General features: G+C 73.2%; 51 protein-coding genes (1 of these 51 running past the window's edge). 38 read left to right on the top strand and 13 right to left on the bottom strand.

Going from position 1 to position 57,281, the window contains the following annotated elements; genetic code table 11:
* From ACF1ED_RS17585 to ACF1ED_RS17600, 4 genes are all read left to right on the top strand, one after another.
* A partial coding sequence (locus ACF1ED_RS17585) for a vitamin B12 dependent-methionine synthase activation domain-containing protein (RefSeq protein WP_391761350.1) occupies positions 1–2,235 on the top strand: 2,235 nt, incomplete at its 5' end.
* 161 nt (positions 2,236–2,396) lie between these two features.
* On the top strand, positions 2,397–3,095 hold the full coding sequence (locus ACF1ED_RS17590; protein ID WP_391761352.1) for an HAD family hydrolase: 699 nt from the start codon (positions 2,397–2,399) through the stop codon (positions 3,093–3,095).
* A gap of 504 nt (positions 3,096–3,599) precedes the next feature.
* The gene (locus ACF1ED_RS17595) at positions 3,600–5,192 is read left to right on the top strand and encodes an ABC transporter substrate-binding protein (protein WP_391761354.1); all 1,593 of its coding nucleotides are present in this window, start codon (positions 3,600–3,602) and stop codon (positions 5,190–5,192) included.
* A 67-nt stretch (positions 5,193–5,259) separates the two neighbouring features.
* A complete protein-coding gene (locus ACF1ED_RS17600; RefSeq protein WP_391761356.1) occupies positions 5,260–6,834 on the top strand; it encodes an ABC transporter substrate-binding protein in 1,575 nt (524 codons plus the stop codon).
* Between the two features lie 74 nt (positions 6,835–6,908).
* Here the strand turns inward: ACF1ED_RS17600 and ACF1ED_RS17605 are convergent, their stop codons facing one another.
* Both ACF1ED_RS17605 and ACF1ED_RS17610 read right to left on the bottom strand, forming a co-directional pair.
* On the bottom strand, positions 6,909–7,586 hold the full coding sequence (locus ACF1ED_RS17605; protein ID WP_391761358.1) for a response regulator: 678 nt from the start codon (positions 7,584–7,586) through the stop codon (positions 6,909–6,911).
* Between the two features lie 10 nt (positions 7,587–7,596).
* Positions 7,597–8,499: a RecB family exonuclease gene (locus ACF1ED_RS17610; protein WP_391761360.1), complete on the bottom strand. Its 903-nt coding sequence runs from the start codon at positions 8,497–8,499 to the stop codon at positions 7,597–7,599.
* A 178-nt stretch (positions 8,500–8,677) separates the two neighbouring features.
* Between ACF1ED_RS17610 and ACF1ED_RS17615 the strand changes: the two genes are divergently transcribed.
* The 3 genes from ACF1ED_RS17615 to ACF1ED_RS17625 all read left to right on the top strand — a co-directional run bounded on the left by ACF1ED_RS17615 (position 8,678) and on the right by ACF1ED_RS17625 (position 11,501).
* Positions 8,678–9,811, top strand: a complete 1,134-nt coding sequence (locus ACF1ED_RS17615; protein WP_391761883.1) for a site-2 protease family protein — start codon at positions 8,678–8,680, stop codon at positions 9,809–9,811.
* An 18-nt stretch (positions 9,812–9,829) separates the two neighbouring features.
* Positions 9,830–10,717 carry a tRNA (adenine-N1)-methyltransferase gene (locus ACF1ED_RS17620; RefSeq protein ID WP_031013975.1) on the top strand — a complete coding sequence of 296 codons (888 nt, stop codon included), beginning with the start codon at positions 9,830–9,832 and terminating at the stop codon, positions 10,715–10,717.
* A 190-nt stretch (positions 10,718–10,907) separates the two neighbouring features.
* On the top strand, positions 10,908–11,501 hold the full coding sequence (locus ACF1ED_RS17625) for a hypothetical protein (protein WP_391761362.1): 594 nt from the start codon (positions 10,908–10,910) through the stop codon (positions 11,499–11,501).
* Positions 11,502–11,504: 3 nt separating this feature from the next.
* Here the strand turns inward: ACF1ED_RS17625 and ACF1ED_RS17630 are convergent, their stop codons facing one another.
* Positions 11,505–11,816 carry a ferredoxin gene (locus tag ACF1ED_RS17630; RefSeq protein WP_391761364.1) on the bottom strand — a complete coding sequence of 104 codons (312 nt, stop codon included), beginning with the start codon at positions 11,814–11,816 and terminating at the stop codon, positions 11,505–11,507.
* A gap of 242 nt (positions 11,817–12,058) precedes the next feature.
* Here ACF1ED_RS17630 and arc point away from each other — a divergent pair, with 242 nt between their 5' ends.
* From arc to prcA, 6 genes are all read left to right on the top strand, one after another.
* On the top strand, positions 12,059–13,825 hold the full coding sequence (gene arc, locus ACF1ED_RS17635) for a proteasome ATPase (protein WP_391761366.1): 1,767 nt from the start codon (positions 12,059–12,061) through the stop codon (positions 13,823–13,825).
* Positions 13,826–14,006: 181 nt separating this feature from the next.
* Positions 14,007–15,518 (top strand): depupylase/deamidase Dop, encoded by a 1,512-nt coding sequence (dop, locus tag ACF1ED_RS17640; RefSeq protein ID WP_391761368.1) that lies wholly within the window; start codon positions 14,007–14,009, stop codon positions 15,516–15,518.
* 169 nt (positions 15,519–15,687) lie between these two features.
* On the top strand, positions 15,688–15,900 hold the full coding sequence (locus ACF1ED_RS17645) for a ubiquitin-like protein Pup (protein ID WP_391761370.1): 213 nt from the start codon (positions 15,688–15,690) through the stop codon (positions 15,898–15,900).
* Positions 15,901–15,936: 36 nt separating this feature from the next.
* Positions 15,937–16,536 (top strand): endonuclease VII domain-containing protein, encoded by a 600-nt coding sequence (locus ACF1ED_RS17650; RefSeq protein ID WP_391761372.1) that lies wholly within the window; start codon positions 15,937–15,939, stop codon positions 16,534–16,536.
* On the top strand, positions 16,488–17,327 hold the full coding sequence (gene prcB, locus ACF1ED_RS17655) for a proteasome subunit beta (protein ID WP_391761374.1): 840 nt from the start codon (positions 16,488–16,490) through the stop codon (positions 17,325–17,327). The genes ACF1ED_RS17650 and prcB overlap by 49 nt, the downstream gene beginning before the upstream one ends.
* A gap of 46 nt (positions 17,328–17,373) precedes the next feature.
* The gene (gene prcA / locus ACF1ED_RS17660; RefSeq protein ID WP_391761376.1) at positions 17,374–18,126 is read left to right on the top strand and encodes a proteasome subunit alpha; all 753 of its coding nucleotides are present in this window, start codon (positions 17,374–17,376) and stop codon (positions 18,124–18,126) included.
* A 63-nt stretch (positions 18,127–18,189) separates the two neighbouring features.
* On the opposite strand, the gene ACF1ED_RS17665 is transcribed toward prcA, so the two are convergent.
* Complete coding sequence (locus ACF1ED_RS17665) at positions 18,190–19,209, bottom strand: LacI family DNA-binding transcriptional regulator (RefSeq protein WP_391761378.1); 1,020 nt, start codon at positions 19,207–19,209, stop codon at positions 18,190–18,192.
* A 147-nt stretch (positions 19,210–19,356) separates the two neighbouring features.
* Here ACF1ED_RS17665 and ACF1ED_RS17670 point away from each other — a divergent pair, with 147 nt between their 5' ends.
* The 13 genes from ACF1ED_RS17670 (at position 19,357) to ACF1ED_RS17730 (ending at position 33,217) form a co-directional block, all read left to right on the top strand.
* Positions 19,357–20,628: an MFS transporter gene (locus ACF1ED_RS17670; protein WP_391761380.1), complete on the top strand. Its 1,272-nt coding sequence runs from the start codon at positions 19,357–19,359 to the stop codon at positions 20,626–20,628.
* Between the two features lie 69 nt (positions 20,629–20,697).
* A complete protein-coding gene (gene pafA, locus ACF1ED_RS17675; protein ID WP_030759634.1) occupies positions 20,698–22,059 on the top strand; it encodes a Pup--protein ligase in 1,362 nt (453 codons plus the stop codon).
* A gap of 118 nt (positions 22,060–22,177) precedes the next feature.
* Entirely contained in the window at positions 22,178–23,113 is a 936-nt protein-coding gene (locus ACF1ED_RS17680) for an FKBP-type peptidyl-prolyl cis-trans isomerase (protein ID WP_391761382.1), read from the top strand.
* A gap of 96 nt (positions 23,114–23,209) precedes the next feature.
* Positions 23,210–23,590 (top strand): FKBP-type peptidyl-prolyl cis-trans isomerase, encoded by a 381-nt coding sequence (locus ACF1ED_RS17685; protein ID WP_391761384.1) that lies wholly within the window; start codon positions 23,210–23,212, stop codon positions 23,588–23,590.
* Between the two features lie 129 nt (positions 23,591–23,719).
* A complete protein-coding gene (locus ACF1ED_RS17690) occupies positions 23,720–24,676 on the top strand; it encodes a helix-turn-helix transcriptional regulator (protein WP_391761386.1) in 957 nt (318 codons plus the stop codon).
* Between the two features lie 16 nt (positions 24,677–24,692).
* Positions 24,693–25,646 (top strand): helix-turn-helix transcriptional regulator, encoded by a 954-nt coding sequence (locus ACF1ED_RS17695; protein WP_391761388.1) that lies wholly within the window; start codon positions 24,693–24,695, stop codon positions 25,644–25,646.
* 118 nt (positions 25,647–25,764) lie between these two features.
* Positions 25,765–26,010, top strand: coding sequence for a hypothetical protein (locus ACF1ED_RS17700; protein ID WP_370531572.1), 246 nt, complete (start codon positions 25,765–25,767; stop codon positions 26,008–26,010).
* A 35-nt stretch (positions 26,011–26,045) separates the two neighbouring features.
* The gene (locus tag ACF1ED_RS17705) at positions 26,046–26,243 is read left to right on the top strand and encodes a hypothetical protein (RefSeq protein ID WP_391761390.1); all 198 of its coding nucleotides are present in this window, start codon (positions 26,046–26,048) and stop codon (positions 26,241–26,243) included.
* Positions 26,244–26,430: 187 nt separating this feature from the next.
* The gene (tatA, locus tag ACF1ED_RS17710; protein ID WP_391761392.1) at positions 26,431–26,721 is read left to right on the top strand and encodes a Sec-independent protein translocase subunit TatA; all 291 of its coding nucleotides are present in this window, start codon (positions 26,431–26,433) and stop codon (positions 26,719–26,721) included.
* A 129-nt stretch (positions 26,722–26,850) separates the two neighbouring features.
* Positions 26,851–27,762: a twin-arginine translocase subunit TatC gene (tatC, locus tag ACF1ED_RS17715; protein WP_391761885.1), complete on the top strand. Its 912-nt coding sequence runs from the start codon at positions 26,851–26,853 to the stop codon at positions 27,760–27,762.
* Positions 27,763–27,845: 83 nt separating this feature from the next.
* Positions 27,846–28,766, top strand: a complete 921-nt coding sequence (locus ACF1ED_RS17720; RefSeq protein ID WP_391761394.1) for a diacylglycerol kinase — start codon at positions 27,846–27,848, stop codon at positions 28,764–28,766.
* Between the two features lie 44 nt (positions 28,767–28,810).
* Positions 28,811–31,639 (top strand): DEAD/DEAH box helicase, encoded by a 2,829-nt coding sequence (locus tag ACF1ED_RS17725; RefSeq protein WP_391761396.1) that lies wholly within the window; start codon positions 28,811–28,813, stop codon positions 31,637–31,639.
* Positions 31,640–31,831: 192 nt separating this feature from the next.
* The gene (locus tag ACF1ED_RS17730; RefSeq protein WP_391761398.1) at positions 31,832–33,217 is read left to right on the top strand and encodes a cytochrome P450; all 1,386 of its coding nucleotides are present in this window, start codon (positions 31,832–31,834) and stop codon (positions 33,215–33,217) included.
* Positions 33,218–33,228: 11 nt separating this feature from the next.
* Here the strand turns inward: ACF1ED_RS17730 and ACF1ED_RS17735 are convergent, their stop codons facing one another.
* Positions 33,229–34,119 carry a hypothetical protein gene (locus ACF1ED_RS17735; RefSeq protein ID WP_391761887.1) on the bottom strand — a complete coding sequence of 297 codons (891 nt, stop codon included), beginning with the start codon at positions 34,117–34,119 and terminating at the stop codon, positions 33,229–33,231.
* 210 nt (positions 34,120–34,329) lie between these two features.
* Here ACF1ED_RS17735 and ACF1ED_RS17740 point away from each other — a divergent pair, with 210 nt between their 5' ends.
* Positions 34,330–35,001, top strand: coding sequence for a MerR family transcriptional regulator (locus ACF1ED_RS17740; RefSeq protein WP_391761400.1), 672 nt, complete (start codon positions 34,330–34,332; stop codon positions 34,999–35,001).
* 78 nt (positions 35,002–35,079) lie between these two features.
* On the opposite strand, the gene ACF1ED_RS17745 is transcribed toward ACF1ED_RS17740, so the two are convergent.
* Complete coding sequence (locus ACF1ED_RS17745) at positions 35,080–35,928, bottom strand: siderophore-interacting protein (protein ID WP_391761402.1); 849 nt, start codon at positions 35,926–35,928, stop codon at positions 35,080–35,082.
* 141 nt (positions 35,929–36,069) lie between these two features.
* Positions 36,070–36,990 carry a 5'-3' exonuclease H3TH domain-containing protein gene (locus tag ACF1ED_RS17750; protein WP_391761888.1) on the bottom strand — a complete coding sequence of 307 codons (921 nt, stop codon included), beginning with the start codon at positions 36,988–36,990 and terminating at the stop codon, positions 36,070–36,072.
* Positions 36,991–37,592: 602 nt separating this feature from the next.
* Here ACF1ED_RS17750 and ACF1ED_RS17755 point away from each other — a divergent pair.
* The 4 genes from ACF1ED_RS17755 to ACF1ED_RS17770 all read left to right on the top strand — a co-directional run bounded on the left by ACF1ED_RS17755 (position 37,593) and on the right by ACF1ED_RS17770 (position 41,912).
* Entirely contained in the window at positions 37,593–38,642 is a 1,050-nt protein-coding gene (locus ACF1ED_RS17755) for a glycine betaine/L-proline ABC transporter ATP-binding protein (RefSeq protein WP_391761404.1), read from the top strand.
* On the top strand, positions 38,635–40,443 hold the full coding sequence (locus ACF1ED_RS17760) for an ABC transporter permease/substrate binding protein (RefSeq protein WP_391761406.1): 1,809 nt from the start codon (positions 38,635–38,637) through the stop codon (positions 40,441–40,443). The genes ACF1ED_RS17755 and ACF1ED_RS17760 overlap by 8 nt, the downstream gene beginning before the upstream one ends.
* Positions 40,444–40,620: 177 nt before the next feature.
* Complete coding sequence (locus ACF1ED_RS17765) at positions 40,621–41,172, top strand: helix-turn-helix domain-containing protein (protein WP_391761408.1); 552 nt, start codon at positions 40,621–40,623, stop codon at positions 41,170–41,172.
* Entirely contained in the window at positions 41,169–41,912 is a 744-nt protein-coding gene (locus tag ACF1ED_RS17770; protein WP_391761410.1) for a helical backbone metal receptor, read from the top strand. The genes ACF1ED_RS17765 and ACF1ED_RS17770 overlap by 4 nt, the downstream gene beginning before the upstream one ends.
* Here the strand turns inward: ACF1ED_RS17770 and ACF1ED_RS17775 are convergent.
* Positions 41,839–42,999: a TDT family transporter gene (locus ACF1ED_RS17775; protein WP_391761412.1), complete on the bottom strand. Its 1,161-nt coding sequence runs from the start codon at positions 42,997–42,999 to the stop codon at positions 41,839–41,841. The genes ACF1ED_RS17770 and ACF1ED_RS17775 overlap by 74 nt on opposite strands.
* Before the next feature lie 343 nt (positions 43,000–43,342).
* Here ACF1ED_RS17775 and ACF1ED_RS17780 point away from each other — a divergent pair, with 343 nt between their 5' ends.
* The gene (locus tag ACF1ED_RS17780) at positions 43,343–44,260 is read left to right on the top strand and encodes a LysR family transcriptional regulator (RefSeq protein ID WP_391761414.1); all 918 of its coding nucleotides are present in this window, start codon (positions 43,343–43,345) and stop codon (positions 44,258–44,260) included.
* A gap of 32 nt (positions 44,261–44,292) precedes the next feature.
* Here ACF1ED_RS17780 and ACF1ED_RS17785 read toward each other — a convergent pair whose 3' ends face one another.
* Together ACF1ED_RS17785 and ACF1ED_RS17790 are read right to left on the bottom strand one after the other, a co-directional pair.
* Complete coding sequence (locus ACF1ED_RS17785) at positions 44,293–45,921, bottom strand: amidohydrolase (protein ID WP_391761416.1); 1,629 nt, start codon at positions 45,919–45,921, stop codon at positions 44,293–44,295.
* Positions 45,922–46,527: 606 nt separating this feature from the next.
* Positions 46,528–47,337, bottom strand: coding sequence for a TetR/AcrR family transcriptional regulator (locus ACF1ED_RS17790; RefSeq protein ID WP_391761418.1), 810 nt, complete (start codon positions 47,335–47,337; stop codon positions 46,528–46,530).
* A gap of 67 nt (positions 47,338–47,404) precedes the next feature.
* Between ACF1ED_RS17790 and ACF1ED_RS17795 the strand changes: the two genes are divergently transcribed.
* Positions 47,405–48,850 carry a purine-cytosine permease family protein gene (locus ACF1ED_RS17795; RefSeq protein WP_391761420.1) on the top strand — a complete coding sequence of 482 codons (1,446 nt, stop codon included), beginning with the start codon at positions 47,405–47,407 and terminating at the stop codon, positions 48,848–48,850.
* Between the two features lie 61 nt (positions 48,851–48,911).
* Here the strand turns inward: ACF1ED_RS17795 and ACF1ED_RS17800 are convergent, their stop codons facing one another.
* Together ACF1ED_RS17800 and ACF1ED_RS17805 are read right to left on the bottom strand one after the other, a co-directional pair.
* On the bottom strand, positions 48,912–49,604 hold the full coding sequence (locus ACF1ED_RS17800; RefSeq protein WP_391761422.1) for a gamma-glutamyl-gamma-aminobutyrate hydrolase family protein: 693 nt from the start codon (positions 49,602–49,604) through the stop codon (positions 48,912–48,914).
* 77 nt (positions 49,605–49,681) lie between these two features.
* Positions 49,682–50,416 (bottom strand): FadR/GntR family transcriptional regulator, encoded by a 735-nt coding sequence (locus tag ACF1ED_RS17805; protein WP_391761890.1) that lies wholly within the window; start codon positions 50,414–50,416, stop codon positions 49,682–49,684.
* Between the two features lie 93 nt (positions 50,417–50,509).
* Here ACF1ED_RS17805 and ACF1ED_RS17810 point away from each other — a divergent pair, with 93 nt between their 5' ends.
* From ACF1ED_RS17810 to ACF1ED_RS17820, 3 genes are all read left to right on the top strand, one after another.
* Entirely contained in the window at positions 50,510–51,874 is a 1,365-nt protein-coding gene (locus tag ACF1ED_RS17810; protein ID WP_391761424.1) for a glutamine synthetase family protein, read from the top strand.
* A gap of 78 nt (positions 51,875–51,952) precedes the next feature.
* Positions 51,953–53,317, top strand: a complete 1,365-nt coding sequence (locus tag ACF1ED_RS17815) for an aldehyde dehydrogenase family protein (protein ID WP_391761426.1) — start codon at positions 51,953–51,955, stop codon at positions 53,315–53,317.
* Between the two features lie 2 nt (positions 53,318–53,319).
* Entirely contained in the window at positions 53,320–54,105 is a 786-nt protein-coding gene (locus ACF1ED_RS17820) for a 3-oxoacyl-ACP reductase (protein WP_391761428.1), read from the top strand.
* Positions 54,106–54,107: 2 nt separating this feature from the next.
* Here the strand turns inward: ACF1ED_RS17820 and ACF1ED_RS17825 are convergent, their stop codons facing one another.
* Positions 54,108–55,310: an amino acid deaminase/aldolase gene (locus tag ACF1ED_RS17825; RefSeq protein ID WP_391761430.1), complete on the bottom strand. Its 1,203-nt coding sequence runs from the start codon at positions 55,308–55,310 to the stop codon at positions 54,108–54,110.
* Between the two features lie 613 nt (positions 55,311–55,923).
* Here ACF1ED_RS17825 and ACF1ED_RS17830 point away from each other — a divergent pair.
* Together ACF1ED_RS17830 and mycP are read left to right on the top strand one after the other, a co-directional pair.
* Positions 55,924–57,093, top strand: coding sequence for a hypothetical protein (locus ACF1ED_RS17830; RefSeq protein WP_391761431.1), 1,170 nt, complete (start codon positions 55,924–55,926; stop codon positions 57,091–57,093).
* A protein-coding gene (mycP, locus tag ACF1ED_RS17835) for a type VII secretion-associated serine protease mycosin (protein WP_391761433.1) crosses the window boundary here: on the top strand, positions 57,090–57,281 show its 5' portion. 999 nt of this gene lie beyond the right edge of the window; only the first 192 of its 1,191 coding nucleotides appear in the window; the start codon lies at positions 57,090–57,092; its stop codon lies off the right edge, out of view. Before ACF1ED_RS17830 ends, mycP begins: the two co-directional genes overlap by 4 nt.

Consider the following 57,281-nt stretch of genomic DNA (forward strand, 5'->3'; position numbering starts at 1 on the left):
CGGGCGGGCCTGGAGAAGCTCGGCGGACGCGCGGTCATCAACTCGGTCAACTACGAGGACGGCGACGGCCCCGAGTCCCGCTTCGCCAAGGTCACCCGCCTCGCCCAGGAGCACGGCGCCGCGCTCATCGCCCTCACCATCGACGAGGAGGGACAGGCCCGCACCGTCGAGCACAAGGTCGCCATCGCCGAGCGGATCATCGACGACCTCACCGGCAACTGGGGCATCCACGAGTCGGACATCCTCATCGACACCCTGACCTTCACCATCTGCACCGGTCAGGAGGAGTCCCGCAAGGACGGCATCGCCACGATCGAGGCGATCCGCGAGCTCAAGCGCCGCCACCCGGACGTCCAGACGACCCTGGGCCTGTCGAACATCTCCTTCGGCCTCAACCCGGCCGCCCGCATCCTGCTCAACTCGGTCTTCCTGGACGAGTGCGTGAAGGCCGGCCTGGACTCGGCCATCGTCCACGCCTCGAAGATCCTCCCGATCGCCCGCTTCGACGAGGAGCAGGTCACCACCGCGCTCGACCTGATCTACGACCGGCGGCGCCCCCAGCAGGGAGACGAACCGGCCTACGACCCGCTCCAGAAGCTGATGGCCCTCTTCGAGGGCGCCACCGCCAAGTCCCTCAAGGCCGGCAAGGCCGAGGAGCTGGCCGCGCTGCCGCTGGAGGAGCGCCTCAAGCGCCGGATCATCGACGGCGAGAAGAACGGCCTGGAGGCCGACCTCGACGAGGCCCTGACCACCACCCCGGCCCTCGACATCGTCAACGACACCCTCCTCGACGGCATGAAGACCGTCGGCGAGCTCTTCGGCTCCGGCCAGATGCAGCTGCCGTTCGTGCTCCAGTCCGCCGAGGTCATGAAGACCGCGGTCGCCCACCTCGAACCGCACATGGAGAAGTCCGACGCCGACGGCAAGGGCACGATCGTGCTCGCCACCGTCCGCGGCGACGTCCACGACATCGGCAAGAACCTCGTCGACATCATCCTCTCCAACAACGGCTACAACGTCGTCAACATCGGCATCAAGCAGCCCGTCTCCGCGATCCTGGAGGCCGCCGAGGAACACCGGGCCGACGTCATCGGCATGTCCGGCCTCCTGGTGAAGTCCACGGTGATCATGAAGGAGAACCTGGAGGAGCTGAACCAGCGCGACCTCGCCGCCAAGTACCCGGTGATCCTCGGCGGCGCCGCCCTGACCAGGGCCTACGTCGAGCAGGACCTCCACGAGATCTACCAGGGCGAGGTCCGCTACGCCCGGGACGCCTTCGAGGGCCTGCGCCTCATGGACGCGCTCGTCGCCGTCAAGCGCGGCGTCCCCGGAGCCGTGCTCCCCGAACTGAAGCAGCGCCGGGTCCCCAAGGGCACCGCCGCCCTCCAGGTCGACGAGCCCGAGCCCGGCGGCCGCTCCGACGTGGCCACCGACAACCCCGTCCCCACCCCGCCGTTCTGGGGCACCCGCGTCGTCAAGGGCATCCCGCTCAAGGACTACGCCTCCTGGCTCGACGAGGGCGCCCTCTTCAAGGGCCAGTGGGGCCTCAAGCAGAACCGGACCGGCGACGGACCGACGTACGAGGAGCTGGTGGAGACCGAGGGCCGGCCGCGGCTGCGCGGCTGGCTGGAGCGGCTGCACACCGAGAACCTGCTGGAGGCGGCCGTCGTCCACGGCTACTTCCCGTGCGTCTCCAAGGGCGACGACCTGATCATCCTCGACGAGGCGGGCCACGAGCGGACCCGCTTCACCTTCCCCCGCCAGCGCCGCGGCCGCCGCCTCTGCCTCGCCGACTTCTTCCGTCCCGAGGAGTCCGGGGAGACCGACGTCGTCGGACTCCAGGTCGTCACCGTCGGATCCCGCATCGGCGAGGCCACCGCCGAGCTCTTCGCCTCCGACTCCTACCGCGACTACCTGGAGCTGCACGGCCTCTCCGTGCAGCTGGCCGAGGCCCTCGCCGAGTACTGGCACGCGCGCGTGCGGGCCGAACTCGGCTTCGGCGGCGAGGACCCGGACAAGGTCGAGGACATGTTCGACCTCAAGTACCGCGGCGCCCGCTTCTCCCTCGGCTACGGCGCCTGCCCCGACCTGGAGGACCGCGCCAAGATCGCCGAACTGCTCCGACCGGAGCGGATCGGGGTGCACCTCTCCGAGGAGTTCCAGCTCCACCCCGAGCAGTCCACCGACGCGATCGTCCTCCACCACCCCGAGGCGAAGTACTTCAACGCCAGGTGAGCGCCCGATGAGCGCCTGACGACCGTCCGCCGACGCCGGCCCGCAAATATCCGCGCCGGCGGTGATCGGGACGTACACTGGTCGGTCCAGTGCAGGCCGGCCCTCCTCCCCGTACCGGGAGCGGGGGCCGGCCTTTCCGTCCCTCCATGGAGGTGTGCCGGATGACCAGTACGGTCCCCGCGTCCCTGTTCCGCGCCAACGGAAGCTCCGCCCTGCAGGCGGTCTTCCTCGACATGGACGGGACCCTCGTCGACACCGAGGGCTTCTGGTGGGACGCCGAGGTCGAGGTCTTCGCCGACCTCGGGCACCGGCTCGACGAGACGTGGCGGGACATCGTGGTCGGCGGCCCCATGACCCGCAGCGCGGGCTACCTGATCGAGTCCACCGGCGCCGACATCACCCTCGACGAGATCACCGTGCTGCTCAACGAGAAGTTCGAGCAGCGCATCGACCGCGGCGTCCCGCTGATGCCCGGCGCCGAGCGGCTCCTCGCCGAACTGGCCCGGCACGCCATCCCCACCGCCCTGGTCTCCGCCTCCCACCGGCGGATCATCGACCGCGTCCTGGAGTCCGTCGGCCGCGACCGCTTCCACCTCACCGTCGCCGGGGACGAGGTCAGCCGCACCAAGCCGCACCCGGAGCCGTACCTGACCGCCGCGCGCGGCGTCGGCGCCGACCCCGCCCTGTGCGCGGTCATCGAGGACACCGCCACCGGCGTCGCCGCCGCCGAGGCGGCCGGCTGCCGGGTCGTCGCCGTGCCCTCCGTCGCCCCGATCCCCGCGCTGCCCGGCCGGGTCGTGGTCCGCTCGCTCGAAGAGGTCGACGTCCCGTTCCTGAGGACCCTCGTCTCCGGAATCTGAGCTTTTTCTGAGCTTTCTCCGGGCTTTCTCCGGGGATTCGCCGAAGATCCCTTCCGGCGCCTTCCCCCGCACGGCTCCCGTGCAATTGGATCAGGCCATCCCTCGAATTGCGGCCGCGTGACCTTGGTCACCCAGCGTGCTTGCCGAGGGGTGGCCTGACGTCGTCCCCTGCCCGGAATGCGGACGTCCGCCGCCCCCTTGTGTCCCGATTCGCTCGGGACCGTCCGCCTCGCGCACCGCATGACTATCGAAGCGACCGCATTCATGATCACCCTGCGATTACCCTCCACCGGCCACCCCGTCCGGCAATAGCGGCGCCGCCCACTAATCTTTCGCGAGTACTTCGCCGCTATCACCGCGTGCACCGGCGCATACCCAAGTCGCCGAGAACACAGGACCGATCGCAACTTCCCGGCCCGATCGCTCCCGCCCCGACCGGGCGGCCGGCGGCGGAGTGTCGTCATGACCGCTGTACCCCAGGCCGGCTGAGGAGAACGTCCCGTGATGAACCGCAAGACCTTGGTGCTGCCGGCCGTGGCCGGACTGCTCGCCCCGCTGCTCGCCGCCTGCGGCACGGGAGGGGACGACAGAGCCATCGTCGTCGGCACCACCGACCGGTTCGTCGCCACCGAGGACGCGCCCGCCCCCCTCGACCCCGCCTACGCCTACGACACCGGCGCGTGGAACATCCTCCGCCAGACCGTGCAGACCCTGGTCCACGTCCCCCGCGGCGGCGGCGACCCCGTGCCCGAGGCCGCCGAGAGCTGCGCCTTCACCGACACCGCCAGCGAGAGCTACCGCTGCGTCCTGCGCTCCGGCCTCACCTTCGCCGACGGCACCCCCGTCACCGCCGAGGACGTCAAGTACTCCATCGACCGGGTCCGGAAGATCAAGTCCGACAATGGCGCCGCCGCCCTCCTGTCGACCGTCGACACCGTCGAGACCAAGGGCGACCGCGAGGTCGTCTTCCACCTCAACGCCCCCGACGCCACCTTCCCGTACAAGCTCTCCACCCCCGTCGCCGGCATCCTCAGCAAGGACAAGTACGCCGCCGACAAGCTCCGCGAGGGCTTCCAGGTCGACGGCTCCGGCCCCTACACCCTCAAGGCCGAGCGCGACGGCGAGGAGGCCACCCGCTTCGTCTTCTCCCGCAACCCCCGCTACAAGGGCGACATCACGCCCCGCAACGAGCAGGTCGAACTCCGCGCCTACGCCGACGCCGGCGCCATGGGCAAGGCCCTGGAGAGCAAGGACATCGACATGATGGCCCGCTCCCTCTCCCAGGAGCAGATCCGCGACCTCACCGAGACGCCCACCGACGGCATCCGCGTCTCCGAGGTCCCCGGCCTGGAGATCCGCTACCTCGGCTTCAACACCAAGGCCCCCGCCGTCGAGGAGAAGGCCGTCCGCCAGGCCATGGCCGCCGTCATCGACCGCGGCGCCCTCGTCAACCGCGTGTACGGCCCCACCGCCGAGCCGCTCTACTCGCTCATCCCCTCCAGCATCAGCGGCCACGCCACCCCCTTCTACGAGGAGTACGGCGAGGGCGACCCCGACCGCGCCGCCGCCATCCTCCGCAAGGCCGGCGTGAAGACCCCCGTCAAGGTCACCCTCAACTACACCACCGACCACTACGGCGCCGAGACCGCCCAGGAGTTCGCGACGCTGAAGAACCAGCTCGTCGCGAGCGAACTCTTCGACGTCACCGTCAAGGGCACCGCCTGGTCCGAGTTCCGCCCCGCCCAGCGCCGCGGCGACTACGCCGTCTACGGCCTCGGCTGGTTCCCCGACTACCCGGACCCGGACAACTACGTCGCGCCCTTCCTCGACAGCGACAACTTCCTCGGCACCCCCTACGTCAACAAGACCGTCCGCGAACAGCTCATCCCGCGGTCCCGCCGCCAGGCCGACCGCACCGCCGCGACCCCCGTCTACCACCAGATCCAGAAGATCGTCGCCCAGGACGTGCCCGTCCTGCCGCTCTGGCAGGGCAAGCAGTACGTCGCCGCCCGCGACGACATCAACGGTGTCGAGTACGCCCTCAACACCTCTTCGGACCTGCTGCTCTGGGAGCTGAGCCGCGGCACCACCGCCTGACCCCTTCGTTGTACCGGCCGCGCGGCCACGCGCGGCCGGCCTGGCAAGAGATCACGAGGCAAGTTCTGTGAAGACGCACCACAAGTGGCTGACCGCCCCGCTCGCCGCGGGCCTCTCCGCCGCCCTCCTCGGCGGCTGCGGCACCGAGCAGGGCCAGGGCTCCGACACGGCCGGCGCCGTCCGCGTCGGCATGTCCGACGAGATCCTGGCGACCGACCCCGCGGCCGGCTACGACCCCGGCTCCTGGCTGCTGTTCAACAACGTCTTCCAGTCCCTCCTCGCCTTCCCCAGGGGCGGCTCCCTGCCCGAGCCCGAGGCCGCCGACAAGTGCGGCTTCGACGACGGCAGCACCGTCTACACCTGCACGCTGCGCCCCGGCCTGAAGTTCTCCAACGGCAACCCGCTCACCTCCGAGGACGTCAAGTTCTCCTTCGAGCGCGCCCTGAGGATCGCCGACCCCTCCGGCCCCGCACCGCTGCTCTCCACCATCGACACCATCGAGACCCCCGACGAGCGGACCGTCGTCTTCCGCCTCAAGGTCCCGGACGCCACCTTCCCCAGCAAGATCGCCTCCGGCGCCGGCTCCATCGTCGACCACCGCGAGTACCCCGCCGACGCGCTCCGCACCGACGGCAAGGCCGTCGGCTCCGGCCCCTACAAGCTGGACTCCTTCGGCGACAGCGAGGCCGTCTTCTCCGCCAACACCGGCTACCGGGGCACCGCGGAGCGCCGCAACGACAAGATCGCCCTCAAGCTCTTCAAGGGCGACCGCTCCGCCCTCGCCAAGGCCTTCACCGACGGCGACGTCGACATCGCCTACCGAGGCCTCTCCGCCGCCGACATCACCGCCCTGGAGACGTCCAGCGACCACCGCGACGTCCAGGTCGTCCAGGGCGGCAGCGCCGAGGTCCAGCACCTCGTCTTCAACACGAAGGACCCCGTCGTCGGCAAGCTCGCCGTCCGCAAGGCGATAGCCCACCTCGTCGACCGCGACGCCCTCGTCGAGGACGTCTACCAGTCGACCGCCACCCCGCTCTACTCGATCGTCCCGGCCGGCATCAACGGCCACAACACCGCCTTCTTCGACACCTACGGCGCCCCCGACAAGGCCAAGGCGAAGCGGGCGCTGCGGGCCGGCGGCATCAAGGACAAGGTCACCCTCACCCTCTGGTCCACCCCCAGCCGCTACGGCCCCTCCACCGACGCCGAGCTCAAGGCCATCGCCGCCCAGCTCAACGCCAGCGGCCTCTTCGCCGCCGACGTGAAGTCCGTCCCCTTCGAGCAGTACGAGAAGGACATCGCCGCCGGCAAGTACGGCGTCTACGTCAAGGGCTGGGTCCCCGACTACCCCGACGCCGACAACTTCACCGCCCCCTTCTTCGGCGAGGGCAACGTCCTCTCCAACCACTACGAGAACAAGGCGATCACCGGCACCCTCCTGCCGAAGACCGCCGCCACCACCGACCGCTCCGCCACCGACGAGGAGTTCGGCGCCATCCAGGACGCCGTCGCCGAGGAGCTCCCCCTCCTCCCGCTCTGGCAGGGCAAGCAGTACGCCGTCACCCGCGACGGCGTCACCGGCCTCGAATGGACCCTCGACGCCTCGACGGTCTTCCGCTTCTGGGAGATCCGCAAGAGCTGACCCCCGTCCCCCGGGTACGCGGAGGGGCCCGGCGCGCATCCCGCGCGCCGGGCCCCTCCGCGTACCGCTCCGCCCTACTGGCCGTTGGCCCCCGGACGCACCAGACCGCTCTCGTACGCGTACACCGCCGCCTGCACCCGGTCGCGCAGGCCCAGCTTCGTCAGCACGTGGCCCACGTGCGTCTTCACCGTCGTCTCGCTCACGAACAGGTCCGCCGCGATCTCCGCGTTCGACAGCCCCTTGGCGACCAGCTTCAAGACCTCCACCTCGCGGTCGGTCAGCGTGCCCAGCGTGTCCGGCACCTGCTCCTCGCCCGTCGGCAGGTGCGCCGAGTACTTGTCGAGCAGCCGCCGCGTGATCGACGGGGCCAGCATCGCCTCGCCCGCCGCCACCACCCGGATCGCCTGCACCAGCTCCGTCGCCGGGGCGTCCTTCAGCAGGAAGCCGCTGGCGCCCGCGCGCAGCGCCTCCACCACGTACTCGTCCAGATCGAAGGTGGTCAGCACCAGCACCTTCGCCGGACCGTCCCGGCCGGGCCCGGTGATCTGCCGGGTCGCCTCCACCCCGTCCATCCGCGGCATCCGGATGTCCATCAGCACCACGTCGGGCTGGAGCGCCCGCACCTGGTCCAGCGCCTGCAGACCGTCACCGGCCTCGCCCACCACCGCCAGGTCCTGCTCCGCCTCCAGGATCATCCGGAAACCGGTGCGCAGCAGCGGCTGGTCGTCGACCAGGAGGACGCGAATCGTCACAGGGGCTCCTTCACGAGGCGGGCCGGTCGCCGCCCATTCTGCCCTGCCCCGATTCGCCCGACTCCGCCGGGCGCGCGGAAACGATCTCCAGCGGATACGCCGGGGGAGTCCCCCCGAACTCCGGACACACCGCCCGGTGATCGCACCAGCCGCACAGCTTCGTCGGCCGCGGCCGCCAGTCGCCCGTCTCCGTCGCCGTCCGGATCGCGTCCCACAGCGCGTGCAGCTTCCGCTCCACCCGCCGCAGGTCCGCCTCCACCGGGTCGTACGTCAGCACGTCCCCGCTGCCCAGGTACACCAGCTGCAGCCGGCGCGGGATCACGCCCCGCAGCCGCCACACCACCAGCGCGTAGAAGGTCATCTGGAACAGCGCGCCCTCGCTGTACTCAGGCCGCGGCGCCTTGCCCGTCTTGTAGTCGACGATCCGCACCTCGCCCGTCGGCGCGACGTCCACCCGGTCGATCACCCCGCGCAGCCGCAGCCCCGACTCCAGCTCCGTCTCCACGAACAGCTCGCGCTCGGCCGGCTCCAGCCGCGCCGGGTCCTCCAGCGTGAACCACCGCTCCACCAGCGCCTCGGCCTCCGCCAGCCACTGCCCGAGCCGCTCGCCCCCCGGATCGTCCGCGAACAGCTCGCCCAGCTCCGGCCGCGCCTCCAGCAACCGGTCCCACTGCCCGGGGACCATCGCCTTCGCCCGCGGCACCGTCCGCTCCGCCGCCGGGTCGTCGAAGAGCCGCTCCAGCACCGCGTGCACCAGCGTCCCCCGCGTCGCCGCCGCGCTCGGCTTCTCCGGCAGCCGGTCGATCACCCGGAACCGGTACAACAGGGGACACTGCATGAAGTCGCCCGCCCGCGACGGCGACAACGACATGGGCGCCCGGGGCCCCTCCGGGAGCCGCTCGCTCGTACTCATGACACAGACCCTACGACCCGCCACCGACAGCGAGCCGCATACCATCGACGCATGACCCGTCGCGCTGCATGATCGACCAGTGACGCACCGGCGCGGTCACCCCCGGCGACGAGAGGAACCCGTGAACCAGGACGAGCCCAAGCCGCAGCGGACCGAGGAGCCCGGCGGCGGGATCCTCATGGGACGGCCCTTCGGCGTGCCCGTCTACGTCGCCCCCAGCTGGTTCCTGGTCGCCGCCCTCATCACCTGGGTCTTCGGCGACCAGATCGAGCGGGTCCTGCCCGAGCTCGGGGCCGCCCGCTACCTGGTCTCCCTCTTCTTCGCCGTCGCCTTCTACGCCTCCGTCCTCGTCCACGAGCTCGCCCACACCGTCGCAGCCCTCCGCTTCAAGCTCCCCGTGCGGCGCATCCAGCTCCAGTTCTTCGGCGGCGTCTCCGAGATCGAGAAGGAGTCCGAGACCCCCGGCCGCGAATTCGTCCTCGCCTTCGTCGGCCCCCTCCTCTCCCTCGTCCTCGCCGGCCTCTTCTACCTCGCCATGTACGCCGTCGAGCCCGGCACCGTGCCCGGCGTCCTCCTCGCCGGCCTGATGATCTCCAACCTCATCGTCGCGATCTTCAACCTCCTCCCGGGCCTCCCCCTCGACGGCGGCCGGATGCTCCGCGCGATCGTCTGGAAGATCACCGGCAAGCCCATGAGCGGCACCGTCGCCGCCGCCTGGGTCGGCCGCGCGCTCGCCGTCACCGTCCTCATCGGCCTCCCCCTCCTCACCCGCACCGGCTGGCTCGGCAACTCCACCGCCGACATCGACGGCTTCACCACCGTCACCGACGCCCTCCTCGCCGCCATCCTGGCCGCCATCATCTGGACCGGCGCCGGCAACAGCCTCCGCATGGCCCGCCTCCGCGAACACCTCCCCGACCTCCGCGCCCGCGCCCTCACCCGCCGCGCCATCCCCGTCGAACCCGCCACCCCCCTCTCCGAGGCGCTCCGCCGCGCCAACGAGGCCGGCGCCCGCGCCCTCGTCGTCGTCGACGCCACCGGCGACCCCACCGGCATCGTCCGCGAGGCCGCCATCGCCGCCGTCCCCCAGCACCGCCGCCCCTGGGTCGCCGTCACCACCCTCGCCCAGGACCTCACCCCGGGCATGCGCGTCCCCGCCGAACTCACCGGCCAGCCGCTCCTCGACCACCTCCGCGCCACCCCCGCCACCGAGTACCTGGTCGTCGAGGAGACCGGCGCGATCTACGGCGTCCTCGCCACCACCGACGTCGAGCGCGCCTTCGTGAAGGCCATGGCACGACCGTCCCAGTAACACCGGTACTCTGTTCCCATGTCCGAACCGACCGGTGCCGCCCGCCGACGCGGGCCCTTCAAGGTCGGGGACCAGGTTCAGCTGACCGACCCCAAGGGCCGCCACTACACGTTCACGCTCGAAGAGGGAAAGAACTTCCACACCCACAAGGGTTCCTTCCCGCACGACGAGCTGATCGGCGCACCCGAGGGCAGCGTTGTCCGCACCACCGGAAACGTCGCCTACCTCGCGCTGCGCCCCCTGCTCCCCGACTACGTCCTGTCCATGCCCCGCGGCGCCGCCGTGGTCTACCCGAAGGACGCGGGACAGATCCTCGCCTTCGCCGACATCTTCCCCGGCGCGCGCGTCGTGGAGGCCGGCGTGGGTTCCGGCTCGCTCAGCAGCTTCCTGCTCCGCGCCATCGGCGACAGCGGCATGCTGCACTCCTACGAGCGCCGCGAGGACTTCGCCGAGATCGCCAAGGGCAACGTCGAGCGCTACTTCGGCGGTCCCCACCCGGCCTGGCAGCTCACCGTCGGCGACCTCCAGGACAACCTGACCGACACCGACGTCGACCGGGTCATCCTCGACATGCTCGCCCCCTGGGAGTGCCTGGAGGCCGTCTCCAAGAGCCTCGTCCCGGGCGGCATCCTCTGCTGCTACGTGGCCACCACCACCCAGCTCGCCCGCACCGTGGAGTCCATCCGCGAGATCGGCTGCTACGCCGAGCCGCAGCCCTGGGAATCCATGATCCGCAACTGGCACGTCGAGGGCCTGGCCGTCCGCCCGGACCACCGCATGATCGGCCACACCGGCTTCCTCGTCACCGCCCGCCGCCTCGCGGACGGCGTCGAGCCCCCCATGCGCCGCCGCCGCCCCGCCAAGGGCGCCTACGGCGAGGACTACGACGGCCCCAACAAGGGCTGACGCCCCGACAGAACCCCGACGACGCCGCCGCCCGCTCCTCCCGCACCACGGGGAACCGGACGGCGGCGTCGCCGCGTTCGCGCCGCCCGTACGGCCCCCTGTTCGGTACCCCCCGGCTGTTCCGCAGTCCTGTGACGTGTGGCACGATGCCCGCAACCCCTCGGCACGACCCTCACAGGAGACGTCTCGCGTGCAGCCCTCCGCCGCCCCGGACCCCGTGGACCTCGCGCACACCCACGCCCGGCCGCTGCACTGGCTGGCCACCGCCACCGCGACCGCCGCGGTCGTCGCCCTCGCCGGCGCCCTGACCCCCCGCGCCGCCGAAGCGGGTCCCGCCACGGCTTCCGCTTCCGCCCCCGCGGCCCCCGGCCCGGCCGCCGCGCCGGACGCCGGCACGGCCGACTACCCCCTCGGGTGCGGGGGAGTGCCGCACCGGGTCGCCCGGGCCGTCACCGGCGACCTGGACGGCGACGAGAACCCCGAGACCGTTGCGGTCGTACACTGCGAAGCCGGATCCGGAACCCCGCCCTCCGGCCTGTACGTGCTCACCCGCGGCCGCGGCGACGACGCCCCCGCGCGCGTGGTGGCCACGCTCGTCGACCCGAGCGAGCAGCGCAGCGTCACCGGCCTCGCGATCCGCGACGGAGCCGTCCGCGCCACCCTGCTCGGCTACTCGTCCCCCGACGTCCCCAGCTGCTGCCCCGACGTGAAGGAGCAGGTCGGCTGGGACTGGACCGGCGGCGCCTTCGTCCGCTCCGCGGGCGCGGAGGCGCGCGGCGTCTGACCGTCAGTCCGCGTCGGGGCCGTACACCTCGACGCGGTCCCGGACCCGCCGCACGTGGATGCAGTCGCCCGGGCACTCCTTCGCGGAGTCCACCACGTCCTGCAGCAGCGGCAGCGGCACCGGGGTCGTCGCCCCCGCGTCCTGCAGCAGCTCGTCGTCGGCGCTCTTCACATACGCGAGCCCGTCGATGTCCAGTTCGAAGACCTCGGGAGCGTACTGCGCGCAGATCCCGTCCCCGGTGCACAGGTCCTGGTCGATCCAGACCTCCAGGGCCTCCTCGGCCCCGTCGGCCGGCGACTCGTGCTGCACGCTCATCTCTTCTGCCGTTTCTGCTCCGCGCGGACAATTGAGGCCGCGACCCGCGGGTGTTGAACCCTCACGACGATACAACTGCCCGCTTTCAGAGCGTGAAGGGTGGGTATTCCCCTGGCGAGAAGGGGAAGCGCAAGGGTGAAGATCGGACACGCCCCGGAGTCTTTTTGATCTAGGGGTTTCAATCATCACCCACGCAGGTAGGGTCAGGATGCGTCCAGCTCCCCTTGGAGGAGGTGAGGACCGTGGCAGCCCACGACGACGACATCAACCGCGGCATCCGGCCGGGGCGGGGGTCTGAAGACCCTGCCGGCCAGGTTGCCTATCTCGAGCAGGAAATCGCCGTCCTGCGCCGCAAGCTCGCCGACTCTCCGCGACACACGAGGATTCTCGAAGAGCGGATCGTCGAGCTGCAGACGAACCTGGCCGGCGTGTCCGCGCAGAACGAAAGGCTGGCGAACACGCTCCGTGAGGCACGCGACCAGATCGTGGCCCTCAAGGAGGAGGTCGACCGGCTCGCGCAGCCGCCGGCCGGCTTCGGTGTCTTCCTGCAGGCCAACGAGGACGGCACGTGCGACATCTTCACCGGGGGCCGCAAGCTCCGGGTGAACGTGAGCCCCAGCGTCGAGCTCGAAGAGCTCCGGCGCGGCCAGGAAGTCATGCTCAACGAGGCGCTCAACGTGGTGGAGGCCATGGAGTTCGAGCGCGCCGGGGAGATCGTCACCCTCAAGGAGATCCTTGAGGACGGCGAGCGCGCCCTGGTGGTGGGGCACACCGACGAGGAGCGGGTGGTGAGGCTCGCCGAGCCTCTGCTGGACGTCACCATCCGCGCCGGCGACGCCCTGCTGTTCGACTCCAGGTCCGGCTACGTCTACGAGGTCGTGCCCAAGAGCGAGGTCGAGGAACTCGTCCTCGAAGAGGTCCCGGACGTCGACTACGAGAAGATCGGCGGCCTGGGCAACCAGATCGAGCTGATCCGCGACGCGGTCGAGCTCCCGTACCTCTACCCCGACCTGTTCAAGGAGCACGAACTGCGGCCGCCCAAGGGCATCCTGCTCTACGGGCCGCCGGGCTGCGGCAAGACGCTCATCGCCAAGGCCGTCGCCAACTCCCTGGCCAAGAAGGTCGCCGAGGTCACCGGCCAGCCCGCGGGGAAGTCCTACTTCCTCAACATCAAGGGCCCCGAGCTCCTCAACAAGTACGTCGGCGAGACCGAGCGGCACATCCGCCTGGTCTTCCAGCGGGCCCGTGAGAAGGCCAGCGAAGGCACCCCCGTCATCGTCTTCTTCGACGAGATGGAGTCGCTCTTCCGCACCCGCGGATCCGGCGTCAGCTCGGACGTGGAGAACACCATCGTCCCCCAGCTGCTCGCCGAGATCGACGGCGTCGAGGGCCTGGAGAACGTCATCGTGATCGGCGCCTCCAACCGCGAGGACATGATCGACCCCGCGATCCTGAGGCCCGGCCGGCTCGACGTGAAGATCAAGATCGAGCGTCCGGACGCCGAGGCGGCGAAGGACATCTTCGCGAAGTACCTCACCGCCAACCTCCCGCTCCACACGGACGACGTCTCCGAGCACAGCGGCTCCAAGGCCGCCGCCGCCCACGGGATGATCCAGTCCGTCGTCGAGCAGATGTACGCGGAATCCGAGGAGAACCGCTTCCTCGAAGTCACGTACGCCAACGGTGACAAGGAAGTCCTGTACTTCAAGGACTTCAACTCCGGCGCGATGATCCAGAACATCGTCGACCGGGCCAAGAAGATGGCCATCAAGGCATTCCTCGACCACAACCAGAAGGGCATCCGCATCTCCCACCTCCTCCAGGCCTGCGTGGACGAGTTCAAGGAGAACGAGGACCTGCCCAACACCACCAACCCCGACGACTGGGCCCGCATCTCCGGAAAGAAGGGCGAGCGGATCGTCTTCATCCGCACCCTCGTCACCGGAAAGCAGGGCGCGGACACCGGGCGCTCCATCGACACGGTGGCCAACACCGGTCAGTACCTGTAGAAGCGCACACCGGCTGCGGATGTCCGGAAAACGGGCATCCGCAGCCGTCGCATTCGTGTCGGAAGAAATTCCGGCCACGCCGGGAAAAACCTCAAACGATCTCCCCACCAGCGCGGAGCCGCTCTAGGCTCTTCGGTACCGCCGAGTCGCGCACTGAGCGCCGCCGGGCAAGGAGGGCCGCATGACCGTACGGCGAGTAATGGGCATCGAGACGGAGTACGGGATCTCCGTCCCGGGACACCCGAACGCCAATGCCATGCTCACCTCGTCCCAGATCGTCAACGCCTACGCCGCGGCGATGCACCGGGCGCGCCGCGCCCGCTGGGACTTCGAGGAGGAGAACCCGCTGCGGGACGCCCGCGGCTTCGACCTCGCCCGCGAGGTCGCCGACTCCAGCCAGCTCACCGACGAGGACATCGGCCTCGCCAACGTGATCCTCACCAACGGCGCCCGGCTCTACGTGGACCACGCCCACCCCGAGTACAGCGCCCCCGAGGTCACCAACCCGCGCGACGCCGTCCTCTGGGACAAGGCCGGCGAGCGGATCATGGCCGAGGCGGCCGAGCGCGCCGCCCAGCTCCCCGGCGCCCAGCCGATCCACCTCTACAAGAACAACACCGACAACAAGGGCGCCTCCTACGGCACGCACGAGAACTACCTGATGAAGCGGGAGACCCCCTTCTCGGACATCGTGCGCCACCTGACGCCCTTCTTCGTCTCCCGGCAGGTCGTCACCGGCGCCGGCCGCGTCGGCATCGGCCAGGACGGGCGCGAGAACGGCTTCCAGATCAGCCAGCGCGCCGACTACTTCGAGGTCGAGGTCGGGCTGGAGACCACCCTCAAGCGCCCCATCATCAACACCCGCGACGAGCCGCACGCCGACGCCGAGAAGTACCGCCGGCTGCACGTGATCATCGGGGACGCCAACCTCTCCGAGATCTCCACCTATCTGAAGCTCGGCACCACGGCGCTGGTCCTCTCCATGATCGAGGACGGCTTCATCACCGTCGACCTCGCCGTCGACCAGCCCGTCCGCACCCTCCACCACGTCTCCCACGACCCGTCCCTCCAGTACCTCGTCACGCTGCGCAGCGGCCGGACGCTCACCGCCGTCCAGCTCCAGATGGAGTACTTCGAGCTGGCCAGGAAGTACGTGGACGAGCGGTACGGCTCCGACGCCGACGACCAGACCAAGGACGTCCTCGCCCGGTGGGAGGACACCCTCAACCGCCTCGAGAACGACCCGATGAGCCTCGCCGGCGAGCTGGACTGGGTCGCCAAGCGGGAGCTCATGGAGGGCTACCGGCGCCGGGACGCGCTGGAGTGGGACGCGCCCCGGCTGCACCTGGTGGACCTCCAGTACGCGGACGTGCGGCCCGACAAGGGCCTGTACAACCGTCTGGTGGCCCGCGGCCGCATGAAGCGGCTCCTGGACGAGGCCGAGGTGGAGCGGGCCGAGACGGCGCCCCCGGAGGACACCAGGGCCTACTTCCGGGGCCGCTGCCTGGAGCAGTACGCCGACGACGTCGCCGCCGCGTCCTGGGACTCGGTGATCTTCGACCTGCCGGGTCGCGACTCGCTCCAGCGCGTACCGACCCTGGAGCCGCTGCGCGGCACCAAGGCCCATGTGGGGGCCCTGCTGGACCGCTGCCGCACGGCGGAGGAACTCGTCAGGGTCCTCTCCGGCAGCTGATTCGAGACCGGAAAAGGGGCCTGAAATGCCCGGGCCCTGGGAATCATGAAAGCAGTGCACGGGCGTTGCGGAAATGCGGGGGCCGATGTCGGTCCCGGCTTGTAGGGTCTGATCTTGCAGGACCCCAGCAGCACATGTCCGAGCGATCCGATTCGAGCGGGGTGAGGAAATGGCGGCCAAGGACACCGGCGGCGGGCAGCAGAAGGCCACGCGTTCCACGGAGGAGGTCGAGGAGACCACCACGGAGGCGAACTCCGACCTCAAGGAACGCCAGGAGAAGCTGAGCGAGGACGTTGACTCGGTCCTCGACGAGATCGACGACGTGCTCGAGGAGAATGCCGAGGAGTTCGTCCGAAGTTTCGTACAGAAAGGTGGCCAGTAGCCTTCGAATCGAAGGTGAAGTCGCAGGGGTGGGGATATGTCGGAGGCCGTCAAACATTGCCGCGGTTGCGGGAGGGACATCCCGCTGACTGGATTCGCGCGGGACTGCAATCGCGGTGACGGACTGCAGGCGAGGTGCCGGGAATGCGTTTCGGCCTACGGGGCCGAGCGCTACCGGATCAGGCAGGCAGCCAAGGGCAAGGCCGTCCGAAGCACGGCGGACGTACCGGTGGGGCACAAGCTCTGTCGGCAATGCGGTGAGATCAAGCCGCACGACGACTGGCATCGCAACGCCACCGCCTCGGACGGCCTCGCCACCCGCTGCAAGGTGTGCAAGAAGGCCCAGGGGAGGGCCGGGCATCTCAAGCGCATGTACGGCATCACCGAAGCCGAGCGCGACCGGATGGTCGTCGACCAGGGTGGTGTCCGCGTGATCTGCCAGGAGGGTCCGGCGGAGCATGTGGATCACGATCATCGGACGGGTAAGGTCCGAGGCGTACTGTGCTTCAGCTGCGACGCGGCTCTGGGGCAACTCAAGGATCGGCCAGACGTCATCAGGCGTGCAGCCGCATACGTGGAAGGAAACCTGTGGAACCCAACACTCGTAGCACAGGGCGTCTACCGGCAGCCTTCCTGACGCCGGGGTCCTCGTCCTTCATCGACTTCCTCGCCGACCACTCGCCGGAGATGCTCCCGGGGAACCGGAAGCTGCCGGACGGGATCGTCGAGGCGCCGCACGGCACCACCATCGTGGCCGCGACGTTCCCGGGGGGCGTCGTGCTCGCGGGTGACCGGCGCGCCACCATGGGCAACATGATCGCGCAGCGGGACATCGAGAAGGTGTTCCCGGCGGACGAGTACTCCGCGGTCGGCATCGCCGGCACCGCCGGCCTCGCCGTCGAGATGGTCAAGCTCTTCCAGCTGGAGCTGGAGCACTTCGAGAAGGTGGAGGGCGCCACGCTCTCCCTGGAGGGCAAGGCGAACCGCCTCTCCACCATGATCCGCGGCAACCTCGGCATGGCCATGCAGGGCCTCGCCGTCGTACCGCTCTTCGCGGGCTGGGACGAGGGCAGGGAGAAGGGCCGGATCTTCTCCTACGACGTGACCGGCGGCCGTTCCGAGGAGCACGGGTACGCCGCCACCGGCTCGGGCTCGATCTTCGCCCGCGGCTCCATGAAGAAGCTGTACCGCGAGGACCTCACCGAGCAGCAGGCGACCACCCTGGTCGTGCAGGCGCTGTACGACGCGGCGGACGACGACTCCGCGACCGGTGGCCCGGACCTGGCCCGCCGGATCTTCCCGATCGTCACCGTCATCACCGACGAGGGCTTCCGCAGGCTCACCGAGGCGGAGTCCTCCGAGCTGGCCCGCTCCGTCACCGAGCGGCGTCTGGAGCAGCCGGACGGACCGCGCGCCGCCCTGCTCTGACCCGTACGTCGCCCCCTCACAGCCCAGAAGAAAGGGACGAGCGCCGGTGTCGACACCGTTCTACGTCTCCCCCCAGCAGGCCATGGCCGACCGCGCGGAGTACGCCCGCAAGGGCATCGCGCGCGGCCGCAGCCTCGTGGTCCTCCAGTACGCCGACGGCATCGTCTTCGTCGGCGAGAACCCGTCCCGCGCCCTGCACAAGTTCAGCGAGATCTACGACCGGATCGGCTTCGCCGCGGCCGGCAAGTACAACGAGTACGAGAACCTGCGCATCGGCGGCGTCCGCTACGCCGACCTGCGCGGCTACACCTACGACCGGGACGACGTGACCGCGCGCGGCCTGGCCAACGTCTACGCGCAGACACTGGGCACCATCTTCTCCAGCGCCGGCGAGAAGCCGTACGAGGTGGAGCTGGTCGTCGCCGAGGTCGGCACCGAGCCGGCCGGGGACCAGATCTACCGGCTGCCGCACGACGGCTCCATCGTGGACGAGCACGGCTCGGTCGCGGTGGGCGGCAACGCCGAGCAGATCAGCTCCTTCCTCGACCAGCGGCACCGGGACGGGATGTCCCTCGCGGAGGCCCTGAAGCTGGCCGTGCAGGCGCTCTCCCGGGACACCAACGGCACCGAGCGGGAGATCCCCGGGGAGCGCCTGGAAGTGGCGGTCCTGGACCGGACGCGTCCGCAGCAGCGGAAGTTCAAGCGGATCGTCGGCCGTCAGCTGGTCCGTCTCCTGGAGGCGGACAACGCGGCCCTGGCGAAGACCGACGAGCCCTCGGACGAGGCCGCCGAGGAGTAGTCGTCCCGTCGCGCGGAGGGGCCCCGGTCCATCAGGACCGGGGCCCCTCCGCGTCTTCGGGGCTCAGACGCCCGGTGCCGGGCCGCTGGAGCCCCGCGGGACGAGGGCGACGGGCAGGGTGACCGGCGGGGCCGGTTCGCCCGCGAGGACGGCGAGGAGCGCCTCCATGCCCCGCCGGCCGAATTCCTCGGCGGGGAGCCGGACCGTCGTGAGCTCCGGTTCGGCCGCGACGGCCAGGGCCATGTCGTCGAAGCCGGTGATCGACAGGTCCTCCGGGACGCGCAGCCCCAGCCGGCGGGCGGCCTTCAGCACTCCGACCGCGAGGATGTCGTCGTCGCAGACCACCGCCGTGGGCCGGGGCCCCGGCCCGCCGAGGACGCGGGCGGCCGCCTCCCGGGCGGCGGCGACGTCCAGCGCCGACCGGACGGTGCGCAGCCCGGTGCCGCGCAGGGCGTCGGCGAGCGCGGCGGCCCGCACGTCGAAGGTCCAGGAGGGCACGGCGGACGCCAGGTGCAGGAAGCTGCGGTGGCCCAGGGCCAGCAGGTGGTCGGTGACCCGGCGCATCCCGTCGGCGACGTCGAGGTTGAGATGGGCGGCGGCGCCGGGCTCGGACGGATCGCTGTCGAGCATGACGAGGGGCAGGTCGCTGCCCCGGAAGGCATCCAGGGCGTCGGCGGCCATGGAGGAGGCCAGCACGCCGTCCAGGGCCGCCTGGGCGGAGGCGAAGGGGTCGCGGGCGGGGCCGACGCCGTCGGGGGAGGGGTAGAGGACCACGCCGAAGCCGTGCTGTGCCGCCGCCCGCGCCGCGCCGGTGTGGACGTGGGCGAAGAACTCGTTGGTGAGGGCGGGGACGACGAGCATCGCGGTACGGGTGCGGCCGAGGCGCAGGTTGCGGGCGGCGAGGTTGGGCCGGTAGCCGAGCTCGTGGGCGGCGGCCCGGACGGTGCCGGCCGTGCGCTCCGACACGCGGCCCCGCCACTTGTCGCCGAGGACGAGGGAGACGGTGGCCTGGGAGACGCCCGCGGCGCGGGCCACGTCCCTGCTGGTCGGACGGGTGCCGCCGAGGGGTTCGGGGGACTGCACGGGGCCTCCGCGTCGGACGCTGTTCGGTGGGGCGCTGTTCGGTGGGACCGGGGTGCGGGGTGGACCCGCGTCACGTCGCCATGGTACGTATGACGGCGTAACGTTATACGTAAAACCTCGGCGAGAGCCGACGGAGGGGAGACCCGCATGGCCACCGAGGCCACGGCACACGGCGGCTACCGGGACATCCTGCGGGCGCCGCACGCGCTCCGCCTGCTCACCGGCACCCTGGTCGGCCGGCTGCCCAACGGCACCGGCCCCGTCGCCATGACCCTCTTCGTCCGCGACCAGGGCGGGAGCTACACCCTCGCGGGCGGCCTCGTCGCCGCGTACGGCCTCGCCAACGCCGTCGGACAGCCGCTCCTCGGCCGGGCCGTCGACCTCAAGGGCCAGCCGCGCGTCCAGCTGCCCGCGGCCGTCCTCTCCGCCCTCGGCATGGCCCTCTTCGCCCTCGCCGGCATCGGCGGCCTCCCCCTCGCCTACGCCGCCGTCGTGGTCGCCGGGCTCTTCACCCCGCCCCTGGAGGGCGGGCTGCGGGCCCTGTGGCCGAGCGTCCTGGGCCGCGAGGACCGGATCCACCGGGCGTACGCCCTCGACGCGGTCGCCCAGGAGGTCATGTTCACCGTCGGCCCGCTCCTGGTGACCCTCCTCGTCGCCCTGTGGTCGCCCGCCGCCGCCCTCCTGGTCATCAACCTCATCGGTGTCCTCGGCGCCCTCTCCGTGGTCCTCTCCGAACCCTCCAGGGCCTGGCGCTCCGCGCCCCGCGAGGCCCACTGGCTCGGCGCGCTGCGCTCGCCCGGCCTGCTCGCCCTGCTCGGTTCGTTCTTCTTCGTCGGCCTCGCCCTCGGCTCGATCACGGTGGCCGCCGTCGCCTACGCCGACGACCGCGGCGCCCCGTCCGTCTACGGCTGGCTGATGGCCGCCCTCGGGCTCGGAGCCCTCCTCGGCGGCGTCCTCTACGGCGCCCGGCAGTGGTCCGGCACGCCCGAACGGCGGCTGCGGGTCCTGGTGGCCCTCCTCGCGCTCTGCTACCTGCCGCTGACGCTCACCCCCGGGCCGGTCGCCATGGCCGGCCTCGCGGCCCTCGCCGGCGTCTTCCTCGCCCCCGTACTGGCCTGCGCGTTCATCGTCGTGGACCGGCACGCCCCGGCGGGCACCGTCACCGAGGCCTTCTCCTGGCTGGTCACCACCTTCGGCGTCGGCGCCGCCCTGGGCTCGGCCGCCGCCGGACCCGCCGTCGAACTCGCCGGAACGGTCGCCGGATTCGCCGTGGCCGGCGTCGGCGGCGTGGTCGCCCTCCTGGTGCTGCTCGCCACGGGGCGGGTCCTGAGCGACCCCGACGCGCCCGGCCGGCGGTCGCGACACGCCGTGAGCGGAGGCGGCGCCACCGCCTCCCACACCGAAAAGAACGCCCTCTGATCGGAAAATGATCGAAACGGGAACGTCCAACCCGGTTTCAGCACAGGCCGTCAGGCGTAATGTTCAGACATGGACCGCCGCATTTTCGGGCTGGAGAACGAGTACGGCGTCACGTGCACGTTCAGGGGACAGCGCCGACTGTCTCCTGACGAAGTGGCGCGGTACCTCTTCCGCCGAGTCGTGTCATGGGGCCGCAGCAGCAATGTCTTCCTGCGGAACGGCGCCCGCCTGTACCTCGACGTGGGTTCGCATCCGGAATACGCCACACCGGAATGCGACGACCTGATCGAACTCGTCACCCACGACAAGGCAGGCGAGCGCATTCTCGAAGGTCTTCTCGTGGACGCCGAACGCCGCCTGCACGAGGAGGGAATCGCGGGCGACGTCTATCTCTTCAAGAACAACACCGACTCCGCCGGAAACTCCTACGGCTGCCACGAGAACTATCTCGTCGCCCGCCACGGCGAGTTCTCCCGCCTCGCGGACATCCTCATCCCGTTCCTGGTGACGCGTCAGCTGATCTGCGGCGCGGGCAAGGTCCTCCAGACCCCGCGCGGCGCCGTCTACTGCGTCTCCCAGCGCGCCGAGCACATCTGGGAGGGCGTCAGCTCCGCCACCACCCGCTCCCGGCCCATCATCAACACCCGGGACGAGCCGCACGCCGACGCCGAGCGCTACCGCCGGCTCCACGTCATCGTCGGCGACTCCAACATGTCGGAGACGACCATGCTGCTCAAGGTCGGCGCCACCGACCTCGTGCTGCGCATGATCGAGGCCGGCACGGTGATGCGCGACCTGACCCTGGAGAACCCGATCCGGGCCATCCGCGAGGTCAGCCACGACATCACCGGCCAGCGCAAGGTGCGGCTGGCCAGCGGCCGCGAGGCCTCCGCCCTGGAGGTGCAGCGCGAGTACTTCGAGAAGGCGTCCGACTTCGTCGACCGGCGCGGCATCCGCTCCGGCACGGTCGCCCAGGTGCTCGAACTGTGGGGCCGCACGCTCGACGCGATCGAGCAGGAGGAGCTGGACCGCATCCAGACGGAGATCGACTGGGTGATGAAGTACAAGCTCATCGAGCGGTACCGCGCCAAGCACAACATGACCATGTCGAACCCGCGGGTCGCGCAGATAGACCTCGCCTACCACGACATCCACCGCCGCCGCGGGCTGTACTACCTGCTCCAGAAGAACGGCCAGGCGGCGCGGATCTGCAACGACGTGAAGATCTTCGAGGGCAAGTCCGTGCCCCCGCAGACCACCCGGGCCCGGCTCCGCGGCGACTTCATCCGCCGCGCCCAGGAGCAGCGCCGGGACTTCACCGTCGACTGGGTGCACCTGAAGCTCAACGACCAGGCGCAGCGCACGGTCCTGTGCAAGGACCCGTTCCGCTCGGTCGACGACCGGGTGGAGAAGCTGATCGCCGGCATGTAGGACGATCGCAAGATCGGATCGGGGCCCCGCGCGTGCCACGCGCGGGGCCCTGGACGTCACGGGCAGGTCCCCTAGAGTGTCCGGACAACTACTGTGCCGTCTGAGATCTGAGGAACACGTGCGCCGACTTGCCGGCCTTCTCGTCGTCCCGCTGCTGCTGCTCACAGCGGCGTGCGGCAGCGACACCAAGGGCTCCGATAACGCCTCGACGACCAACGGGCTTCCCGCCATCACCGCGGGCGCGAAGTTCGGCGAGAAGCCGACCCTCGCGAAGGGCGAGGGCGACCCGCCGAAGGAGCTCAAGGTCAACGTCATCAGCGAGGGCGACGGCCCGGCGACCAAGGACGGCGACGCCCTCCAGGTCAACTACCTCGGTCAGACCTGGGACTCCACGACCCCCTTCGACAACAGCTTCGACCGCGGCGAGCCGTTCACCCTCACCCTCGGTGCCGGCCAGGTCATCAAGGGCTGGGACCAGGGCCTGAAGGGCCAGAAGGTCGGCAGCCGCGTCGAGATCGGCATCCCGCCGGAGCTCGGCTACGGCGAGCAGGGCTCCCCGCCCAGCATCAAGGGCGGCGCCACCCTGGTCTTCGTCGTCGACATCCTGAAGGCGACCACCGTCCCGAAGTCCGCCGAGGGCACCGTCGTCGCCCAGGAGAACAAGGACCTGCCCAAGGTCGGCACCGCCACCGACGGCAAGGCCCCCTCGCTGACCGTCCCGAAGACCGACGCGCCGAAGGCGCTGGTCTCCAACTACGTCATCGAGGGCAAGGGCGAGGCCGTCAAGGGCACCGACACCCTGACCGTCCAGTACCAGGGCGTGCTCTGGAAGGACGGCAAGAAGTTCGACAGCTCCTACGACCGGGGCGCCCCGGCCACCTTCCAGCTCTCCGGTGTCATCCCGGGCTGGAGCAAGGGCCTGGAGGGCAAGAAGGTCGGCAGCCGCGTGCTGCTCGTCGTCCCGCCGGCCGACGGCTACGGCGACAAGGCCCAGGGCCCCATCCCGGCCAACTCGACCCTCGTCTTCACCGTGGACATCCTGGCCAAGCAGTAGCCGGTCCCCGCGCGCCCCGGCCCGCCGCGCGATAGGTTGGCCGGGTCGCGCGGGCCATCGTCCGCGCGGTTTCATCCGTATGAGGAGCACACTGCAGTGAGCATCGAGAAGCCCGAGGTCGACTTCCCGGGCGGCGAGCCGCCGGCCGACCTGGAGATCAAGGACATCTGGGAGGGCGACGGCGAGGTCGCCGCCGCCGGGGACACGGTCAACGTCCACTACGTCGGTGTCTCCTTCGACTCCGGCGAGGAGTTCGACGCCTCCTGGAACCGCGGTACCCCGCTGGAGTTCCCGCTCGGCGCCGGCATGGTCATCAAGGGCTGGGACCAGGGCGTCCAGGGCATGAAGGTCGGCGGCCGCCGCCAGCTGGTCATCCCCGCGCACCTCGCCTACGGCGACCGCGGTGCCGGCGGCAAGATCGGCCCCGGCGAGACGCTGATCTTCGTCTGCGACCTCGTGTCGGTGAAGAAGGGCTGACCGCCCCCCCCGCAGCACACCGAGGGCCCCCGCCTCCGCGGCGGGGGCCCTCGGCTTTTGTCCGGACACCCCGGGGCGGTACGGTCGGACGTCCGAGAACGGAACCGGGGAAGAGGGTGCAAGGCGTCCATGGCGATTGCCAAGGCCGAGCGGCTCATGAATCTCGCGCTGTGCCTGCTCGGGACGCGCCGCGCCCTCAGCAAGCGGGAGCTGCGCGGCTCCATCGAGGCGTACATGGAGGCCAGCGGTGACGAGGCCTTCAACCGCATGTTCGAGAGGGACAAGGACGACCTCCGCGAGCTCGGCCTGGTCATCGAGACCGTCGAGAACCTCGACGGCGAGACCGGCTACCTCGCCCGCCGCGACTCCAACCGCCTCCCGCCCATCACCCTGGACGCCGAGGAGGCCGCCGCGCTCGGCCTCGCCGCCCGGGTCTGGCAGCAGGCCCGCCTCGCCGGAGCCGCCAGCGGCGCCCTCCAGAAGCTCCGCGCCGCCGGCATGCCCGAGGCCGAGGACACGTACGAGATCCAGCCCAGCGCCCTCGAACCCCGCATCCCGGTCCACGAGACCGCCTTCGAGCCGCTGATGCTCGCCTGCCGCGACCGGCGGCCCGTCTCCTTCGAGTACCGCAAGGCCAACGCCGCCCGCCCCGAGCCCCGCCAGGTCGAGCCCTGGACGCTGGAGTGCTGGCGCGGCCACTGGTACCTGGCGGGCTGGGACCGGGACCGCGCCGCCGAGCGCGTCTTCCGCCTCTCCCGCATCACCGGCAAGGTCCGCTCCCGGGCCGGCGCCTTCACCGCGCCCGTGCCCGACGCCGTCACCGTCCGCGAGACCGTGGAGAGCTGGGCCGGCGAGACCGCCACCCGCTCCGCCCGGATCCGGCTGCGCGCCGGCTGCGGCTACCCGCTGCGGGCCCGCGCCACCGAGACGAGCGAGGGCGCCGACGGCTGGGACGAGCTGGAGATCCCGTACGGGCACGGCCTCGACGCCTGGCTCGTCGAGTTCGGCCCCGACGTCGTCGTACTGGAACCGGCCGACCTGAGGGCCGACGTGGTGGAGCGGCTGCGCGCCGTCGCCAAGGGCTGAGGGGGAGACGAACCGCATGGCTGCCAACGCGATCGACCAGACGAGGCGGATGCTCTCCCTCGTCACCTACCTCCGCGAGCGCCCCGGCGCCCACGTCGCCGACGTGGCCCGCGCCTTCGGCATCACCGAGGACGAGCTGATCTCCGACCTGGACGTGCTGCCCATGTGCGGCACCAGCTTCCGGGGCGGCGACCTCCTCGACATCGACACCGACGGCGACCGGATCTGGTGGCACAACCCGGACGACGTCGCCGAGCCGCTCCGGCTCGCCGCCGACGAGGCCACCGCCCTGCTCGTCGCCGCCCGTGCCGTCGCCACCCTGCCGGGGCTGCGCGAGGGCGACCGGGACGCGCTGGTCCGCGCCACCGCCAAGCTGGAGACCGCCGCCGGCGAGGCCGCCGGCGCCAGCGCGCGCCTCTCGGTCACCTTCGAGTCCGAGGGCGGCGTCTTCGCCGAGGTCGACCGGGCCATCTCCGAGCGCAAGCGGCTCTGGCTGCGCTACTACTCGCCGGCCCGGGACGAGCTCACCGAGCGCGAGGTCGACCCCATCCGCCTCTTCGCCGTCGGCCACACCTACATGGAGGCGTGGTGCCGCCTCTCGGAGGACCGCCGCACCTTCCGGCTGGACCGGGTGGCGGAGATCCGGATCCTGGAGGAGGCCGCCGCGCCGCCGGAGCTGGAGCTGCGGGACCTGTCGGAGGGACTGGTCCAGCCGTCGGCCGACGACCCGGAGGTGGTGGTCGAGGTCGGCCCCGGAGGCCGCTGGGTCGCCGAGTACTACCCCCACGACCGGGCCGACGAGCTGCCCGACGGCGGACTGCGGATCACCCTGCGCACCCCGGACCCGGCCTCGCTGAAGCGGCTCGGGCTCCGGCTCGGCAGCGACGGCCGGATCGTCTCCCCGGACGGTCTCGCCGACAGCGCCCGGGCGGCGGCGACCGCCGCGCTCGCCGCGTACGAGGGCGTGTGAGCGGTTCTCGTACGCGGCCGGAGCCACGTTCCGCGGTGGTGTCCGGCCGTCGGGGCGGAGAGGGCGATCGGGGCGGAGTGAGTCGTCGAGGCAGAGAGAGTTGAGGAAAATGTCCGTCATGTCCGGACTGTCGGCCTCGGTGGCCCCGGTCCTCTTCAAGGCCGCCTGCCCCGACTGCCGCTGCCGCTTCGAACTCGCCGCCGGAGCCCTGCGCCTGGCCATCGGGGCCAGCCGCCGCACCACCTTCTACTCCTTCACCTGCCCCGAGTGCGGCAGCGCCGTCCGCAAGCCCGCCGGCGAGCGCATCGTCGAACTCCTCACCGGCGGCGGCGTCCGCACCCTCCGCCTCCACACCACCGCCTGACCGGCCCGCCACCCCCCAAGGACTAGGCTCGGCACATGTTCTGGCCCATGCTCGCGATCGCCCTCGGCTTCCTCGGCCTCGCCGTCCTCGGCGTCCTCGGCGTCAGGGTCTTCCTGGAGGTCCGACGCCTCGGCCGTCAAGTGGAAGTCACCACACAGCGGATCCAGCGCGCCGCCGAGGAGCTGGAGACCGCCGCGACAGGACTGGCCCGAACCGGCCGTTCCCTGCCCTGAATCGCGGGGCGTACGCTGCGCCGAAGCGGCCTGATCAGGGGCCCCCGGACGCAATCGCGAGTACGCACGGGCATTGCCCGACGTTTACTCCTGCGGGTTACGATCGCAGACAGCGCGGTGGCCGGACGCATGTCCGACCGGCCGGGCACGCACCCATGCCGCCTCGGTGAGAAGAGAGACCACAGCCATGTTCCGTCAGATCGGTCCCCTTGAGATCAGCCTCATCCTGCTGGTCGTCGTGCTCCTCTTCGGCGCCAAGAAGCTCCCGGAGATGGCCCGCTCCCTCGGCAAGTCGGCCCGCATCCTGAAGAGCGAGGCCAAGGCCATGAAGTCGGAGGGCCAGGAGACGGCCGCCGCTCCCGCCGAGGCGCCGGCCGACCAGGCCGCCCCCGCCGCCCAGCGCACCATCAAGGCCGCCCCCGGCGACGTCACCGGCGGCCGCCCCGTGACCGAGGCGTCGGACTCCACCCAGCGCTGACCCGGGCCGCGCCGGCCGCTGATCCGTTCGCCCCGCAAGTTCGCCGCCCAGCGGCCTGCCCGCACGAGATGAGGACGTGGGTTGCCCAAGTCTGCCCGCATGAAGAAGGAGAAGGATCCCGAGGGGCGGATGCCTCTCGCAGATCACCTCCGGGAGCTGCGCAATCGCCTCGCGAAGGCGATGCTGGCGGTCGTCGTCGCCTCCGTGGTGGCCGCGTTCTTCAGCCAGCAGCTGATGGACCTCCTGTCGTCCCCCGTACCGAAGTGCCCCCCGGACTCCTCCGTGGCCGCCAACACGGGCGGCCGCTGCGTCGTCATCGCCTACCAGACCATGCTCTCCCCGTTCACCTCCACGGTGAAGGTGATCATGCTGGCCGGCCTCATCGCCTCCAGCCCGGTCTGGCTCTACCAGCTCTGGGCCTTCGTCGCGCCCGGCCTGCACAAGACCGAGAAGAAGTACACCTACTGGTTCGCCGCCGTCGCCGTCCCCCTCTTCGTGGCCGGCGCCTACACGGCGTACCTGATCATGCCGGTCAGCGTCCGGGTCCTCATCAGCATCACCCCCGAAGTCGCCTCCAACTTCCTCTCCCTCGACGACCTCCTGGACTTCACCACCAGGATGGTGCTCGTCTTCGGCCTCGCCTTCGAGCTCCCGCTGCTGCTGATCATGCTCAACCTCACCGGCGTGGTCACCGGCAAGCGCATGGCCGGCTGGTGGCGCGCCATGGTGATGGGCACCTTCGTCTTCGGCGCCGTCGCCACCCCCTCCACCGACCCGCTCGGCATGATCGCCCTCGCCGGACCGATCATCCTCCTGTACTTCCTCGCGGTCGGCTTCTCGCTCCTCAACGACAAGCGGCGGGCCCGCTCCGACCCCGACGCCCAGCTCTCCGACGACGAGGCATCGGTGCTCGACCACACCCCCGAGCCCGTCGGCGCCCTCGACCCCGTCCCCGCCGCCCGCGCCCTGCCCGAGCAGGCCACCGGCGAGACCGACGGAGCCCGCGCCCACCGCACGGGCGGCTACGACGACATCACCTGACCCCGCCGGCCGCCGCACCGGCGGTCACCGCGGCGGGCCGGTCTTGTAGGGTCCCCCCAGACTCCGTCCGGGGGGACCCCGCCATGTCCAGCGACATCACGCTCTTCGTCAATCCCACCGCCGGCCGCGGCCGCGGCGCCCACGCCGCCCAGCCCGCAGCGGACGCCCTGCGCGCCGCCGGCCACTCCGTCCGCACCGTCCTCGGCCTCGACGCCGCCGACGCCCTGCGCCGCGCCCGCGAGGCCGTCGAGGACGGCACCGGCGCCCTCGTCGCCGTCGGCGGCGACGGCATGGTCTCCCTCGCCCTCCAGGCCGTCGCCGGCACCACCACCCCGCTCGGCGTCGTCGCCGTCGGCACCGGCAACGACTTCGCCCGCTCCCTCAGCCTCCCGGTCCGCGCCCCGGCCGCCGCCGCCCGCCTCACCGCCGCCCTCCTGCGCGACGGCGCCGCCCGCACCGCCGACCTCGGACGCGTCGCCACCCCGGCCGGACCCCGCTGGTACGGCACCGTCCTCGCCTCCGGCTTCGACTCCCGCGTCAACGACCGCGGCAACCGGATGCGGCTCCCCGCCGGCCGCTTCAAGTACGACCTCGCGATCCTCGCCGAACTCGCCGCCTTCCGCGCCGTCCCCTACCGGCTCGTCCTCGACGGGCTGACCGTCGAGACCGAGGCCACCCTCGTCGCCGTCGGCAACGGCACCTCCTACGGCGGCGGCATGAGGATCTGCGCCGGCGCCCGCACCGACGACGGCCTCCTCGACGTCACCGTCGTCGGCGCCGTCGGCCGCGCCACCCTCCTCAAGGTCTTCCCCCGCGTCTACCGGGGCACCCACCTCGACCACCCCGCCGTCACCACGTACCGCGTCCGCTCGGTCACCCTCGACGCACCCGCCACCACCGGCTACGCGGACGGCGAACCGCTCGGACCGCTGCCGCTGACCGCCGAGTGCGTCCCCGGAGCCCTCACCGTCCTGGCTCCCGGCCCGGAACCATCCCCTTCGTAAAGATCGCGTCACTGTCGGAGGGGGCGGGTAGGCTCGAAGACAAGATGACAGAGGACCTCACCCCCGCCGAGGCGTACGCGGCCGCACGCGCGCGCAACGCCGATCAGGCCACCGCGCTGGCCCCCTTCCGAGAGATGTACGAGTTCGGTCTGGACCCCTTCCAGATCGAGGCGTGCCAGGCCCTCGAAGCGGGCAAGGGCGTGCTCGTCGCCGCCCCCACGGGCTCCGGCAAGACCATCGTCGGCGAGTTCGCCGTCCACCTCGCCCTCACCCAGGGCCGCAAGTGCTTCTACACGACGCCCATCAAGGCGCTGTCGAACCAGAAGTACGCCGACCTGGTCAAGCGGTACGGCCCCGACAAGGTCGGCCTGCTCACCGGTGACAACAGCGTCAACGGCGACGCGCCGATCGTCGTCATGACCACCGAGGTCCTCCGCAACATGCTCTACGCGGGATCGCAGGCCCTCTCCGGCCTCGGGTACGTGGTCATGGACGAGGTCCACTACCTCTCCGACCGCTTCCGCGGCGCCGTCTGGGAGGAAGTGATCATCCACCTCCCGGAGTCGGTCACCCTCGTCTCCCTCTCCGCCACCGTGTCCAACGCCGAGGAGTTCGGCGACTGGCTCGACACCGTCCGCGGCGACACCGAGGTCATCGTCTCCGAGAGCCGGCCCGTGCCCCTCTGGCAGCACGTCCTGGCCGGCCGCCGGATGTACGACCTCTTCGAGGAGGAGACCGACCACGGCGGCCGCGGCGCCTCCCGCCGCGAGGTCAACCCCGACCTCCTGCGCCTCGCCCGCACCGAGAACCAGCGGACGTACAACCCCCGCGACCGGCGCCGCGGCAAGATGGTCCGCGAGGCCGACCGCGAGCGCGAGCGCCGCCAGCGCTCCCGCATCTGGACCCCCGGCCGCCCCGAGGTCATCGAGCGGCTCGACAACGAGGGCCTCCTCCCCGCCATCACCTTCATCTTCAGCCGGGCCGGCTGCGAGGCCGCCGTCCAGCAGTGCCTCTACGCCGGCCTCCGGCTCAACGACGACGAGGGCCGCCGCCGCGTCCGCGAGATCGTCGAGGCCCGCACCGCCGCCATCCCCGACGAGGACCTCCACGTCCTCGGCTACTACGAGTGGCTGGAGGCGCTGGAGCGCGGCATCGCCGCCCACCACGCGGGCATGCTCCCCACCTTCAAGGAGGTCGTGGAGGAGCTCTTCGTCCGCGGCCTCGTCAAGGCCGTCTTCGCCACCGAGACGCTCGCCCTCGGCATCAACATGCCGGCCCGGTCGGTCGTCCTGGAGAAGCTCGTCAAGTGGAACGGCGAGCAGCACGCCGACATCACCCCCGGCGAGTACACCCAGCTCACCGGCCGCGCCGGCCGCCGCGGCATCGACGTCGAGGGCCACGCCGTCGTCCTCTGGCAGCGCGGCCTCGACCCGGACCACCTCGCCGGCCTCGCCGGCACCCGCACCTACCCGCTGCGCTCCAGCTTCCGCCCCTCGTACAACATGGCGGTCAACCTGGTCGAGCAGTTCGGCCGGCACCGCTCCCGCGAGCTCCTGGAGACCTCCTTCGCGCAGTTCCAGGCGGACCGCTCCGTCGTGGGCATCTCCCGCCAGGTCCAGCGGAACGAGGAGGGGCTGGAGGGCTACCGCGAGGGCATGACCTGCCACCTCGGAGACTTCGAGGAGTACGCGCTGCTCCGCCGCGACCTCAAGGACCGCGAGACGGAACTGGCCAAGCAGGGCGCCGCCCAGCGGCGCGCCCAGGCCGCGGCCTCCCTGGAGAAGCTGAAGCCCGGCGACGTCATCCACGTGCCCACCGGCAAGTTCGCCGGCCTCGCGCTCGTCCTCGACCCCGGCATCCCCGCCGGCCGCACCAACGGCCACCGGGGCTTCGAGCACCACGACGGGCCCCGGCCCCTCGTCCTCACCGCCGAGCGGCAGGTCAAGCGGCTCGCCTCCATCGACTTCCCCGTCCCGGTGGAGGCCCTGGAGCGCATGCGGATCCCCAAGACCTTCAACCCGCGCTCCCCGCAGTCCCGTCGCGACCTCGCCTCCGCGCTGCGCTCCAAGGCCGGGCACATCAATCCCGAGCGGCAGCGCAAGCAGCGCTCCGGCGCCGCCGACGACCGCGAGATCGCCCGTCTGCGCACGGCCATCCGCGCCCACCCCTGCCACGGCTGCGACGAGCGCGAGGACCACGCCCGCTGGGCCGAGCGCTACCACCGCCTCCAGCGCGACACCAAGCAGCTGGAGCGGCGCATCGAGGGCCGGACGAACACCATCGCCCGCACCTTCGACCGGATCGTCGCGCTCCTCACCGAACTCGACTACCTCCGCGGCGACGACGTCACCGACAACGGCAAGCGGCTCGCCCGGCTCTACGGCGAGCTCGACCTCCTCGCCAGCGAATGCCTCCGCGAAGGCGTCTGGGAGGGGCTCGCCCCCGCCGAACTCGCCGCCTGCGTCTCCGCCCTCGTCTACGAGGCGCGGCAGGCCGACGACGCCGTGGCGCCGAAGGTGCCCGGCGGCCAGGCCAAGGCGGCGCTCGCCGAGATGGTCCGCATCTGGGGCAGGCTCGACGCCCTGGAGGAGGATTTCAAGATCAACCAGGCGGAGGGCGTCGGCCAGCGCGAGCCCGACCTCGGCTTCGCCTGGGCCGCCTACCAGTGGGCCTCGGACAAGGGCCTCGACGAGGTGCTGCGCGAGGCCGAGATGCCCGCCGGCGACTTCGTCCGCTGGTGCAAGCAGGTCATCGACGTCCTCGGACAGATCGCCGCCGCCGCGCCGAGGGAGGACAGCACGGTCGCGAAGAACGCGCGCAAGGCCGTGGACGCGCTCCTGCGGGGCGTGGTGGCGTACAGCTCGGTGGGCTGACGCCCAGTCAAGTCTGTGTGATGAGGCCCGTGGTGGGGTACACCACGGGCCTTTTCGCTCGAAGGGGGCACCCGGTGCGCCGCATCCGGCCGGTTGTCCACAGGCCGTCGTCCACAGGGGTGGCGCGGTGCCGGAGCCTTCCGCTTGCATGGACTCGCACACAGGGAGAGCGAGTCGGGGGAGGGGACGTACGTGACCACGCACGCGGACGCCGGGCCGGGGAGTGCCATCACCATCACCGAGGGGCCGCGCGGAGTACCGCTCCTCGGCAACCTCCCGGCCTTCGGGAAGGACCCCCTCGCCTTCTTCGAGCGGCTGCGGGAGCGGGGTGACGTCGTCCGCTGGCGCTTCGGCCCCAGCCCCGCCCTCTTCATCGCGCACCCGGAGCACATCGGAGAGCTGCTCACCGAGGTCGAGAACACCTTCGACCAGCCCGACCTGGGCATCGCCATCCGCACCCTGCTGGGCAACGGAGTGGTCGTCGCCAAGGGCCGGGACTGGCGCCGCAAGCGCTCCCTGGTCCAGCCGTCGGTCCGTCCCAAGCAGGTCCGTTCCTACGCGGCCACCATGGCCGAGTGCGCCGTCGCCCTGGCCGACAGCTGGGCCGACGGCCGGCGGATCGACATCAAGAAGGAGATGGCGGCCCTCACCCAGCTCATCGCCGTCCGCACCATCTTCGGAGCGGACACCGCCGCCGACGCCGAGTCGATCGGCCGGGCGATGGACGTCGCCCAGCGGGAGATCGGCGCGGAGCTCAGCGGCATCGGAGCCCTCCTGCCCGACTGGGTCCCGACCCCCGGACGGGCGCGCGTGAGGCGGGCCACCGCGGTCATCGACGCCGAGGTCGCCCGCGTCGTCTCCCGCCACCGGGACGGCGGCGAGGACCGCCCCGACCTCCTCAGCCGGCTCCTCACCGCCCGGGACGAGACCGGCGCCCACCTCTCCGACCGCGAGATCCGGGACGAGACGGTCACCCTCTACATCGGCGGCCACGAGACCACCAGCTCCACCCTCGTCTGGGCCTGGTACCTCCTCTCCCGCAACGAGGAGGTCCGCCGGACGCTGGCCGAGGAGCTCGACCGGGTCCTCGCCGACCACGAGCCCGGCTACGACGACTACGCCTCGCTCGCCTACACCCAGGCCGTCGTCAAGGAGACCCTCCGCCTCTACCCGACGATCTGGCTCCTCACCGGCATCGCCAAGGAAGGCGCCACCCTGGGCGGCACCCCCGTCCCGCCCGGCACCCGTGTCTGGTCCAGCCAGTGGGCCACCCATCGCGACCCCCGCTGGTACGGGGACGCCGACGCCTTCCGCCCGGAGCGCTGGCTCGCCGACGACGGGGCCGCGCCGGCCGAGAAGATCCCCGAGTACGCCTGGTACCCCTTCGGCGGCGGCCCCCGCGTCTGCCTCGGCACCCGCTTCGCCCTCGTCGAGGCGGTCCTCGTCCTCGCCGTCCTCGCCCGCCGCTACGACCTGGACGTGGAACCCGAGGAGATACGCCCCGTCCCGAGCCTCACCCTCCAGCCGGACCGCGAGGTGACGGCGCGGGTGCGGGCGCGCTCGGGACGGGAGCGGTAGCGAGGGCCCGGTCAGGCGGCCGGTGTCCTGGCGGCCGAGAGGCGCCGGCCGCCGGACAGCGCCAGGCCGGCGGCGATCGTGGTGGCCGTGGTGATGGCGGCTGCCGCGGTCAGGGTGGTGGGGTCGGGGTGGAGGAGGGGCTGGCCTCGGAGGGCCTGCCAGATGAGGAGGGCGAAGGTGGCGGCGTAGGCGGCCGCGGCGGTGAGGGTGAGGCGGAGGCGGACCCGGGGGTCGGCGAGGCGGGGGAAGCGGGGGGCCAGGGCGGTCAGGGCGAGGAGGAGCAGGGGGAGCAGCTGGAGGGCGTGCATGCCGAAGAAGTGGGCGATGCGCAGGTCGCCGCCGGTGGAGGCCCAGCCGGTGACGGGGAGGGAGGGGCCGCCGTCCGGGACGCCGACGCTGTGGGCGCCGACGATCGGCGGGTCGGTGGCGGCGAGTTGGCCGGGTGCGGGCCGGACCATCAGGAAGCCGACGGCGGCGCCCGCGAGGGCGATGAGGGAGGAGAGGCGGACCGCCCAGGCGGTGGCGCGGTCGAGGAAGCGGGCGCGCAGCAGGAGGACGGCGATGGAGAGGGCGCCCAGCCAGAGGACGACCACCGTGAGGCCCATGGCCTGGAAGACGGCGGCGTCGAAGGGGGTCTCCTGGTTGAAGTGGCTCTGCCTGCCGCGGATGACCTGGAGGGTGATCAGCGCCATCTCCAGGGTGCTGGCGGCCGTGACGACGGTGCCGGCCCACCAGCCGAGCCGCCGGCCGCGCGGGAGGAGGCTCAGCATCCAGGCGAGTGACAGTCCGTAGGCGACGAACGAGACCGCGAACTTGAAGGGCTTGGACCAGATCGGGGCGCCGAGGAGGGTCCGGTCGTCGAAGAGGATCCCGCCCGCGCTGATCACCGCGAAGACGGCCATCGCCGCGGCGAACCAGAGGAGGGGCCGGTGGAGGCGGCCGCTCGGGGGCGGAGAGGTGGAGGTGGAGTCGGGCGTGGGTGTGCGCGTGGACATACGGATCCCCCCGTAGTCAGTATGGATAGTGGCGCTTACCGCTATCTGATAGTGCCACTATCTATGATGGAGGGGAGTCCGGCAAGGCCGGGAGTGCCAGGGAAAGGTGAACGCGCGGTGCGCATCGGTGAGTTGAGCCGCAGGACCGGGGTCTCCGTGCCCACGATCAAGTTCTACGTGCGGGAGGGTCTGCTCCCGGCCGGCCGGCTGACGAGCCCGAACCAGGCCGCGTACGAGGAGACGCACGTGCGGCGGCTGCGCCTGATCCGCGCCCTGATGGACGTCGGCGGGCTGTCCGTGGCGGCCGTGCGCGAGGTGATCGCCGCCGTCGAGGACCCCGGGAAGCCGATCCACGGCCTGTTGGGCGAGGCGGCCGTGCGCATGGTGCCCCGCTACGGCGGCGAACCCGCGGGGGGCGACGAGGAGGGCGGGGAGGACGGCGGGCTGGCCGGGGCGCGGGAGCGGGTCGACGCGCTGATCCGGGAGCGGGAGTGGCACTGCTTCCCGGGGAGTCCGGCGGCCGAGGCGCTGGCCGTCGCGCTCGCCGCGCTCGGGTCCGTCGGCCACGAGCGGTTCGCCGAGGTCCTCGGCGACTACGCGGACGCGGCGGAAAGGGTCGCCCGGGCCGATCTGGAGTACGTCGCCCGCCACGTGGCCCGCGAGGAACTCGTGGAGAGCGTCGCCGTCGGCACGGTCCTCGGCGACGCGCTCTTCGCCGCGCTCCGCCGCCTCGCCCAGATCGACGCCTCGGAGCGCCTCTTCGGTGGCAAGGAGAAGGAGAAGGAGTAGGAGTAGGGGAGGAACGGGGAGAGGGCGGGGTGGAGGGGGCGGTCGGCCCCTCCACCCCGCCCTCCGGGGCGACTTCGGTCAGGCGGCCCGCGGGGGCTCCTGCTCCCGCTCCACCTGCTCGTTCCACTCGCGCTTGATCGCGCGCCACGCCTCGTCCGTCTTGCCCAGGCGCCAGTAGCCCGAGATGGACAGGCGCTCGCGCTCCACCCCGCGCTCCACGCGCAGGTGGCGGCGGAGCTCCTTCACGAAGCCCGCCTCGCCGTGGACGAAGGCGTGCACGTCGCCCGCCGGGAAGTCCAGCGCGCGCACGGCCTCGACCAGCGCCTCGCCCGCCGGGCGGCCGGCGCGGTGCAGCCAGGTCACCTCGATGCCCGCCTCTGTCGCGAACTTCTGCTCGTCGGCCGCGTCCTCGACCTCGACGAAGGCGTGCACGAGCGCCCCCGCGGGCAGTCGCTCCAGGGCCACCCCGATCGCCGGCAGCGCGCTCTCGTCGCCGACGAGGAGGTGCCAGTCCGCCGCCGGGTCCGGGGCGTAGCCGCCGCCGGGGCCGAGGAACCGCACCGTCTCGCCGACCTGGGCGCGGGCCGCCCAGGGGCCGGCGAGGCCCTCGTCGCCGTGGACCACGAAGTCCAGGGTCAGCTCGTGGTGGACCGGGTCCCAGGCGCGCACCGTGTACGTGCGGGTGGTCGGCCACTGCTCGCGCGGGTGCTCGGCCCGGATCCGCTCCATGTCGAAGGGCTCCGCGTACGTCACGCCCTCGGGGGCGAAGAGCAGCTTCACGTAGTGGTCGGTGAACGCGCCGGCGTCGAAGCCCTCCAGCCCCGGGCCGCCGAGGACGACCCGCACCATGTGCGGGGTGATCCGCTCGGTGCGCACCACGAGCGCTTCGGTGGCCCTGGGGGCCTTGCGGGCCGGCTGCTCTGCCACGGCGGATCTCCTGACTGCCTGGGGGTGATGCGGTGGGGCGTCCCGAGGCCCCGGCGGGCCCGCAACCGGGCACGCCTGAGACTTAGGCATACCTAAGTTAGCATCCCCGGGGGGATCGCGTCAGGCGGCGCCGCCGGCCGGTCACGCCCCGGCGCGCCCTTCCGTGAGCACCGGCAGTAGACGGCCCACCGCCCCGCCGAGGCCCCAGCGGGCCGCCAGCGCGTCCAGCGCCGCCGGGTCGCGGGGGGCCGCCGGGAGCGCCGGGTCGAAGTCGGGGAGCGGCACGTCCCGCGCGACCCGGACCACCGTCGGCGCCACGTCCAGGTAGTCCGCCGCCTCCACGATCCCGCGCCGCTTGGCCGGGGTGAGCCGGGAGGCGGCGTCCCCGGCGGCTGCCCGGACGCCGGCCAGGTCGCCGTACTCGGTGATCAGCTGCGCGGCGGTCTTCTCGCCGATGCCCTTCACGCCGGGCAGGCCGTCGCTGGCGTCGCCGCGCAGGGCGGCGAAGTCGGCGTACTGGCCGGGGCGCACCCCGTACTTCGTGCGGATCAGCTCGTCGTCCACCAGGTCGCAGTCGCCGACGCCCTTGCGCGGGTACAGCACCCGGACCGCCCGCTCGTCGTCGACCAGCTGGAAGAGGTCCCGGTCGCCGGTGACGATGTCCACCGGGCCCTTCGCCCGCTCCGTCAGCGTGCCGATCACGTCGTCCGCCTCGTACCCGGCCGCCCCGATCCGGGCGATGCCGAGCGCCGCGAGGACCTCCTCGATCACCGGCACCTGCGGGGAGAGCGTGTCCGGGACCTCCTCCTCGTCCGGTCCGGTCTCCGTCTCGACGGCCACCCGGTGCGCCTTGTACGAGGGGATCAGGTCCACCCGCCACTGCGGTCGCCAGTCGGCGTCCCAGCAGGCCACGAGGTCGTCCGGCCGGTGGTCGTGGACCAGTCGGCCGATGAAGTCGAGCAGCCCGCGCACGGCGTTCACCGGCGTCCCGTCCGGGGCCCGGACCGAGTCCGGCACGCCGAAGTACGCGCGGAAGTAGAGGCTGGCGGTGTCCAGGAGCATCAGGCGTCGCGTCACCCCCCGATCATGCCGCACCCCACCGACAGCGCCCGCCCCGACGTCCCCGGAGCTCCGCCCACAGCCCCCGCCCCCGCGCCCCAGAGACCCGTCCGCGGCCCCACCCGCAGCGCCCGCCTCAACACCCCCGCAGTCCCATCCGCAGCGCCCGCCTCAACACCCCCGGAGCCCCGCCCGCAGCCCCCGGCCCGACGCGCCCGGCCCGGCGTCCCCGGAACCCCGCCCACAGCGCCCGCCCTGACGTCCCGGAACCCCGCCCGCGGCCCCGCCCCGACGTCCCCGGAGCCCCGCCCCCAGCGCCCGGCTCGACGCGCCCGCCCCGCCGCCGGACCCCCGCCCGCAGCCCCCGCCCCAGCCCCTCGCCCAGCGCCCCGGAAACCCGCTCGTGATGTTCCGTCCGTGACCCCCGTCACCTTCGCGTTTGCCCTCGGGGGGTCGGGGCAGGCGCGAGCCCGGAGCGGACCCGGTAAGGGGCCCCGAGCAGTGGGCCCCGTACGCGACGGGTGTCGCGGGCAGATCCCGCCCCGCTCCGACGGCCCGGCCGCGGGGGTGGCGGGCCGTTTTCCCTGCTACCCGTGAGGTGAAGTGTGTCCAGGCTCCAGGCCGACCACCTGTTCAAGGTGTTCGGCAGACGCCCCGCCGACGAGACCGCGGCCGTCCGCGCCCTCGTGAACGGCGCCGAACGCGACGACCTGCGCGAGGACGGCGTCACCGCCGCCGTCGTCGACGCCTCGTTCGTGGTCGAACCGGGCCAGATCTTCGTGGTCATGGGCCTCTCGGGATCCGGCAAGTCCACCCTGCTGCGCATGCTGAACGGCCTGCTCGAACCGACCGCTGGCCGCGTCCTCTACGACGGCGACGACCTCACCGCGCTCTCCCCCCGCGCGCTGCGGGAGGTCCGCTCCCGCCGGATCAGCATGGTCTTCCAGCACTTCGCGCTCTTCCCGCACCGCACCGTCCTGGAGAACGCCGGCTACGGCCTGGCGGTCCAGGGCGTCCCGCGCGCCGAGCGCGAGAAGCGCGCCGCCGAGGCGCTGGAGCTGTGCGGCCTGGCCGGCTGGGAGCAGTCCTGGCCGGACGAGCTCTCCGGCGGCATGCAGCAGCGCGTGGGGCTGGCCCGGGCGCTCGCCACCGACGCCGACCTGCTGCTCATGGACGAGTCCTTCAGCGCCCTCGACCCGCTGATCCGCCGTGACATGCAGGACCAGCTCCTGGTGCTCCAGAAGAAGCTGAAGAAGACCATCGTCTTCATCACCCACGACCTCAACGAGGCCATGCGCATCGGCGACCGCGTCGCCGTCATGCGCGGCGGCCGGATCGTGCAGCTCGGCTCCGCCGAGGACATCCTCGTCCGGCCCGCCGACGACTACGTGGCCTCCTTCATCCAGGACGTCGACCGCTCCCGCGTGCTCACCGCCTCCGCCGTGATGACCGCGTCCGACGGCCCCGCCGACCCGGACGCCCCGGTCGCGGGCCCCGACACGCTCCTCGCCGACCTGTGCGCCCTCGCCGCCGCGGGCCCGCACCCCGTGACCGTCCGCGACTCCGGCGGCTCGACGCTCGGAGTCGTACGAAAAGAAAGGCTGCTCGCCGTGATGGGCGGACTCGCGGCCGAGGAGGTGACCGCGCGTGCCTGAGCTTCCCCTCGGTTCCTGGGTCGACGGCTCCGTCGACTGGCTCCAGTCCCGCTTCTCCTGGCTGTTCGACGCCGTCAGCACCGGCATCACCGGCCTCTACGACGGCATCGACGCCGTCCTGTCGGCGCCGCAGCCGCTGCTCTTCGCCGGCATCCTCGCCGTGATCGCCTGGTGGCTGCGCGGGCTCGCCGCCGGCGCGCTCTCCTTCGCGGGCCTCGCGCTCGTCGACTCCGTCCAGTTGTGGGACGAGGCGATGGCGACGCTCTCGCTCGTCCTCGTCGCCACCCTCGTCACCCTGGTGATCGCCGTCCCGCTCGGCATCTGGGCGGCCCGGTCGAAGACGGTCAGCGCCGTGCTGCGGCCGGTCCTCGACTTCATGCAGACCATGCCGGCCATGGTCTACCTCATCCCCGGCATCATCTTCTTCGGCGTCGGCGTCGTCCCCGGCATCATCGCCACCATCGTCTTCGCGCTGCCGCCCGGCGTGCGCATGACGGAGCTGGGCATCCGTCAGGTTGACGCCGAACTGGTCGAGGCCGCCGAGGCCTTCGGCACCACCCCGCGCGACACCCTGCTGCGCGTGCAGCTGCCGCTCGCCGTGCCGACGATCATGGCCGGCGTCAACCAGGTCATCATGCTCGGCCTCTCCATGGTCGTCATCGCCGGCATGGTCGGCGGCGGCGGACTCGGCGGCGCCGTGTACAAGGCCATCGGCAACGTCGACATCGGCCTCGGCTTCGAGGCGGGCGTCTCCATCGTCGTCCTCGCCATGTACCTCGACCGGATGACCGGCGCGCTCGGCCGGCAGGTCTCCCCGCTCGGCCGCCGCGCCCTCGCGAAGGCCCGCGCCGCCACCGCCCGCCGCCGCACCGCGCAGCTGTGGGCGCACCGCCCCCAGCCCGTCACCGCGCTCGTCGGCATCGTCGTCCTCGCGCTCGTCGCGGGCGGCTCCGGTTTCCTCGGCGGCTCCGGCGCCACCTCGACGACCGCCGCCGGCGCGGGCGCCGGACACGGCAAGAAGCTCAGCATCGGCTACATCCCCTGGGACGAGGGCATCGCCTCCACCTACCTGTGGAAGGAGCTCCTGGAGCGCCGCGGCTACGAGGTGGAGACCAAGCAGCTGGAGGCCGGCGCGCTCTACACCGGCCTGGCCGGCGGGCAGCTCGACTTCCAGACCGACGCCTGGCTGCCCGTCACCCACGCCCAGTACCTGGAGAAGTACGGGAACAAGCTGGAGGACCTCGGTTCCTGGTACGGCCCGACCTCCCTGGAGCTTTCCGTCCCCTCGTACGTGAAGGACGTGAAGTCCCTCGCCGACCTCAAGGGCAAGGGCGACCGCTTCAAGGGCCGGATCGTGGGCATCGAGCCCAGCGCCGGGATGATGGGCATCCTCAAGGACAAGGTGCTCAAGGAGTACGGCCTGGAGGGCGAGTACGAGGTCGTCGACGGCTCCACGCCCGGCATGCTCGCCGAGCTGAAGCGCGCGTACGACCGCCGGGAGCCGGTCGTCGTCACCCTCTGGTCGCCGCACTGGGCCTACTCCGCCCACGACCTGACGAAGCTCGCCGACCCGAAGGGCGTGTGGGGCGAGGGCGACGGCGTCCACACCCTCGCCCGCAAGGGCTTCGGCGAGGACAACCCCGAGGTCAGCACCTGGCTGAAGGACTTCGAGCTCACCGAGAAGCAGCTCACGGGCCTGGAGGCGCAGATCCAGGAGACCGGCAAGGGCAAGGAGCAGCAGGCCGTCCGGACCTGGCTCGACGCCCAGCCCGGCCTCGCGGAGCGGCTCGCCCCGCAGTAGGGCCGGACCTCACCCGCCGGAGAGGGGCGGTCGCCGAACGTGCTCGGCGACCGCCCCTCTCGGCGTTCCGTTCCCGCCCCCTTTCCGCCACGGCGCGAAACCCCGGCCCAAAGCTGCGTAAGGTGCAGGTAACCGGCCGGTACGCGACGAGGCAGCCAGCAGAGGGAGGGAGCCGCCATGGACGAGAAGGAAGCACCCCGCGTGGGCGCGGCCGTCAAGAGGCGCCGCCGGGCCCTCCAGCTCACCCTCGCCGTCGTCGCCTCCCGCAGCGGCCTGTCGGTGCCCTTCCTCAGCCAGATCGAGAACGAGCGCGCCCGCCCCAGCCGCCGCTCCCTCGAACTGGTCGCCGAGGCCCTCCAGACCAGCGCCGCCGAACTCCTCGCCGCGGCCGAGGCCGCCCGCACCGTCGACGTGGTCCGCGCCGACGAGGGCACCGCCGCGCTGCCCGACGGGGCGCGGCGCCTGGTCCGCGCCCGGCACCAGCTGCACGCCCTGGAGTTCACCGGCGAGCAGGACGCGGGCCGCGAGTTCCAGCACCGCAACGACGAGCTGCTGTACGTGGCCGACGGCGCCGTCGAGGTCGAGGCCGAGGGCCGCGCCCACCGGCTCGGCCGGGGCGACACCCTGTACCTCTCCGGCGGCGTCCGGCACCGCTGGCGCGCCACCGAACCCGGCACCCGCCTCCTGGTCGTCGCGGTCGCCGACCACGTCGAGGTGGAGGAGGAGTGACGCAGGTCAGGGGCCGGGCCCCGCGCGTGGTCTCCCTGGTGCCCTCGCTCACCGAGGCCGTCGCCGTCACCGCCCCCGGGCTGCTCGTCGGCGCCACCGACTGGTGCGCCCACCCCGCCGGCCTCGGCGTCGCCCGGATCGGCGGCACCAAGAACCCCGACGTGCCCGCCGTCCTCGCGCTGCGCCCCGACCTCGTCCTCGCCAACGAGGAGGAGAACCGCGCCCCCGACCTGGCCGCCCTGCGCGCGGGCGGAGCCGAGGTCCTCGTCACCGAGATCCGCACCCTCGACCAGGGGCTCGGGGCCCTCGGTGACGTCCTCGCCGCCTGCGGCGCGCCCCGCCGCCCGCGCTGGCTGGCGGAGGCGGAGGAGGCGTGGGACGCGGTCGAACCCTTGGGGGACGGAGTCACCGCCGTCGTGCCGGTCTGGCGGCGGCCCTGGATGGTGCTCGGCCGGGACACCTTCGCCGGCGACCTGCTCGCCCGCCTCGGCGTCCGCAACCTGTACGCGGACCACGAGGAGCGCTATCCGAAGGTGCCGCTCGCCGAGCTGACCGCGGCCGGTCCGCGTCTGGTGGTCCTCCCGGACGAGCCGTACCGCTTCACGGCGGACGACGGCCCCGAGGCGTTCCCCGGGGCCGCGGCCGCGCTCGTCGACGGGCGGATGCTCACCTGGTACGGGCCGTCGCTGGCGCGGGCACCGCGGGTGCTGGGGCGGGCGCTGCGAGCAGCGCTCCGCTGACCAGACCGCGCACGGTGTGGGCCCCGGCCACCAGCCAGGCCGCGGCGAGGAGGACGTACAGGGCGACCGCCAGCCAGCGGAAGGCGTCGAGTCCGGTGTGCCGGGCGAGCCCCTCGGCGCCGGTGACGCAGGTGCCGACGGGGAAGGTGAAGGCCCACCAGGTCATCGCGAAGCCCATGCCCGCGCGCCGGGCCCGCACCACCATCGCCCCGGCCAGCGCCAGCCACAGCAGCGCGAAGCCCGTGACGGGCACGCCGTACAGGACGGCGAAGGCGGCGAAGCCGTGCGCGTACGGGTCGGGCAGCACGCCGGCGGCGGAGTCGGCGAAGACGTTGGCCGCGGTGGTCGACTGGCCGAGCGGACCCAGGACGAGGAAGAGCGTCGGGGTCAGCGCGAGCGGCAGCGGGCCGGTGACGACCAGCCGGCCGAAGACCAGCGGCAGCATCACCAGGGTGGCCAGCAGGCTGATCCCGAACATCGCGTAGCAGGCGAGGAGGAGGGTCTGCCGGGCCTGCCCCTCGGGCAGGTGGGGGAGGAGCAGGGGGCCGAGCGCGGCGGAGACCATGGGCGCGACGACGGGCAGCAGCCAGACCGGGGAGGCGTGCTCGATGCGGTGCCGGACCACCATCAGGTAGGGCACGGCGACGGCCGCCACGAGACCCACGGCGGTGCCCGCGGTGAACAGGACGGTGTCGAGGGCGACGGCCGCCGGAAGGCCGATCCAGTCCCGGCCGAGCGTCAGCGTGCCGCCGCCGACGGCGAGCAGCGCCATCGACAGGCAGCCGTAGAAGGGTGCCATCGCGGGGTCGAGGAGATGGGCGCGGGCCTGGTCGCGGTGGCGGCTCCAGTGCGCGGCCCGGGCCGCGAGCAGGGTCAGCAGCATCGCGAGCGACAGCGCCCAGACGGCGGTGCAGAGGGTACGGAGGCCGGGCACGGCGACGGGCAGCGCGGCGCCCGCGGTGCCGACGACGGAGGTGCCCATCACGGAGGCGTACCAGTTCGGTCCGAGGTGACGGACCGAACGGGAGACGCGGACGCCGGGCGCGGTGGCGCCGAGGAGGGGGCCGGAGGGTGCGAGGCTTGCCATGGCTCCACCGTCGTCCCTGGTCACGGCCCCCACCAGGGATCATGTGGCTATGACGTCATAAGCTGGCCTTATGAGCAGGGAGCGGGACGACAGCGCGGGACCGGCGGATCGGGGCACCGGGGCGGGTGGGACCGCAGGGGTCTCCGGGGTCTCCGGGCCAGCCGAGGCCGCCGGGGTCTCCGGGGTCTCCGGGGTCTCCGGGGCCTCCGGGGCCTCCGGGAGGCGGACGGCCGCGCGGGCGATCGCGGCGGCCGGGGGCGGTGGCGGGGGTGGGGCCGGTGGCGGCGCGGGTGCGGGCTCCGGTCGCGGTACGGCTTCCGCTTCCGGTACGGCCTCCGGTCCCGTGACCGCGCACCTCTCGCACCGCGTGCCCGACCTCGGGGCCCTCGAACTGCTCCTCGCCGTCGCCCGGCACGGCAGCCTCGGCGCCGCCGCCCGCGAGGTGGGCATCACCCAGCCCGCGGCCAGCAGCCGGATCCGCTCCATGGAGCGGCAGCTCGGGGTGGCGCTCGTCGACCGCTCCCCGCGCGGCTCCCGGCTCACCGACGCGGGCGCGCTGGTCACCGACTGGGCGCGGCGGATCGTGGAGTCGGCGGAGGCGTTCGACGCGGGGGTGCAGGCGCTGCGCGGGCGGCGGGACTCGCGGCTGCGGGTGGTCGCGTCCATGACGATCGCCGAGTACCTGCTGCCGGGCTGGCTGATCGCGCTGCGCGCGGAGCGGCCGGACACCGCCGTGTCGCTCCAGGCGGGGAACTCGGCGGTGGTCGCGGAACGGCTGCTCGCGGGGGAGGCGGACCTCGGCTTCGTCGAGGGGCTGGCCGTGCCGGACGGGCTCGACGGCACGGTCGTCGCCCACGACCGGCTGGCCGTGGTCGTGGCGCCCTCGCACCCGTGGGCCCGCCGCCGGAAGCCGATCGACCCGGCCGAGCTGGCCGGGACCCCGCTGGTGCTGCGGGAGCACGGCTCGGGCACCCGGCAGGTCCTCGACGCGGCCCTCGCCGGGCACGGCGGCCTCGCCCGGCCGCTGCTCGAACTGGCCTCCACCACCGCGGTGAAGGCGGCGGCGGTCAGCGGCGCGGGCCCGGCGGTCCTCAGCGAACTGGCGATCGCCGAGGAGCTGTCCTCCCGCCGCCTGGTCGCCGTCCCGGTCGCCGGCGCGCACCTCAGCCGCGACCTCCGCGCCGTCTGGCCCACCGGCCACCGCCCCACCGGCCCGGCCCGCGACCTCCTCTCCCTGACCCGGGCCCACCCGGGCGGCTGAGGGGCCGGCGGCCCGCCGCGCGGCGAAGGGGCCTACAGCCCGGCCGCCCGGTGGGTGATCCGTCCGTCCACCGCCGTCAGCAGCACCGGGACGTCCGGGAGTTCGGCGGCCGGGGTGGTGAGGGGGTCGGCGGCCAGGACCGTCAGGTCGGCGCGGTGGCCGAGGGCGAGGCGGCCGGAGCTCCGCTCCTCGCCCGCCGCGTGGGCCGCGGCCGTCGTGAGGCCGCGCAGCGCCTCCAGCGCGGTCAGCGCCTGCTCGGGGCCGTGCGGCGGCTGGCACAGGTCGCGGGACGGGCGGCGGTGCACGGCGCCGGCCAGCACGCCCAGCGGCGGGAAGGGGGCGATCGGCCAGTCCGAGCCGAGCACCACGGTGGCCCCGGAGTCCAGCAGGTCCCGGCAGCGCCAGGCGCGCCCGGCGCGCTCCTCGCCGAGCCGGCGGGACCAGTTGTCGGTGTGGTCGGCGCGGGTGAAGTCGCAGCAGTGGGTGGGCTGCATGGAGGCGACCACGCCCAGCTCGGCGAAGCGGCGCAGGGTGTCGTCCGGCACGGTCTCGATGTGCTCGACCCGGTGGCGCACCGCCCGGCCGCCGGTGGCCCGCGCCTTCTCGACCGCGTCGAGGACGTGCCGGACGGCCGCGTCGCCGATGGCGTGGGTCGCCGTCGGCACCCCGGCGCGGTGCAGCGCGCCGACGATCTCCGTGTACGCCTCCGGCTCCGGCCAGAAGGCGTGGGTGGACTCGCCGTGGCAGTCGGGCCGCTCCAGCCACGCCGTGCCGTTGTCGATCGTGCCGTCCATGAAGAGCTTCACTCCGGCGACCTGCCACAGGGCGCCGCCCCGCTCCTGGAGCGCGATCAGCTCGCGGACGCCGTCCGCGTCCGTGCCGGGCTGGCACCAGGGGGCCACGCGCAGCCGCAGCGGCAGCCGGCCGGCGGCGTCCAGTTCGGCGAAGAGGTCGAGGCTGTCGCCGTTGGCGTCCATGACGTGTCCGCCGGTCAGCCCGGCCGCCGCCATGGCGTCGAGCGCGGACGCCAGCCGCTCCAGGCGTTCCGCGCGGGTGGGCCGCGGGGCGACCCGCTCGACCAGCTCGCAGGCGGCGTCCTCCTGGAGCAGCCCGGTGGGACGCCCGTCGGCGTCGCAGACGATCTCGGCGGAGGCCTGGGCGAAGGCGCGCGGGCCGTCGATCCCGGCGAGTTCGAGGGCGCGGCGGGAGGCGAGCGCGGAGTGCGCGTCGAAGAGCAGCAGGAAGGCGGGCACCCCGTCGAGGACGGCGTCGAAGGGCGCGACGCCGACGGGTTCGTCGCCGAAGACGTTCGGGTCGAGCCCCCAGGCGAAGAGCCACTCGCCCCGCCCGAGCCCGCGCGCCTCGCGCGCCAGGGCCTCCCGTACGTCCCCGAGGTCCTCGCAGCGGGAGAGGTCGAGGCCGCCGGTCAGCTCGGCCCCGGTCACGGGGTGCACGTGCCCGTCGACGAGGCCGGGCGTGACGACGGCCCCCTTGAGGTCGACGACGGTCGTCGCGGCCCCGGCGAGCGCCCGCACCTCGCGGTCGTCGCCGAGCGCGGTGATCCGCCCCTCCCCGTCCACGGCGAGCGCGCTCGCCGCGAGGAAGGCCCCGGTGGCGGGGTCGAGCAGACGTGCGGAGTGGAGGACGAGTCGGCTGGACACGGTGGAACTCCTTGCGGTGGTGGGACGAGAAGGGGTGTGCGCGGTACGCGACGTGGCCGGTGGCCGGTGGCCGGTGGCCGGTGGCCGGTGGTCGGTGGCCTCGGCGGTCCGGCGCCGCGCCGTCCGGCCGGGTGGCCGGGAGGCCTGGTGGCCGGGAGACCGGGCGATCCGGTGCCTCGGTGTTCCGGCACTCCGGTGGCCCGACGGGCTGGTGCTCCGGTGGCCCGGCAGGCCGGTGGCCCGAGAGGCCGGTGGTTCGGTGGCCCGGTGTGCCGGCACTCCGGTGACCCGGTGCTTTGGTAGCCCGGCAAGCCGGTGGCCGGTGACCGGTGCTCTGGTGGCCCGGCAAGCCGGTGCCCGGCAGCCCACTGCTCCGGCGGCCCCGTGCACTGGTGACCCGGCGCCGCGCCGTTCGGCCAGGAGGGGGCCCGCCCGGCCGGCACCGGGCGGGCTCGGCCCGGGGCGGCCCGGTGAGCCGCCGGGCCGTCGCCGGATGGCCGCTGTCGGGCCCGCAGCGCTCCCGGGGACCCGGAGCGCTGCCGGCCGTCGGCGCCGCCGGTCGACCGGCGCCGGCGGCCATCGGCCCTCGGCCGCGGGCGGCGGCCGTCAGGCGTCGGCGACCGTCGTGGCGGCTGCCGACGCCGCCACGCTCGCGGCCTCCGCCTCCGCCTCCGCCTCCGCCGCCTCCGCCTGTGCCGCCTGCGCCGCCGCCTCAGCCGCCGCGCGCGGCACCGCCGCCTCCGCCGCCTCCGTGGGGGAGAAGTCGAGCGGCAGGGTGCCGGTGGCGCCGGGGGCGTCGAGGGTGCCGTGCGGGAGGTCGAGGGCGCGTTCCGCCGTGCTGAGGGCCAGCCGGGTCACCGCCGGGGGGCGGTCGGTGCGGTCCGAGTTGGCGTGGGCGCCGAGGCCGTCGAGGACCACGAGGATCTGGATGGCCGCCGACCGCGCGTCCTCCGTGCGGAACTCGCCCCGGGCGACGCCGTCGAGGATCAGGGTCTCCAGCCGCTCGTCGGAGGCCAGCTCCATCCGCGTGACCACGTCCCGCAGGACGGGCCGGTAGCGGCTCAGGTGGCGGGCGTTGATCCAGAGGCGGCTGATGTCGTCGTAGGCGTCGCCGGACGACAGCGCGAAGTACCGGGCCAGGTACTGCGCCGGGGTGCCGTCCGGGCGCTCCCGGGGCAGCAGCGCGTCCAGCTCGCCGAGGGCGGCGGCCGAGAAGGCCTCGGCCACCAGGTCCTCGGCCGAGGGGAAGTAGTGGCTGATCAGACCGGGCCTGACCGCCAGTTCCTCGGCGACCCGCCGCAGGGTGACGCACTCCAGTCCCTCGGTGAGGGCGGTCCGCGCGGCGGTCGCGACGATCTCCGCCCGCCGGGCCTCGGGTGATTTCCGGATGCGCTTGCGCTGAACGCTTGACGACATACCGGCGATGCTATTGAGTGTGCGACCAATAAGCAACCAGGTGGGCAATCACGCACCGGAGGGCCGCATGGCTTCCACGATCCCCGACCCGCGCCCCGGGACAGAGCGCGAGGGGACACCCCTGCCGGCCGGTGACCGGCCGGGCCGCGTCGAGGCCCACGGCATCGACCACATCCCGGACTCCGAGCGCCACGGCCACCCCCGTGAGCTCTTCTCCGTCTGGGCGGCGGCGAACGTCAACTACCTCAGCCTCGTCATCGGCGGCGCGCTGGTCCTCATGGGGCTCACCCTGGGGCAGGCGATCGGCGTGATCGTGGCCGGCAACCTCCTCTGGGTGCTCACCGGCGTGCTCGCCACCTCGGGCCCCGCCGCGGGCGCGCCCAGCGAGGTCGTCACCCGCGCCCTCTACGGCGTCCTCGGCAACCGCGTGAACAACGCGGTCGGCGGCTGGCTGGTCTCCGTCTGCTACTTCGCCCTCAACCTGGCCGCCGCCGCGACCGCCGCCTTCGCCCTCGTGGAGAGGGCCGGAATACCGGCGAACGCCGCGGTCAAGGCCGCGGTCGTGGTGGTCATCGCCGCCCTCACGCTGACGATCAGCGTCTACGGGCACGCGCTGATCATCAAGCTCTACCTGCCGATCACCCTGGCCCTCGGCGCCGCCTTCGCCGTCGTCGCCGTCGCCGTCCTGCGCCACGCCGACCTCGCGTACGCCCCCGCCGAGCCGCTCTCCGGCCCCTCCCTGTGGGCGGTGCTGATCGCGGGCACCACGATGATCGCCTCGGGCCCGCTCTCGTACACGACGAGCGCCGACTTCTCCCGCTACCTGCCCCGCGACAGCTCCCCGCGCGCGATCGTCCTGTGGACCGCGCTCGGCGCGTTCGCGCCGAGCGTCGTGGTCTGTTCGCTCGGCGCCCTCGCCGCCACCGCCGTCGACATGACGGACCCGCAGACGGCGCTCCAGGCGATCCTGCCGGGCTGGTTCGTGCCGGTGTTCCTGCTGGCCCTGGTCCTCGGCACCATCGCCATCAACGCCCTCACCGCGTACAGCGCGGGACTCGCCCTCCAGGCCGTGGGCCTGCGGATCCGGCGCACCGTCAGCGTCCTCTTCGACGGGGCCGTCGCCGTCGCCCTCACCCTCTACGCGCTGCTGGTCTCCAACTTCCTGGACACCGTCAGCAACGCCCTCCAGGTGGTCACGGTCCTCACCGGCCCGATGATGTGCGTCTACGCCACCGACATCGTGTTGCGCCGCAACCGCTACGACGCCGCGGCCCTCGCCGACGAGACCCCCGGCAGCCCGTTCTGGTACACCGGCGGCGTCAACCCGGCGGGCGCCGCGGCCCTGTTCGGCGGGCTCGCCGCCGGCGCCCTGTGCGTCGACAGCGTCTACACCGGGCCGGTCGCCGCCGCCCTCGGCATGGACCTCTCGCTGCCCGTCGGCATGGCCGTCGCCACCGTCCTCTACGTGGTCCTCGGCCGCCGCGCGGTCGCCGCCACCCTGCCCGCCGCCTGACCCCGGCCCCCGAACCGCGGGGCGGCCGGACCGCCCACCCCGGCCGCCCCGCGCCCCCGTCTCACCGCCGTGCGCCCGCCCCGGCCGCCCGGACGAGCCCCCGGACGACCCGGAGGTCCTCGCCCATCTCCGGGTGCCACTGGACCCCGAGGACCCAGGCGGGCGCCGCCAGTTCCACCGCCTCCACCGTGCCGTCCTCCGCGTGGGCCGAGGCCGCCAGTCCCGCGCCGAGGCGGTCCACGGCCTGGTGGTGGTAGGTCGGCACCCCGGTCTGCTCGGGGACCAGGGAGGCGTAGAGCGTCCCCGGCACCGGCTTCACCGGATGCCGGCCCATCACCCCCTCCGCCTCCACGTGCCCGTCCAGGTGCTGGACGAGCGTCCCGCCCAGGGCCACGTTGAGCAGTTGCATCCCCCGGCAGACGCCGAGCAGCGGGGTGCCGGAGGCGAGCGCCGCGTCGATCAGCGCCAGCTCCCAGGCGTCCCGCTCCCGCGCCGGCGGACCGGTCCGCGGGTCGGGCTCGGCGCCGTACCGCGCGGGCTCCACGTCCGCCCCGCCCGCCACGACCAGGCCGTCGAGCCGGGCCACCACGGCCGCCGCCTCGGCCGGCCCGTCCGGCGGCAACATCGCGACCAGACCGCCGCCCTCCCGTACGTACCGCGGGTAATGGGCGGGCAGCAGCGCCGCGGGCATGTCCCACACCCTCCAGCGGGCCCGGTCGAGATAGGTCGTCACGCCGATGAGCGGCTTGGTCACGGGCTGCCTCCTGGGGCTCGCGGGACGTGCGCCGACTCTAGGGCCCCGCACACGCCAATGGACCGGCGACATACCTTTCACGCCAGGAAGCCGCGCAGCAGTGCCGCCGTCCCCGCGCAGTGCTCCCGCGCCACCTCGCGGGCCGCGTCCGCGTCGCCGTCCAGGACCGCCTCCACCAGCGCGGTGTGCTGGTGCTGGGAGTGCTCCAGATTGCGCACGAGCAGCGGGATGCAGTCCAGCAGGTCGTTGACGGTCGCGCGGACCGCCGCGTACTGGGCGGCCAGGCTGGGCGAGCCGGAGAGCTCGGCCAGCGTGAGGTGGAGCAGCGTGTCCCGGCGCCGGTAGCCGGCCGGCGGCGCGTCACGGGTGGCCGCCAGCGCCGCCCGCAGCCGCTCCCCGCCCGCCGCGTCCAGGCCGTGCGCCGCGCACAGCCCGGCCGCCCCCACCTCCAGGACCTCCCGGAAGCGCAGCGCGTCCTCCATGTCGACGGCGGCGGTCCGGCGGCGCAGCTCCGCCCCGTCGGGGTCCTGGGGGCGGGGCAGCACGAAGGTCCCGCCGTACCGGCCGCGCCGGCTCTCCACCAGTCCCTGCTCCTGGAGCACCTTGAGGACCTCGCGGAGCGTCACCCGGCTGATCCCCATCCGCTCGGCCAGTTCCCGCTCGGAGGGCAGCCGCTCGCCGTCGGGGACCAGGCCCAGGCGGACCACCTGGAGGATCTGCTCCAGGGCCTCCTCGAAGCCGTTGCCGGCCCGGACCGGGCGCAGCACCGGCGTCAACCGGTCGGCGGGACCGGCCGGTTCACTCGTACGGATCACTTCTCGTCACCCCTGCCCCTGACGCTTCCCAAGCAATGGTCTCGCCCCATACCTTATGACTCCCGGCAGCCGAACGAGGAGAGTCGTCCCGTGGCAGACCGCACACCCCCGCTGACCGTCGAGGAGCTGCGCTCCCTCGTGGCGGACGGCGAGATCGACACCGTCGTCCTGGCCTTCCCGGACATGCAGGGCCGGCTCCAGGGGAAGCGCTTCGCCGCCCCCTTCTTCCTGGACGAGGTCCTCGCCCACGGCACCGAGGGCTGCAACTACCTCCTCGCCGTCGACACCGAGATGAACACCGTCGACGGCTACGCCATGTCCTCCTGGGACCGCGGCTACGGCGACTTCGCCATGCGCCCCGACCTCGCCACCCTGCGCCGCGTCCCCTGGAACGAGGCCACCGCCCTGGTCACCGCCGACCTGACCTGGGCCGACGGCTCGCCCGTCGTCGCCGCCCCGCGCCAGATCCTCCGCCGCCAGCTGGACCGCCTCGCCGACCGGGGCATCACCGCGCACGTCGGCACCGAGCTGGAGTTCATCGTCTTCAAGGACACCTACGAGCAGGCCTGGGACGCCGGCTACCGGGACCTCGCCCCGGCCAACCAGTACAACGTCGACTACTCGATCCTCGGCGGCGGCCGCGTCGAACCCCTGCTGCGCCGCATCCGCAACGAGATGGCCGCCGCCGGCCTCACCGTCGAGTCCGCCAAGGGCGAGTGCAACCCCGGCCAGCACGAGATCGCCTTCCGCTACGACGAGGCCCTCGTCACCTGCGACCAGCACGCCGTCTACAAGACGGGAGCCAAGGAGATCGCCGCCCAGGAGGGCGTCTCGCTCACCTTCATGGCCAAGTACAACGAGCGCGAGGGCAACTCCTGCCACATCCACCTCTCCCTCCAGGACGCGGCGGGCACCAACGTGATGGCCGGGGACGGCCCCCACGGGATGTCGGAGGTCATGAGGCGCTTCCTCGCCGGGCAGCTGGCCGCCCTGCGGGACTTCTCCCTCCTCTACGCCCCCAACATCAACTCCTACAAGCGCTTCCAGCCCGGCTCCTTCGCCCCCACCGCCGTCGCCTGGGGCCCCGACAACCGCACCTGCGCGCTGCGGACCGTCGGGCACGGGCGCTCCACCCGCTTCGAGAACCGGCTGCCCGGCGGCGACGTCAACCCCTACCTCGCCGTCGCCGCGATGATCGCCGCCGGCCTCCACGGCATCGAGCGGGGCCTCGAACTCCCCCCGCCCTGCACCGGGAACGCCTACGCCGCCGACCACGCCCACGTCCCCACCACCCTGCGCGAGGCCGCCGAGCTCTGGGAGACCAGCGAGATCGCCAAGGAGGCCTTCGGCGCCGAGGTCGTCGCCCACTACCGCAACATGGCCGGCGTCGAACTCGCCGCCTTCGACGCGGCGGTCACGGACTGGGAACTGCGCCGCTCCTTCGAACGCCACTGAGCGCCCGGAGCGCCTTGGAACGCCCGGCCGCCCCCGAGCGCCCGGACACCTCCGCACACCCCCGAGAGGACCGAGCCCTTGCCCACCGAACTCCGGGTACTGAACCCGGCGACCGAGGAACTCGTCGCCACCGTCCCCGCCGCCGGCCCCGCCGACGTCGACGCCGCCGTCGGCAGGGCCGCCACCGCGCAGACCGCGTGGGCCGCCGCCGCCCCCGCCGACCGCGCCCGGCTGCTCCGCCGCTTCGCCTCCGTCGTCGACGCCCACGCCGAGGAACTCGCCCTCCTGGAGGTCCGCGAGGCCGGGCACACGATCGGCAACGCCCGCTGGGAGGCCGGGAACGTCCGCGACCTCCTCGACTACGCGGCCGGGGGAGTGGAGCGCCTGAACGGACGCCAGATCCCCGTCCCCGGCGGCATCGACCTCACGATCCTCGAACCCCTCGGCGTCGTCGGCGTCATCGCGCCCTGGAACTTCCCCATGCCGATCGCCGCCTGGGCCACCGCCCCCGCCCTCGCCGCCGGCAACGCGGTGGTCCTCAAACCGGCCGAGGCCACCCCCCTCACCGCGCTCCGCCTCGCGGAACTCGCTCTGGAGGCCGGCCTCCCCCAGCACCTCTTCCAGGTCCTCCCCGGCGAGGGCCCCGTCGCCGGGGAAGCCCTCGTCACCCACCCCGGCGTCGCCAAGATCGTCTTCACCGGCTCCACCAGCACCGGCAAGCGGATCATGGCCAAGGCCGCCGACCGGGTGAAGCGGCTCACCCTCGAACTCGGCGGCAAGAGCCCCAACATCGTCTTCGCGGACGCGGACGTCGAGGCGGCGGCCGCCGCCGCCCCCATGGCCTTCCTCGACAACAGCGGCCAGGACTGCTGCGCCCGCACCCGCATCCTCGTCCAGCGCAGCGTCCACGACCGCTTCATGGAACTCCTCACCCCGGCGATCGAGGAGACCGTCGTCGGCGACCCGCTCGACCCGCGCACCCAGATGGGCCCGCTGATCTCCCGGGCCCAGCTCGACCGGGTCCGCTCCTACGTCCCCGAGTCCGCCGGGGCCGTCCGCGGCAAGGCGCCCGAGGGGCCCGGCTTCTGGTTCCCGCCGACCGTCCTCACCGGCGTCCCCGAGGACGCCCCCTGCGCCGTCGAGGAGATCTTCGGCCCCGTCGCCGTCGTCCTCCCCTTCGAGGACGAGGCCGACGCGATCCGGCTCGCCAACGCCACCCCGTACGGCCTCTCCGGCTCGATCTGGACCCGCGACGTCGGCCGCGCCCTGCGCGCCTCCCGCGCCGTCCGGGCCGGCAACCTCTCCGTCAACTCCCACTCCAGCGTCCGCTACTGGACCCCCTTCGGCGGCTTCCACCAGTCCGGCCTCGGCCGCGAACTCGGACCCGACGCCCTGACCGCCTTCACCGAGACCAAGAACGTCTTCATCAGCACGGAAGGCTGACCATGACCAACGAAGAGATCGTCTGCCGCCGGCTCGTCGGCCGCACCGCCGTCATCACCGGCGCCGGCAGCGGCATCGGCCTCGCCACCGCCCGCCGCCTCGCATCCGAAGGCGCGAACGTCGTCTGCGGCGACATCGACGAGCGGGCGGGCAAGGCCGCCGCCGAGGCCGTCGGCGGCACCTTCGTCAAGGTCGACGTCACCGACCCGGAGGAGGTCGAGGCGCTGTTCCGCACCGCCTTCGAGACCTACGGCTCCGTCGACGTCGCCTTCAACAACGCCGGCATCTCCCCGCCCGACGACGACTCCATCCTGGAGACCGGCCTGGAGGCGTGGAAGCGCGTCCAGGACGTCAACCTCACCTCCGTCTACCTCTGCTGCAAGGCCGCCCTGCCCTACATGCGCCGCCAGGGGAAGGGCTCCATCATCAACACCGCCTCGTTCGTCGCGATCATGGGCGCGGCGACCAGCCAGATCTCGTACACCGCCTCCAAGGGCGGCGTCCTCGCCATGTCCCGCGAGCTCGGCGTGCAGTTCGCCCGCGAGGGCATCCGGGTCAACGCGCTCTGCCCGGGGCCGGTCAACACCCCGCTCCTCCGGGAGCTGTTCGCCAAGGACCCGGAGCGGGCCGCCCGCCGGCTCGTGCACATCCCGGTCGGCCGGTTCGCCGAGGCGGAGGAGATCGCGGCGGCCGTCGCCTTCCTCGCCAGCGACGACTCCTCGTTCGTCAACGCCGCCGACTTCCTCGTCGACGGCGGCATCTCCGGCGCGTACGTGACGCCCCTGTAGCCCTACAGGAACGTCCGGCCCTCGCCCCGGTAGGTGGGCACCGTGTCCACGACACGGTCGCCCGCCACCAGGTGCAGCGCGTCGAACCGCTCGCACAGCTCGCCGGCCTTCGCGTGCCGGAACCACACCTTGTCGCCGATCCGCAGATCGTCGGCCGGCGAGCCCAGCAGCGGGGTCTGCACCTCGCCGGGACCCTCCTGCGGGTCGTACCGCAGCCCCTCCGGGAGGTACGGGACGGGCAGCCGGTCCCGCCCGGCCGCGCCGGACGCCGGATAGCCGCCGCCGAGCACGGTGACGGCCCCGACGCCGGGCCGCCGCACCACCGGCAGCGCGAAGAGCGCCGCCGGGCGCCCGCTGAAGGACGAGTAGCCGTCGAAGAGCCGCGGCACGTAGAGCCCCGACCCGGCGGCGATCTCGGTGACGGCCGCCTCGGCCGCGGTGTGCTGCACGCTGCCGGTGCCGCCGCCGTTCACGAACTCCAGGTCCGGCGCCACCGCCCGTACGGCCCCGACCACCGCCGCCCGCCGCTCGGCCAGCTCCCGGCGGGCCACCGCCTGCATCGCCCGGACCGCCCGGGACCGCAGCGGCCGGCCGGCCACCGCGTCCCCGACCCCCGCCACGTGCCCCTCGTACGCCATCAGCCCGGCCAGCCGGAACCCCGGCCGCCGGACCACCGACCGGGCCAGCTCGGCCAGCTGCGCGGGAGTCCGCAGCGGAGACCGCCGGGCCCCGATCCGCACCCGGCCGCCCAGCAGCCGCAGCGCGGTGTCCATCTCCAGGCAGACCCGCACCTCCTCGGTGCCGCCGGCCCGGGCCGCGTCGATCAGGTCGAGCTGCGCCACGTCGTCGACCATCACGGTGACGGCGGCGGCGAGCTTCGGGTCCCGCGCCAGCTCCGCGAAGCCCGCCCGGTCGGCGGACGGGTAGGCGAGCAGCACGTCCTCGTACCCGGCCCGCGCCAGCCACAGCGACTCGGCGAGCGTGAACGACATGATCCCGGCGAAGCCGTCCCGCGCCAGCACCCGGTCGAGCAGCGCCCGGCACCGCACCGACTTGCTCGCCACCCGGACCGGCTTCCCGCCCGCCCGCCGCACCAGATCGTCCGCGTTGGCGTCGAAGGCCTCCAGGTCGACGACCGCCAGCGGCGCGTCGAGAGCGGCGGTGGCCCGGTCGTACCGGGCCCGGTCGGCGGCACGGGGAGTCATGGCCCGAGCTTGCCAGACCGTCAGGGGGGCCGGTACCCCTGAGTTCCCGCGTGGCGGGGAACAGCCCGTAGAGTGGCGGGCATTGTCGGCAGGAGCAGGGGGCGGGATGACCAGCGAAGAGAACCCCCGCCCGTCCCGCGCCACAGAGACCCTCCGCCCTCGCGTGAAGCCCCCCGAGAGCGCCCTGGCCTCCCTCACCACCGACCTCACCCCGCCCCTCCGCACCCCCCACCCGGAACCCGGCACGACTCCGCCCCCGCGCCCCGCGACGACTCCGCCCCCGCGCCCGGAGCCCGGCCCGCCCGCCGACGGACCGCCCCGCCCCCAGCCCGGCACGGCCCGGGCCCCGCGCGGTACGGCCCCGGCTCCCCGCGGTACGGCTCCGGTCCCGCGCCCGCAGTCCGGTACGGCCCCGGCCCCGGCCCCACGCCCCGAATCCGGTACCGCCCCGCCCCCGCGCCCCGCGCCGGGAACGCCTCCGCGCCCCGCGCCGGGAACGCCTCCGCGCCCCGCGCCGGGAACGTCCCCGCGCCCCGCGCAGGGAACGCCTCCGCGCCCCGAATCCGGCACGCCCCCGCGCCCCGCGACCGCCCCGGGCCCGCTGCCCCCGGCCGTGGCCCCGCAGCGCCCGGCGGCGGCGCCGCCCGCCCCGCGCCCCGCGACGGGCCGGGTCGGCCCGCCCCCGGCCCGCCCCGGGCGGCCGCCGGCGGCCGCCCCGCCCGCGACCGCCCCGCCCGCGGCCGCTCCGCGCCGCCCGGCCGGTGCGACTCCGCCGCCTCCGGCCGCCCGCCCCGCCCAGCCGCGCCCGGCCGCCGCCGGTTCCGCGCCGCTGCCCCCGCCCCGCCCGGAGCGGCAGCCGGCCGCGTCCGGCCCGCGCCCGGACGGGGCCCCGCACCGCGCGGGCACCGTGCCGCCCGCTGCCGCCCCGGTCGAGACGACCGCGCGGCTGCGGCCCGTGCGGGTGCCGGCGTACGCGCCGCCGGAGACGCCCGTCGAGACGACCACCCGGCTGCGGCCCATACGGGAGCGGCGGCGGGGGAGGTCCCTGGCCGTCGGCGCCTGCGTCGTCCTGGGGATCGGGCTGATCGGAGGGGCGCTCGCCGGGGTGTGGCTCGCCGCGTCCGGTGACGGGAAGCCCGCCGAACCGCCGGAGTACGCCGTCGCCAAGGAGCTCTGGCACAACGCGCCCGTGGACACCCTCTTCCCCCGTACCCTCACCGCCCCCCAGGCGGGCCCCGGCCCCTCCGCCCGCACCTGGACCCGCGTCGTCGTCGCCCCGGACGCCCCCTGCGCCACCGCCACCGTCGCCCCGAAGCTGCTCGCCGCCCTGCGCCCGCTCGGCTGCGAGCGCGTGCTGCGCGCCACGTACACCGACGCCACCGCCAGCAGTGTCCTCACCGTCGGCGTCGTCTTCACCCGCGCCGACGTCACCGCCCAGCGCGCCCTCGACGGCCGCCGGCTCGCCGCCCGCCTCGGCCAGGACGTCCCGCCCGCGCTGCCCGGCCCCGGCACCGTCGCCGCCGGGTTCGGCCCGGCGCAGCGGGCCGGCTGGTGGGTTGCCGCCCCCACCGACCTGCCCGTCGTCGTCACCGCCGTCTCCGGCTTCGCCGACGGCCGCGCCGTCGACCGCGCCGTCCCCGCCGACCAGGCGATGAAGAAGGACCGCACGGACGCCGTCGCCCAGTCCGGCCTCGGCCACGAGGCCCTCGGCATCGCCGACCGCGTGGAGAAGCAGCTCCGCACCACCGCCCTGAACGCGGCGAAGGAAGAGGAACAGCGGTGACCCGCCCCCGCCCCCGCAGCCGCGCACGCGCCGCGGTGCCCCCCGCCGCCGTCCTGCTCGCCGCCGCCCTCTCGGTGCTCCCGGCCGCCGCGCCCGCCCACGCCGACGCCATCCGCGACCGCCAGTGGGGCCTCGACACCCTCCGCACGGAGGAGGCGTGGCGCACCACCAAGGGCGAGGGCGTCACC

Origin of the sequence: Streptomyces sp. NPDC014656 (assembly GCF_043084305.1) — a bacterium.
GTDB lineage: Bacteria > Actinomycetota > Actinomycetes > Streptomycetales > Streptomycetaceae > Streptomyces.

What these genes read in the sequence shown, in the direction of transcription:
- ACF1ED_RS17590 (WP_391761352.1), top strand. Translation starts at nt 2,397, where the DNA reads ATGACCAGTACGGTCCCCGCGTCCCTGTTCCGCGCCAACGGAAGCTCC.
- ACF1ED_RS17595 (WP_391761354.1), top strand. Translation starts at nt 3,600, where the DNA reads ATGAACCGCAAGACCTTGGTGCTGCCGGCCGTGGCCGGACTGCTCGCC.
- ACF1ED_RS17610 (WP_391761360.1), bottom strand. Translation starts at nt 8,499, where the DNA reads ATGAGTACGAGCGAGCGGCTCCCGGAGGGGCCCCGGGCGCCCATGTCG.
- ACF1ED_RS17615 (WP_391761883.1), top strand. Translation starts at nt 8,678, where the DNA reads ATGGGACGGCCCTTCGGCGTGCCCGTCTACGTCGCCCCCAGCTGGTTC.
- ACF1ED_RS17620 (WP_031013975.1), top strand. Translation starts at nt 9,830, where the DNA reads ATGTCCGAACCGACCGGTGCCGCCCGCCGACGCGGGCCCTTCAAGGTC.
- ACF1ED_RS17630 (WP_391761364.1), bottom strand. Translation starts at nt 11,816, where the DNA reads ATGAGCGTGCAGCACGAGTCGCCGGCCGACGGGGCCGAGGAGGCCCTG.
- dop (WP_391761368.1), top strand. Translation starts at nt 14,007, where the DNA reads ATGACCGTACGGCGAGTAATGGGCATCGAGACGGAGTACGGGATCTCC.
- ACF1ED_RS17645 (WP_391761370.1), top strand. Translation starts at nt 15,688, where the DNA reads ATGGCGGCCAAGGACACCGGCGGCGGGCAGCAGAAGGCCACGCGTTCC.
- ACF1ED_RS17650 (WP_391761372.1), top strand. Translation starts at nt 15,937, where the DNA reads ATGTCGGAGGCCGTCAAACATTGCCGCGGTTGCGGGAGGGACATCCCG.
- ACF1ED_RS17670 (WP_391761380.1), top strand. Translation starts at nt 19,357, where the DNA reads ATGGCCACCGAGGCCACGGCACACGGCGGCTACCGGGACATCCTGCGG.
- pafA (WP_030759634.1), top strand. Translation starts at nt 20,698, where the DNA reads ATGGACCGCCGCATTTTCGGGCTGGAGAACGAGTACGGCGTCACGTGC.
- ACF1ED_RS17690 (WP_391761386.1), top strand. Translation starts at nt 23,720, where the DNA reads ATGGCGATTGCCAAGGCCGAGCGGCTCATGAATCTCGCGCTGTGCCTG.
- ACF1ED_RS17695 (WP_391761388.1), top strand. Translation starts at nt 24,693, where the DNA reads ATGGCTGCCAACGCGATCGACCAGACGAGGCGGATGCTCTCCCTCGTC.
- ACF1ED_RS17700 (WP_370531572.1), top strand. Translation starts at nt 25,765, where the DNA reads ATGTCCGGACTGTCGGCCTCGGTGGCCCCGGTCCTCTTCAAGGCCGCC.
- ACF1ED_RS17705 (WP_391761390.1), top strand. Translation starts at nt 26,046, where the DNA reads ATGTTCTGGCCCATGCTCGCGATCGCCCTCGGCTTCCTCGGCCTCGCC.
- tatA (WP_391761392.1), top strand. Translation starts at nt 26,431, where the DNA reads ATGTTCCGTCAGATCGGTCCCCTTGAGATCAGCCTCATCCTGCTGGTC.
- tatC (WP_391761885.1), top strand. Translation starts at nt 26,851, where the DNA reads ATGCCTCTCGCAGATCACCTCCGGGAGCTGCGCAATCGCCTCGCGAAG.
- ACF1ED_RS17720 (WP_391761394.1), top strand. Translation starts at nt 27,846, where the DNA reads ATGTCCAGCGACATCACGCTCTTCGTCAATCCCACCGCCGGCCGCGGC.
- ACF1ED_RS17725 (WP_391761396.1), top strand. Translation starts at nt 28,811, where the DNA reads ATGACAGAGGACCTCACCCCCGCCGAGGCGTACGCGGCCGCACGCGCG.
- ACF1ED_RS17735 (WP_391761887.1), bottom strand. Translation starts at nt 34,119, where the DNA reads ATGGCCGTCTTCGCGGTGATCAGCGCGGGCGGGATCCTCTTCGACGAC.
- ACF1ED_RS17750 (WP_391761888.1), bottom strand. Translation starts at nt 36,990, where the DNA reads ATGCTCCTGGACACCGCCAGCCTCTACTTCCGCGCGTACTTCGGCGTG.
- ACF1ED_RS17765 (WP_391761408.1), top strand. Translation starts at nt 40,621, where the DNA reads ATGGACGAGAAGGAAGCACCCCGCGTGGGCGCGGCCGTCAAGAGGCGC.
- ACF1ED_RS17775 (WP_391761412.1), bottom strand. Translation starts at nt 42,999, where the DNA reads ATGGCAAGCCTCGCACCCTCCGGCCCCCTCCTCGGCGCCACCGCGCCC.
- ACF1ED_RS17790 (WP_391761418.1), bottom strand. Translation starts at nt 47,337, where the DNA reads ATGTCGTCAAGCGTTCAGCGCAAGCGCATCCGGAAATCACCCGAGGCC.
- ACF1ED_RS17795 (WP_391761420.1), top strand. Translation starts at nt 47,405, where the DNA reads ATGGCTTCCACGATCCCCGACCCGCGCCCCGGGACAGAGCGCGAGGGG.
- ACF1ED_RS17820 (WP_391761428.1), top strand. Translation starts at nt 53,320, where the DNA reads ATGACCAACGAAGAGATCGTCTGCCGCCGGCTCGTCGGCCGCACCGCC.
- ACF1ED_RS17825 (WP_391761430.1), bottom strand. Translation starts at nt 55,310, where the DNA reads ATGACTCCCCGTGCCGCCGACCGGGCCCGGTACGACCGGGCCACCGCC.